The sequence below is a fragment of the Actinacidiphila sp. bgisy160 genome (genome assembly GCF_057707815.1).
In genome coordinates, this window is sequence record NZ_JBYIQW010000039.1 from 1 (window position 1) to 57671 (window position 57671).

General features: G+C 72.3%; 40 protein-coding genes, 1 tRNA gene and 3 pseudogenes (1 of these 44 running past the window's edge). 29 read left to right on the forward strand and 15 right to left on the reverse strand.

The features are described 5' to 3' along the window. Nucleotides 1-123 precede the first annotated feature (123 nt). Together AC3EUJ_RS26095 and AC3EUJ_RS26100 are read left to right on the forward strand one after the other, a co-directional pair. Nucleotides 124-1098 carry a DegT/DnrJ/EryC1/StrS family aminotransferase gene (locus AC3EUJ_RS26095; RefSeq protein WP_431965398.1) on the forward strand — a complete coding sequence of 325 codons (975 nt, stop codon included), beginning with the start codon at nt 124-126 and terminating at the stop codon, nt 1096-1098. A gap of 83 nt (nt 1099-1181) precedes the next feature. After that, nucleotides 1182-1254 (forward strand) — tRNA-Thr (locus AC3EUJ_RS26100). Nucleotides 1255-1326: 72 nt separating this feature from the next. Here the strand turns inward: AC3EUJ_RS26100 and AC3EUJ_RS26105 are convergent. Beyond that, nucleotides 1327-3930 carry a SpoIIE family protein phosphatase gene (locus AC3EUJ_RS26105; protein ID WP_431965400.1) on the reverse strand — a complete coding sequence of 868 codons (2604 nt, stop codon included), beginning with the start codon at nt 3928-3930 and terminating at the stop codon, nt 1327-1329. Nucleotides 3931-4214: 284 nt separating this feature from the next. On the opposite strand from AC3EUJ_RS26105, the gene AC3EUJ_RS26110 reads away from it, so the two are divergent. From AC3EUJ_RS26110 to AC3EUJ_RS26150, 9 genes are all read left to right on the forward strand, one after another. Continuing rightward, entirely contained in the window at nt 4215-9692 is a 5478-nt protein-coding gene (locus tag AC3EUJ_RS26110; RefSeq protein WP_431965402.1) for a HAMP domain-containing protein, read from the forward strand. A 258-nt stretch (nt 9693-9950) separates the two neighbouring features. Beyond that, complete coding sequence (locus AC3EUJ_RS26115; RefSeq protein WP_431965404.1) at nt 9951-10631, forward strand: response regulator; 681 nt, start codon at nt 9951-9953, stop codon at nt 10629-10631. A 114-nt stretch (nt 10632-10745) separates the two neighbouring features. Beyond that, nucleotides 10746-13382 carry a DNA translocase FtsK gene (locus tag AC3EUJ_RS26120; RefSeq protein ID WP_431965406.1) on the forward strand — a complete coding sequence of 879 codons (2637 nt, stop codon included), beginning with the start codon at nt 10746-10748 and terminating at the stop codon, nt 13380-13382. 220 nt (nt 13383-13602) lie between these two features. Next, nucleotides 13603-14403: a helix-turn-helix domain-containing protein gene (locus tag AC3EUJ_RS26125; RefSeq protein WP_431965408.1), complete on the forward strand. Its 801-nt coding sequence runs from the start codon at nt 13603-13605 to the stop codon at nt 14401-14403. Between the two features lie 114 nt (nt 14404-14517). Next, the gene (gene rimO, locus AC3EUJ_RS26130) at nt 14518-16002 is read left to right on the forward strand and encodes a 30S ribosomal protein S12 methylthiotransferase RimO (RefSeq protein ID WP_431965410.1); all 1485 of its coding nucleotides are present in this window, start codon (nt 14518-14520) and stop codon (nt 16000-16002) included. Further along, nucleotides 15999-16736, forward strand: a complete 738-nt coding sequence (gene pgsA, locus AC3EUJ_RS26135; RefSeq protein ID WP_431965412.1) for a CDP-diacylglycerol--glycerol-3-phosphate 3-phosphatidyltransferase — start codon at nt 15999-16001, stop codon at nt 16734-16736. Before rimO ends, pgsA begins: the two co-directional genes overlap by 4 nt. Then, on the forward strand, nt 16733-17275 hold the full coding sequence (locus tag AC3EUJ_RS26140; protein WP_431965414.1) for a CinA family protein: 543 nt from the start codon (nt 16733-16735) through the stop codon (nt 17273-17275). Before pgsA ends, AC3EUJ_RS26140 begins: the two co-directional genes overlap by 4 nt. Before the next feature lie 94 nt (nt 17276-17369). Continuing rightward, entirely contained in the window at nt 17370-17753 is a 384-nt protein-coding gene (locus AC3EUJ_RS26145) for a helix-turn-helix domain-containing protein (protein ID WP_089228334.1), read from the forward strand. Nucleotides 17754-17913: 160 nt separating this feature from the next. Beyond that, nucleotides 17914-18384, forward strand: coding sequence for a Dps family protein (locus tag AC3EUJ_RS26150; RefSeq protein WP_431965416.1), 471 nt, complete (start codon nt 17914-17916; stop codon nt 18382-18384). Between the two features lie 530 nt (nt 18385-18914). On the opposite strand, the gene AC3EUJ_RS26155 is transcribed toward AC3EUJ_RS26150, so the two are convergent. The 3 genes from AC3EUJ_RS26155 to AC3EUJ_RS26165 form a co-directional block, all read right to left on the reverse strand. Continuing rightward, nucleotides 18915-19094 carry an SDR family oxidoreductase gene (locus AC3EUJ_RS26155; protein WP_431965418.1) on the reverse strand — a complete coding sequence of 60 codons (180 nt, stop codon included), beginning with the start codon at nt 19092-19094 and terminating at the stop codon, nt 18915-18917. A gap of 655 nt (nt 19095-19749) precedes the next feature. Further along, complete coding sequence (locus AC3EUJ_RS26160) at nt 19750-20559, reverse strand: DNA-formamidopyrimidine glycosylase family protein (protein WP_431965420.1); 810 nt, start codon at nt 20557-20559, stop codon at nt 19750-19752. A gap of 18 nt (nt 20560-20577) precedes the next feature. Next, the gene (locus AC3EUJ_RS26165) at nt 20578-25287 is read right to left on the reverse strand and encodes an ATP-dependent helicase (RefSeq protein WP_431965421.1); all 4710 of its coding nucleotides are present in this window, start codon (nt 25285-25287) and stop codon (nt 20578-20580) included. 126 nt (nt 25288-25413) lie between these two features. Here AC3EUJ_RS26165 and AC3EUJ_RS26170 point away from each other — a divergent pair. After that, nucleotides 25414-25599, forward strand: a pseudogene (locus tag AC3EUJ_RS26170) (AzlD domain-containing protein); the annotation flags it as partial. 34 nt (nt 25600-25633) lie between these two features. Next, the gene (locus tag AC3EUJ_RS26175) at nt 25634-26887 is read left to right on the forward strand and encodes a PucR family transcriptional regulator (protein WP_431965422.1); all 1254 of its coding nucleotides are present in this window, start codon (nt 25634-25636) and stop codon (nt 26885-26887) included. A gap of 6 nt (nt 26888-26893) precedes the next feature. Here AC3EUJ_RS26175 and AC3EUJ_RS26180 read toward each other — a convergent pair whose 3' ends face one another. Continuing rightward, nucleotides 26894-27796: a hypothetical protein gene (locus tag AC3EUJ_RS26180; RefSeq protein ID WP_431965423.1), complete on the reverse strand. Its 903-nt coding sequence runs from the start codon at nt 27794-27796 to the stop codon at nt 26894-26896. A 273-nt stretch (nt 27797-28069) separates the two neighbouring features. On the opposite strand from AC3EUJ_RS26180, the gene AC3EUJ_RS26185 reads away from it, so the two are divergent. Together AC3EUJ_RS26185 and AC3EUJ_RS26190 are read left to right on the forward strand one after the other, a co-directional pair. Next, nucleotides 28070-30517 carry an ATP-binding SpoIIE family protein phosphatase gene (locus AC3EUJ_RS26185; RefSeq protein WP_431965425.1) on the forward strand — a complete coding sequence of 816 codons (2448 nt, stop codon included), beginning with the start codon at nt 28070-28072 and terminating at the stop codon, nt 30515-30517. 123 nt (nt 30518-30640) lie between these two features. Then, on the forward strand, nt 30641-32734 hold the full coding sequence (locus AC3EUJ_RS26190; protein ID WP_431965427.1) for a SpoIIE family protein phosphatase: 2094 nt from the start codon (nt 30641-30643) through the stop codon (nt 32732-32734). Between the two features lie 171 nt (nt 32735-32905). Here AC3EUJ_RS26190 and AC3EUJ_RS26195 read toward each other — a convergent pair whose 3' ends face one another. After that, on the reverse strand, nt 32906-34006 hold the full coding sequence (locus tag AC3EUJ_RS26195) for a sensor histidine kinase (RefSeq protein WP_431965429.1): 1101 nt from the start codon (nt 34004-34006) through the stop codon (nt 32906-32908). Further along, a complete protein-coding gene (locus AC3EUJ_RS26200; RefSeq protein ID WP_431965431.1) occupies nt 34003-34668 on the reverse strand; it encodes a response regulator in 666 nt (221 codons plus the stop codon). Before AC3EUJ_RS26200 ends, AC3EUJ_RS26195 begins: the two co-directional genes overlap by 4 nt. A 167-nt stretch (nt 34669-34835) precedes the next feature. On the opposite strand from AC3EUJ_RS26200, the gene AC3EUJ_RS26205 reads away from it, so the two are divergent. After that, nucleotides 34836-35144: a hypothetical protein gene (locus AC3EUJ_RS26205; RefSeq protein ID WP_431965433.1), complete on the forward strand. Its 309-nt coding sequence runs from the start codon at nt 34836-34838 to the stop codon at nt 35142-35144. A gap of 267 nt (nt 35145-35411) precedes the next feature. On the opposite strand, the gene AC3EUJ_RS26210 is transcribed toward AC3EUJ_RS26205, so the two are convergent. Next, nucleotides 35412-37259: a Na+/H+ antiporter NhaA gene (locus AC3EUJ_RS26210; protein WP_431965435.1), complete on the reverse strand. Its 1848-nt coding sequence runs from the start codon at nt 37257-37259 to the stop codon at nt 35412-35414. 317 nt (nt 37260-37576) lie between these two features. Between AC3EUJ_RS26210 and AC3EUJ_RS26215 the strand changes: the two genes are divergently transcribed. The 5 genes and pseudogenes from AC3EUJ_RS26215 (at nt 37577) to AC3EUJ_RS26235 (ending at nt 41975) form a co-directional block, all read left to right on the forward strand. Continuing rightward, entirely contained in the window at nt 37577-40216 is a 2640-nt protein-coding gene (locus AC3EUJ_RS26215; RefSeq protein WP_431965437.1) for a Pls/PosA family non-ribosomal peptide synthetase, read from the forward strand. A gap of 136 nt (nt 40217-40352) precedes the next feature. After that, nucleotides 40353-40618 (forward strand): annotated as a pseudogene (locus AC3EUJ_RS26220) (ATP-dependent Clp protease ATP-binding subunit); the annotation flags it as partial. Beyond that, complete coding sequence (locus tag AC3EUJ_RS26225) at nt 40619-40795, forward strand: hypothetical protein (RefSeq protein WP_431965497.1); 177 nt, start codon at nt 40619-40621, stop codon at nt 40793-40795. A gap of 93 nt (nt 40796-40888) precedes the next feature. Then, nucleotides 40889-41308, forward strand: a complete 420-nt coding sequence (locus AC3EUJ_RS26230; RefSeq protein WP_431965439.1) for an SHOCT domain-containing protein — start codon at nt 40889-40891, stop codon at nt 41306-41308. A 55-nt stretch (nt 41309-41363) separates the two neighbouring features. Next, the gene (locus tag AC3EUJ_RS26235; RefSeq protein ID WP_431965441.1) at nt 41364-41975 is read left to right on the forward strand and encodes an HdeD family acid-resistance protein; all 612 of its coding nucleotides are present in this window, start codon (nt 41364-41366) and stop codon (nt 41973-41975) included. A gap of 62 nt (nt 41976-42037) precedes the next feature. Here AC3EUJ_RS26235 and AC3EUJ_RS26240 read toward each other — a convergent pair whose 3' ends face one another. Beyond that, nucleotides 42038-42619: a TMEM165/GDT1 family protein gene (locus AC3EUJ_RS26240; RefSeq protein ID WP_431965443.1), complete on the reverse strand. Its 582-nt coding sequence runs from the start codon at nt 42617-42619 to the stop codon at nt 42038-42040. 338 nt (nt 42620-42957) lie between these two features. Here AC3EUJ_RS26240 and AC3EUJ_RS26245 point away from each other — a divergent pair, with 338 nt between their 5' ends. The 5 genes and pseudogenes from AC3EUJ_RS26245 to rny all read left to right on the forward strand — a co-directional run bounded on the left by AC3EUJ_RS26245 (nt 42958) and on the right by rny (nt 47985). Next, nucleotides 42958-43152 carry a DUF3046 domain-containing protein gene (locus tag AC3EUJ_RS26245; RefSeq protein ID WP_431965445.1) on the forward strand — a complete coding sequence of 65 codons (195 nt, stop codon included), beginning with the start codon at nt 42958-42960 and terminating at the stop codon, nt 43150-43152. 134 nt (nt 43153-43286) lie between these two features. Continuing rightward, the gene (locus AC3EUJ_RS26250) at nt 43287-44477 is read left to right on the forward strand and encodes an AI-2E family transporter (protein ID WP_431965499.1); all 1191 of its coding nucleotides are present in this window, start codon (nt 43287-43289) and stop codon (nt 44475-44477) included. A gap of 191 nt (nt 44478-44668) precedes the next feature. After that, nucleotides 44669-45805 carry a recombinase RecA gene (gene recA / locus AC3EUJ_RS26255; RefSeq protein ID WP_431965447.1) on the forward strand — a complete coding sequence of 379 codons (1137 nt, stop codon included), beginning with the start codon at nt 44669-44671 and terminating at the stop codon, nt 45803-45805. Further along, nucleotides 45700-46404 (forward strand): annotated as a pseudogene (gene recX, locus AC3EUJ_RS26260) (recombination regulator RecX); the annotation flags it as partial. The gene recA and the pseudogene recX, both read left to right, overlap by 106 nt. 93 nt (nt 46405-46497) lie before the next feature. Then, on the forward strand, nt 46498-47985 hold the full coding sequence (rny, locus tag AC3EUJ_RS26265) for a ribonuclease Y (protein WP_431965449.1): 1488 nt from the start codon (nt 46498-46500) through the stop codon (nt 47983-47985). Between the two features lie 5 nt (nt 47986-47990). On the opposite strand, the gene AC3EUJ_RS26270 is transcribed toward rny, so the two are convergent. The 5 genes from AC3EUJ_RS26270 to AC3EUJ_RS26290 all read right to left on the reverse strand — a co-directional run bounded on the left by AC3EUJ_RS26270 (nt 47991) and on the right by AC3EUJ_RS26290 (nt 53095). Continuing rightward, the gene (locus AC3EUJ_RS26270; RefSeq protein WP_431965451.1) at nt 47991-49646 is read right to left on the reverse strand and encodes an FAD-dependent monooxygenase; all 1656 of its coding nucleotides are present in this window, start codon (nt 49644-49646) and stop codon (nt 47991-47993) included. Between the two features lie 105 nt (nt 49647-49751). Beyond that, complete coding sequence (locus AC3EUJ_RS26275; protein WP_431965453.1) at nt 49752-50600, reverse strand: amino acid ABC transporter permease; 849 nt, start codon at nt 50598-50600, stop codon at nt 49752-49754. Further along, a complete protein-coding gene (locus AC3EUJ_RS26280) occupies nt 50597-51244 on the reverse strand; it encodes an amino acid ABC transporter permease (RefSeq protein WP_431965455.1) in 648 nt (215 codons plus the stop codon). Before AC3EUJ_RS26280 ends, AC3EUJ_RS26275 begins: the two co-directional genes overlap by 4 nt. A gap of 111 nt (nt 51245-51355) precedes the next feature. Next, nucleotides 51356-52279, reverse strand: a complete 924-nt coding sequence (locus AC3EUJ_RS26285) for a glutamate ABC transporter substrate-binding protein (protein ID WP_431965457.1) — start codon at nt 52277-52279, stop codon at nt 51356-51358. 39 nt (nt 52280-52318) lie between these two features. Further along, a complete protein-coding gene (locus AC3EUJ_RS26290; RefSeq protein ID WP_431965459.1) occupies nt 52319-53095 on the reverse strand; it encodes an amino acid ABC transporter ATP-binding protein in 777 nt (258 codons plus the stop codon). Nucleotides 53096-53384: 289 nt separating this feature from the next. Here AC3EUJ_RS26290 and AC3EUJ_RS26295 point away from each other — a divergent pair, with 289 nt between their 5' ends. Together AC3EUJ_RS26295 and AC3EUJ_RS26300 are read left to right on the forward strand one after the other, a co-directional pair. Beyond that, entirely contained in the window at nt 53385-54095 is a 711-nt protein-coding gene (locus AC3EUJ_RS26295; protein WP_431965461.1) for a response regulator transcription factor, read from the forward strand. A gap of 14 nt (nt 54096-54109) precedes the next feature. After that, nucleotides 54110-55498 (forward strand): sensor histidine kinase, encoded by a 1389-nt coding sequence (locus AC3EUJ_RS26300; RefSeq protein WP_431965463.1) that lies wholly within the window; start codon nt 54110-54112, stop codon nt 55496-55498. Here the strand turns inward: AC3EUJ_RS26300 and AC3EUJ_RS26305 are convergent. After that, entirely contained in the window at nt 55473-56240 is a 768-nt protein-coding gene (locus AC3EUJ_RS26305) for a GntR family transcriptional regulator (protein ID WP_431965465.1), read from the reverse strand. The genes AC3EUJ_RS26300 and AC3EUJ_RS26305 overlap by 26 nt on opposite strands. Nucleotides 56241-56518: 278 nt before the next feature. Here AC3EUJ_RS26305 and AC3EUJ_RS26310 point away from each other — a divergent pair, with 278 nt between their 5' ends. Then, a protein-coding gene (locus tag AC3EUJ_RS26310; RefSeq protein WP_431965467.1) for an ABC transporter substrate-binding protein crosses the window boundary here: on the forward strand, nt 56519-57671 show its 5' portion. Its footprint extends 8 nt past the window's final position; the window shows 1153 of its 1161 coding nt (coding positions 1-1153); the start codon lies at nt 56519-56521; its stop codon lies beyond the right edge, outside the window.

A 57671-nucleotide genomic window follows, 5' to 3' on the forward strand; every position in this document is an offset into this window, starting at 1 on the left:
AAGCCGTGCCCCCGGACCCAGTCCGGGGGCACGGCTCTTTGGCGTATCCACACCCGCTGTTCATGTTCAGATCAGCAACGCATCACCCTCCGCGGTGATCCTTGCCGCAACGGGCAAGTGGAGGTGAGCCTGATGCAGCAGTTCCTGGTTCAGGGTGCTGAAGTAGCCGCGCTGGAGGACGAGTTCTCGTCAGCGGTGGACGGGCGTCATGCCGTCGCCCTGGACTCCGCGACCTCCGCGTTGCATCTGGCGCTGCTGTCGCTCGGCATAGGCGCCGGCGAGGAAGTGATCCTGCCGTCGTTCGCGCCGGTGGAGACCGCGGCCGCCGTGCGGCGGGCCGGTGCGGTGCCGGTCTTCGCGGACATCGACCCGCTGACGTTCTGCCTCGACCCGGAGGCCGTGGCGGCCGCGATCACGCCGCTCACGGTCGCGATCCTGCCGGTGCACCTCTTCGGGCACCCCGCGGCCGTCGACCAGATCACCGGCATCGCCGCCCGGCACGGCCTGGCGATCATCGAGGACGCCACCCAGGCCCAGGCGGCGACGCTGGCGGGCCGCCGGGTCGGCACATACGGCGTGCTGAGCGTGTTCGCCGTCGAGGAGGGGGCCGTGGTGACCACGGAGCACCCCGAACTGGCCGGTGCCGTCAAGCGGCTTCGTGACACCGCCCACGCCAAGGCCCGGATGACCGACGGCAAGGCCGCCGTGGGACGCGGAGCGCTGGCGAAGCGCGCCGGTGCCGTCGCCCGGCAGCGGGCCAACTGCCGTTACCTGGACTCTGCCCTGACCGGTGTCCTCGTGCCGTACGTAGAGCCCGGCGCGCACCACGTCTACCACCGCTACACGGTGCGGATACCGGGCAACGGCAGGCCGGACCGGGACGCGTTCGCGATGGCCCTGGCCGCGCGCGGGGTACGCGCGCACGTGAGCATCCCGACGCCCGTGCACCGGCTGCCCGAGTACCGGTCGAGCTCGTATCTGCCCAGGACGGAGAAGGCGGTCGGCGAGACGCTGTCGCTGCCCGTTCACCCGGGCCTGAGGGAGAAGGAGTTGGAGCGGATGGCCGTGGCGTGCAACACGCTCGGCGGCCTGCTCTGAGCCGGTGCGGCGCGGGCCGGTACGTGCCTCGAGCGGATTTCCGAACCAGGCCCTGCATGAGCTAGGATCCTTCACGTCGACGCGCCCCAATAGCTCAGTCGGCAGAGCGTCTCCATGGTAAGGAGAAGGTCTACGGTTCGATTCCGTATTGGGGCTCTGATGAGAAAGGCCCCCGCCGTCCGGCGGGGGCCTTTCCCGTTTGTCCACCCATTCCGTGGATTGCGGCGCTCAGGCGGTCAGTTCCGGGACGCGCATCGCGAGGATGGCCATGTCGTCGGAGGGCGCGTCGGAGGCGAAGCGCTCGACGGCCCGCTGGATGCGGGCCGCGACCGCGCCCGCGGTGAGGCCTGTACAGGTGGCCAGGACGTCGGCGAGGCCGTCGTCGCCCAGCATGCGAGTGCCCTCGCGGCGTTCGGTGACGCCGTCGGTGACGCAGAGCAGGACGTCGCCGGGGTCGAGGGTGACGGTCTGCTCGACGAGTTCCAGGTCCTCGATGACGCCGAGGAGGGGCTGGGGTTCCGCGGCGGGTTCCACGACGCCGCTCTGCCGCAGCCGCAGCGGCAGCGGGTGGCCGGCGCAGACGACCTTCAGGACGGCGCTGCCGTCGCTCTGCGGCCACATCTCGCCGTAGAGAAGGGTGAGGAAGCGGCTGCGGGCTCCTTCGTCCAGGATGGCCGCGTTGAGCCGTTCCAGGACGGAGGGGCCGCTGAAGCCCTCGCGGGCGAGCAGGCGCAGCGCGTGCCGGGCGAGACCCGTCACGGCGGCGGCCTCGGGGCCCGTGCCGCACACGTCGCCGATGGCGAAGCCCCAGCAGCCGTCGCGGATGGGGAACACGTCGTAGAAGTCGCCGCCGACCTCGTTGCCTTCGCCGGCGGCGCGGTAGACGACCTCGACCTCGACACCGGGGATCGCCGGCAGGCCGGGTGGCAGCAGGCTGCGCTGGAGGGACTGGCTGATGGCCGTGCGCTCGCTGTAGAGGCGGGCGTTGTCGAGGGCGAGCGCGGCCCGGCGCGACAGGTCCTCGGCGAGTTCCAGGATCTCCTGGCGGAAGCGTTCATCGGCGGACCTGCCGAGGGTGAGCATGCCGATGACGCGGTTGCGGGCCACGAGGGGCAAAACGACCGTCTCGCCGCCGACGGCGGCGGCGGTCGCCAGGGCCGTGCCGGGCCGGGCCGCCTCGCCGAGGCCCAGGCTGCGCAGGGAGGCGCGCAGAGCGGTGGAGTGCGCCGCGTCGGCGGGGGCGGTCCACACCCGGGCGCCGGGGGTGGGGTCGGGATCGGGCGGGGCGACGCGGGACAGCAGCGCCTTGATGCCGTCGATGCGGTCCTCGTCCTCGTGCAGGACGAAGGCGAGTTCGGGCTCCGAGGCCTGGTCGGCGATGGTGTAGACGGCGCACCAGCTGGCCAGGGTGGGCACGGTCATCTGGGCCATCAGGGCGAGCGTCTGGTCGCGTTCCAGGGTGCCCGCCAGCAGGTCGGAGGCCTCCACCAGGAAGGACAGCGAGCCGCGGCGCAGCCGCTCGAGCTCGGTGAGGCGGGCGCTCTCCACGGCCAGCGCGATGCGGTCGGCGGCGAACTGCAGCCGCAGCGCCTCCTCGTTGGTGTATCGGCCGGGGCTCTCCGCGGCGACGCCGAGCGAGCCGGTGAGGCGGCCCTCGACCTTGAGGGGGACGGTGACGATCGAGCGCATGCCGGTGCCGGCGAGCAGCGGGACGGCACCGGGCACCGCCGTGAGGTCCTCGTGGACGGCGGGCATGCGGGCACTGCCGTACCGGCCGGTGCCGGCCTCGACGGGGACCCGCGCGAAGCGCTGCCGGGCGGAGGGGAGGCCGGTGGAGGCGCGCACCTCCAGCTCGGTCTCGTCGTCGGTGGCGAGGAGCAGGTATGCCGCGTCGCCGTCGAGCATGTCGCGGGCCCGCTCCACGGTGCGCTGCAGCAGGCCGTCGAGGTCGTCGGGGGCGGGGGAGCCGATGAAGGACTCGAAGGGGTCCACGACCTTGCCGCGCTCGCCCCCGCCCTCGACGGTGATCATGCCGCGGCCCGGGTTCTGCAGGACGGCGCGCTCGTCCTCGCGCACCAGCAGGCACACGGTGGACGGCTCGCCGGAGGAGTCGCGGACCCGCAGGTGCGTGCCGTAGACGGGGAGGGTGCGGCCGTCGGCGCCGCGGATGCCGTAGCTGCCCTCCCAGCGGGACAGCCTGAGCGCCTCGGCGATGCCGTGGCCGGTGCCCGGGGTCTGCGGCCAGGCGGCGAAGTCGCCGAGCGGCTTGCCGGTGACCTGCTCGCCGAGGTGGCCGAAGAGCTCGGCGGCGTCCTGGTTCCAGCGGATGATGATGCCGGCGCGGTCGACCTGGACGACGGCGACGCGGACCCGTTCGTCGGCCAGCGGCAGCGCCTGGACGGGCAGGGCCGGGCCCGCGGAGCGGGTGCCCGCGGGGCGCTGGGGGAGGTCGAGGCGGAACCAGACGTGCTTGTTGGCGGCGGTGTACTCCACGCCCCAGCGGCTGGCCAGCGCCGAGCACAGCAGCAGGCCGCGGCCGCCCTCGTGGTCCGGGTGGATCTGCTTCTTGGCGTCGTGGAGCGGCAGATCACGTTCTGGGTAGCGGTCGGCGACCTCGATGCGCACGGCGGACTCGTAGCGCAGGCACTGGACATCCGCGGCGGTGCCGGCGTGGACCACGGCATTGGTGACGAGTTCACTGGTGAGCACGACGGCGTCGTCGACCACCTCGGAAAAGCCCCAGCCCTGGAGGGTGTCGCGGACGAACGCGCGTGCGGTGGCGACCGAGCGTCCCACGGGTTCGAAGGTGGCCGCTGCCCGCGCCGTGATCACAGATCTCCTTGTTTGTCCGGGGACGTCACCGTTTGCCGTCCGCTGTACTGTCACCACCGGCCCCCACTTCGAGGTGTACGCCCGGCCCAAGGTGGGCAACCGCATGCCAGGTTACTTACCCCCGGCGACCGTGTGTGTGCCGGTTGGGGGTGTTCCTGTCCCGATCATGACGCCGGTCATATGCGATGCTGCCGAACTGTTATGGCCGGGCCCGGGCATGGTGAAACACTGGTCATGCCTGAACGAGGCACCTGCAGGTCGGTCGACCCTCCGGGAGGGACACGGTGGAGTCTGGCGCATCGGCGCGAGGCGGCGCGGCATCCGCGGCGAAGCGGGGCGGTTCCGCACGGGTGAAGAACGCGCGGTCGCGTAGGAGCGGACCCGGTACGGGGACCGTGGAGGTCGATTCGGCGGCGCTGAACAGGCTGCTGTCGGCGCTGGAGTCGATGCGGGACGGCAACTTCCGCAAGCGGCTCACGGTCACCGGTGACGGGGTCATGGCGGAGATCTCCGCGGTGTTCAACGAGGTCGCCGACCGCAACCAGCACCTCACCGGTGAGCTGGCGCGGGTGCGGCGGGTCGTGGGCCGCGAGGGCAAGCTCGCCGAACGCCTGGAGACGGGGGTGTGCGAGGGCGCCTGGGCGGCGGCCATCGACGCCTCCAACGCGCTCGTGGACGACCTCGTGCGCCCCATGTCCGAGGTCGGCCGGGTGCTGTCGGCGGTCGCGGAGGGCGACCTGGACCAGCGGATGGACCTGCGCTCGCAGGGCGCCGACGGTTCCGGGCATCCGCTGCGGGGTGAGTTCCTCAAGGTGGGCCGCACCGTCAACGGGCTGGTCGACCAGCTCTCCACGTTCACCGACGAGGTGACCCGGGTGGCGAGCGAGGTCGGCACCGAGGGCAAGCTCGGCGGTCAGGCGCGGGTGCGCGGCATGTCCGGTTCGTGGAAGGACCTCACGGACTCGGTCAACACCATGGCGTCCCGTCTGACGGCCCAGGTGCGCGACATCGCCCTCGTCACGACGGCGGTCGCCAAGGGTGACCTGTCGCGCAAGGTCACCGTGCACGTGGCCGGCGAGATGCTGGAGCTGAAGAACACCGTCAACACGATGGTGGACCAGCTCTCCTCCTTCGCCGCCGAGGTGACCCGCGTCGCGCGCGAGGTGGGCACCGAGGGACAACTGGGCGGCCAGGCCAAGGTGGCCGGTGTCGACGGCGTGTGGAAGGACCTCACGGACTCCGTCAATTTGATGGCCGGCAACCTGACGGCCCAGGTGCGCGACATCGCCCAGGTGACCACGGCGGTCGCCAACGGCGACCTGTCGCAGAAGATCACCATCGGCGCGCGCGGCGAGGTCGCCCAGCTCGCCGAGACGGTCAACGCGATGACCGAGACGCTGCGCACCTTCGCCGACGAGGTGACCCGTGTCGCGGGCGAGGTCGGCGCGGAGGGCCGGCTCGGCGGCCAGGCGCAGGTGCCGGGTGCGGCGGGCATCTGGAAGGACCTCACCGACTCGGTGAACACCGCGTTCCGCAACCTGACCGGCCAGGTGCGGGACATCGCGCAGGTGACGACGGCGGTCGCCAACGGCGACCTGTCGCAGAAGGTCACGGTGGACGTCTCCGGCGAGATGCTGGAGCTGAAGAACACCGTCAACACGATGGTCGACCAGCTGTCGGCCTTCGGTGCCGAGGTGACCCGGGTGGCGCGCGAGGTCGGCGTCGAGGGTGAGCTGGGCGGCCAGGCGCAGGTGCCGGGTGCGGCGGGTCTGTGGAAGGACCTGACGGATTCGGTGAACACCGCGTTCCGCAACCTGACCGGCCAGGTCCGCAACATCGCGCAGGTGACGACGGCGGTCGCCAACGGTGACCTGTCGCAGAAGGTCACGGTGGACGTCTCCGGCGAGATGCTGGAGCTGAAGAACACCGTCAACCGCATGGTGGACCAGCTGTCCTCGTTCGCCGGGCAGGTCACGCGCATGGCCCGGGACGTGGGTACGGAGGGCCGGCTCGGCGGTCAGGCCCGTGTCGACGGCGTGAGCGGCGTGTGGAAGGAGCTGACGGACTCCGTCAACTTCATGGCGGGCAACCTCACCTCGCAGGTCCGCCAGATCGCGCAGGTGACGACGGCGGTGGCCCGCGGTGACCTCTCCCAGAAGGTCGATGTCGACGCGCGCGGCGAGATCCTGGAGCTGAAGAACACCATCAACACGATGGTCGACCAGCTCTCCTCCTTCGCCGAGCAGGTGACCCGGGTGGCCCGCGAGGTGGGCACCGAGGGCCGGCTCGGCGGCCAGGCGCAGGTGCCGGGCGTCGCCGGCGTGTGGCGTGACCTCACCGACTCCGTGAACGGCATGGCGGGCAACCTGACCGCGCAGGTCCGCAACATCGCCCAGGTGGCGACCGCGGTGGCCCGCGGTGACCTCTCCCAGAAGATCGACGTCGACGCGCGCGGCGAGATCCTGGAGCTGAAGAACGTCCTGAACACGATGGTCGACCAGCTCTCCTCCTTTGCCGAGCAGGTGACCCGGGTGGCCCGCGAGGTGGGCACCGAGGGCATCCTGGGCGGCCAGGCCGAGGTGAAGGGTGTGTCGGGTACCTGGAAGGACCTGACGCAGTCCGTCAACTTCATGGCGAACAACCTGACGATGCAGGTCCGCAACATCGCCGAGGTCACCACCGCGGTCGCCCAGGGCGACCTGTCCAAGAAGATCACCGTCGACGCCAAGGGCGAGATCCTCGCCCTGGTCACCACCGTCAACACGATGGTCGACCAGCTGTCCGCGTTCGCCGACGAGGTGACCCGGGTGGCCCGTGAGGTGGGCACCGAGGGCCAGCTGGGCGGCCAGGCGCGGGTGCGGGACGTCTCCGGCATCTGGAAGGACCTCACCGACAACGTCAACCTGATGGCCAACAACCTGACCGGTCAGGTGCGTTCGATCTCCTCCGTCGCCACCGCCGTCGCCAACGGCGACCTCACCAAGAAGATCACCGTCGAGGCGCGCGGCGAGGTCGCCCAGCTCGCCGAGACCATCAACACCATGGTCGACACCCTGTCCGCCTTCGGTGACGAGGTGACCCGGGTGGCCCGCGAGGTGGGCACCGACGGCATCCTCGGCGGCCAGGCGCGCGTGCCGGGCGTGTCCGGCTCGTGGAAGGACCTCACCGAGTCGGTGAACAACATGGCCTCCAATCTGACCGGCCAGGTCCGCAACATCGCCATGGTCACCACGGCCGTCGCCCGCGGCGACCTGTCCAAGAAGATCGACGTCGACGCGCACGGCGAGATCCTGGAGCTGAAGACGACCATCAACACGATGGTCGACCAGCTGTCGGCCTTCGGTGACCAGGTGACCCGGGTGGCCCGTGAGGTGGGCACCGAGGGCCGCCTGGGCGGCCAGGCCCGTGTGCCGGGCGTGTCCGGCATCTGGAAGGACCTCACCGAGTCGGTGAACCTGATGGCGAACAACCTGACCCGTCAGGTGCGCAACATCGCCCAGGTGGCCACGGCGGTGACCCGCGGCGACCTCAACATCCGCACGGACGTGGACGCGGCCGGCGAGATCCTGGAGCTCCAGGACTACATCAACACCATGATCGTCCGGCTCCGCGAGACCACGCTCGCCAACAAGGAGCAGGACTGGCTCAAGGGCAACCTCGCCCGCATCTCCGGTCTGATGCAGGGCCGCCGCGACCTCAACGACGTGGCGGCGCTCATCATGAGCGAGCTGACCCCGGTGGTCTCCGCCCAGCACGGCGCCTTCTTCATCGCGGAGGAGCCGGCCGGCGGGGAGGAGACCGAGGAGGGCTACGAGCTGCGGCTGAGCGGCTCGTACGGCTTCTCCAAGCGGACGATGCCGACGGTGTTCCTGCCCGGCGAGGGGCTGATCGGCACGGCCGCGGTCGAGAAGCGCTCGATCCTGGTGGAGGACGTGCCGCCGGGCTACCTGCGGATCTCCTCCGGTCTCGGGGAGGCGCCGCCCGCCCACGTCATCGTGCTGCCGGTGGTGTTCGAGGACCGGGTGCTCGGCGTGATCGAGCTGGCCTCCTTCCAGCCGCTCACGCAGATCCAGAAGGACTTCCTCGGCCAGATCACCGACATGATCGCGGTCAGCGTGAACACCATCAGCGTGAACACCAAGACCGAGTACCTGCTGGAGCAGTCGCAGGAGCTGACCGAGCAGCTGCGGGAGCGCTCGGCGGAGCTGGAGAACCGGCAGAAGCAGCTGGAGATGTCCAACACCGAGCTGGAGGAGAAGGCGGAGCTGCTGGCCCGTCAGAACCGGGACATCGAGGTGAAGAACACCGAGATCGAGGAGGCCCGGCAGGTCCTGGAGGAGCGCGCCGAGCAGCTGGCCGTCTCCATGCGCTACAAGTCCGAGTTCCTGGCCAACATGTCGCACGAGCTGCGCACCCCGCTCAACTCGCTGCTCATCCTGGCCAAGCTGCTCGCGGACAACGCCGAGGGCAACCTCTCCCCGAAGCAGGTCGAGTTCGCCGAGACGATCCACGGCGCCGGTTCCGATCTGCTGCAGCTCATCAACGACATCCTGGACCTGTCCAAGGTCGAGGCCGGCAAGATGGACGTCAGCCCGACCCGCATCGCCCTGGTCCAGCTGGTCGACTACGTGGAGGCCACCTTCCGCCCGCTCACCGCGGAGAAGGGCCTGGACTTCTCCGTACGGGTCTCCCCGGAGCTGCCCGCCACGCTCCACACCGACGAGCAGCGGCTGCTGCAGGTGCTGCGCAACCTGCTGTCGAACGCGGTGAAGTTCACCGACAGCGGCTCGGTCGAGCTCGTCATCCGCCCGGCCGGTCCCGACGTGCCGCAGGCGATCCGGGAGCAGTTGCTGGAGTCCGGCTCGCTGCGGGGCGCGGACGAGCCGCTGATCGCCTTCTCCGTGACCGACACGGGCATCGGCATCGCGGCGAGCAAGATGCGGGTCATCTTCGAGGCGTTCAAGCAGGCGGACGGCACCACCAGCCGCAAGTACGGTGGTACGGGGCTGGGCCTGTCCATCAGCCGGGAGATCGCGCGGCTGCTCGGCGGGGAGATCCACGCCGACAGCCAGCCCGGCCGCGGCTCGACCTTCACCCTCTACCTGCCGCTCAACACCACCGAACTGCCGCCCCAGGGCTACCCGCAGCTCCCCGGCGGCGAGGCCGGGGAACTCGAGGGAGCGCCGGCCGAGCCGCTGCACGCCCCGGCCCACGGCCACGTGGCGGTCCGCGGCCGGGGCGCGGGCAGCAGCCTGGCCCGGCTGCGCCGGCGTTCCGCGGCACCGCGGCCCGCCACGGCCGCCGGGGCGATGGAGCGCGCCGCACTGCCCGAGTCGTGGGTGGAGGGCGCGCACAGCGACGCCTACACCGGCTTCTCGGGCGGCTTCAGCGGCGAGAAGGTGCTCATCGTCGACGACGACATCCGCAACGTCTTCGCTCTCACCAGCGTGCTGGAGCAGCACGGACTGACCGTCCTGTACGCCGAGAACGGCCGGGAGGGGATCGAGGTCCTGGAGCAGCACGACGACGTCGCGGTCGTCCTGATGGACATCATGATGCCCGAGATGGACGGTTACGCGACGACGGCCGCGATCCGCAGGATGCCCCAGTTCGCGGGGCTGCCGATCATCGCGCTGACGGCGAAGGCGATGAAGGGCGACCGGGAGAAGAGCATCGAGTCCGGGGCGTCCGACTACGTCGCCAAACCGGTGGACACCGACCACCTCCTCGCGGTGATGGAGCAGTGGATGCAGTCCAGGTGACAGCACGTTGGGTGACCGATCGGGCAACGGACGGTGAACGTCCCTGACTCGGCGTGTGTGAAGAGGTGTGGGAGTGCGGGATTCTGGGAACCTTCTGGTCCCCGCCTGCGTTTCCGCTTCGTGCACAGTGACATGGCGGTGACAGGGTGTGGCGGACAGCGGGGTGCGGCTACCATGACCGGCACAAGGACGGGCGGCACTCAGGAGTCGTCCATGGGGGCGGCGACCGGTGCAGTGCCGGGGCGAGGAGGGCGGGCCATGGTGCAGAAGGCCAAGATCCTCCTGGTCGATGACCGGCCGGAGAATCTGCTGGCGCTGGAGGCCATCCTCTCCGCGCTCGATCAGACCCTGGTGCGGGCATCGTCCGGGGAGGAAGCACTCAAGGCGCTGCTCACCGACGACTTCGCGGTGATCCTGCTCGACGTCCAGATGCCGGGCATGGACGGTTTCGAGACCGCTGCGCACATCAAGCGGCGCGAACGCACCCGCGACATCCCGATCATCTTCCTGACCGCCATCAACCACGGGCCGCACCACACCTTCCGCGGCTACGCGGCCGGCGCGGTGGACTACATCTCCAAGCCCTTCGACCCGTGGGTGCTGCGCGCCAAGGTCTCGGTCTTCGTCGAGCTCTACATGAAGAACTGCCAGTTGCGCGAGCAGGCCGCGCTGCTCCGGCTGCAGCTGGAACAGGGCGCGCGGCAGGGCGGCAACGGCGCCAAGGAGCCCGTGGGGCTGCTCGCCGAGCTCTCCGCACGGCTCGCCGCGGTGGAGGAGCAGGCGGAGGCGCTGTCCAAGCAGCTCGACGAGTCGGCCGACGCGGCGGCGGTGGCCACGGCCGCCCACCTGGAGCGCAAGCTGACCGGACTGCGCCGCGCGCTGGACGCGCTGGAACCGGGCACGGGCGGCGGCGACAAGAAGATTCCCCCGCAAGAGTGAGGCGCGTGCGCCGGTTGATGCAGTGTCATCCCTGGCGCATCAGGGGCACGACACGAATGGCGGTATGCGTGGCCACGCGTGTCGTGCACGGGGCGGAACGGTAACCTCACCATCATGGCCTCACGTACGTCGGGCACCGCCAAGAAGGCTGCCGCCAAACCTGCGGCCAAACCCGCGGCCAAGCCCGCGGCGAAGAAGGCCCCCGCGAAGAAGGCGGCGGCCAAGAAGCCGCCTGCCAAGGCGGCGGCCGCCAAACCCGCGCCGTCCCCGACCGGGGGCGTGTACCGGCTCGCGCGAGCGGTGTGGCTCGGACTGGCGCACACCGTGGGCGCCCTCTTCCGCGGCGTCGGGCGCGGCGCGCGCGGGCTCGACCCGGCGCACCGCAAGGACGGCCTGGCGCTGCTGCTGCTCGGCCTCGCGCTGGTCGTCGCCACCGGTACCTGGTCGGATCTGCGCGGCCCGGTGGGCGATCTGGTCGAGATACTGGTCACGGGTCTGTTCGGGCGGCTGGACCTGCTCGTGCCGTTCCTCGTCGGTGCCGTCGTCTGGCGGCTGATGCGCCACCCGCAGAAGTCCGACGCCAACGGGCGCATCGTCATCGGCCTGACCACCCTCACCGTCGGCGTGCTGGGCCTGGTGCACATCGGCTGCGGTTCCCCAGGACGCGGGCAGGGCGCCGACGCGATCCGCGACGCGGGCGGTCTGATCGGCTGGGCGGCGTCCGCGCCGCTCGACTACACCGTCGGCGCGCCACTGGCGGTGGCGCTGCTGGCGCTGCTGACCTTCTTCGGGCTGCTGGTCACCACCGCGACCCCGGTCAACGCCATTCCCCGGCGGCTGCGCGAACTCGGCATCCGGCTGGGCCTGGTGGAGGAGCAGGACACCGCCGGGGCCGAGGACGACGCCGTGCCCTTCAGCGACCTGCTGGAGGAGGAGACCGCCCCGCAGGACGGCGGGGAGAGGCCGCGCCGCCGCTCCCGGCGCCGCCAGGAGCGGCCGGAGCTGCCCGATCTCACGCCCAGCGACGGCCTGGACGCGGTCGGCCTCGCCTACGGCGTGGCCGCCGACCTCGACGGCGCCCTCGCCTACGGTGTGCCCGGTTCCTCCGTCGTCGCGGACCTCGTCAGCCACTCCCTGCCGCAGACCCGGGACACCGGGGACAGCGGTGAGACCGAGGACCCCGCCGGCCGGTCCGTGCCCGACCTCACCAAGGCCGCGGCGCCCGAGCAGGGCCAGCCGCTGCCGCCGCGCGCCGAGCAGCTCCAGCTGTCCGGCGACATCACCTACGGCCTGCCGTCCCTGGACCTGCTGGAGCGCGGCGGTCCGGGACGTACCCGCAGCGCCGCCAACGACGCCGTGGTCGAGTCGCTGACGAGTGTCTTCTCGCAGTTCAAGGTCGACGCACGGGTCACCGGGTTCACCCGCGGCCCGACGGTGACCCGCTACGAGGTGGAACTCGGCCAGGCCGTCAAGGTGGAGCGGATCACGGCGCTCGCCAAGAACATCGCGTACGCCGTGGCGAGTCCGGACGTGCGGATCATCAGCCCGATTCCCGGCAAGTCGGCGGTCGGCATCGAGATCCCCAACAGCGACCGGGAGATGGTCAACCTCGGCGACGTGCTGCGCTCGGCGGAAGCCGCCGGCGAGGAGCACCCGATGACGGTGGGCCTTGGCAAGGACGTCGAGGGCGGCTACGTCATGGCCAACCTCGCGCGCATGCCGCACATCCTCGTCGCGGGCGCCACCGGGTCCGGCAAGTCCTCCTGCATCAACTGCCTGATCACCTCGGTCCTGGCGCGCGCCACGCCCGACGAGGTGCGGATGGTGCTGGTCGACCCCAAGCGCGTCGAGCTGACCGCGTACGAAGGCGTCCCGCACCTCATCACCCCGATCATCACCAACCCCAAGCGGGCCGCCGAGGCATTGCAGTGGGTCGTGCGCGAGATGGACCTGCGCTACGACGACCTGGCCGCCTACGGCTTCCGGCACATCGACGACTTCAACGCGGCCGTGCGGGGCGGCAAGGTGAAGCCGCCGGAGGGCAGCGAGCGTGAGCTCGCGCCCTACCCCTACCTGCTGGTGATCGTGGACGAGCTGGCCGACCTGATGATGGTCGCGCCACGGGACGTGGAGGACGCGATCGTCCGCATCACCCAGCTCGCCCGGGCCGCGGGCATCCACCTCGTGCTGGCCACCCAGCGGCCCAGCGTCGACGTCGTCACGGGTCTCATCAAGGCCAACGTGCCCTCCAGGCTGGCCTTCGCGACCTCCTCGCTCGCCGACAGCCGGGTCATCCTCGACCAGGCGGGCGCCGAGAAGCTGATCGGAAAGGGTGACGGGCTGTTCCTGCCGATGGGCGCGAACAAGCCGGTCCGCATGCAGGGCGCCTTCGTCACCGAGGAGGAGATCCACGCCGTCGTCGCCCACTGCAAGGCGCAGTTGACCCCCAGGTACCGAGACGACGTGGTCGTCGGCTCGGGGCCGAAGAAGGAGATCGACGAAGAGATCGGCGACGATCTGGACCTGTTGTGCCAGGCGGCGGAACTGGTCGTCTCCACTCAATTCGGGTCGACTTCGATGCTCCAGCGGAAACTGCGTGTCGGCTTCGCGAAAGCGGGCAGGCTCATGGACCTGATGGAATCGCGCGGGATCGTCGGGCCCAGCGAGGGGTCGAAGGCCCGTGACGTACTGGTCAAGCCGGACGAGATGGACGGAGTGCTCGCCCTGCTCCGCGGCGAGGCCGGTTCGTAGCCATTCCGTGGCTCACTCGTAAGTGGGCTGGACGCAACCGTTGCTCCCGCCCGTACGTCAAGTTAGTGCAGGGGGAAGGCGTATGGCCGACTGTCATCGGCGCCGCGAAAGACGGCAATCCTGATGGCGGACAAACAACGCCCGCCCGCTTGCCCGTCCTTTTGCACACCCCCCTAGACTGAGTCCCCAGCAGGTGGCTACACGCTCGAAAGGCGCCCCCGTGTCCATCGGCAACCCGCCCCCCGACGACCGGCTCTCGGTCGGTCGCGCCCTCGCCCAGGCCCGCGTCGCAGCGGGTCTGACCGTCGACGAGGTCAGTACCACAACGCGTGTGCGCCCGCCCATCGTGCACGCGATCGAGCAGGACGATTTCTCCCGCTGTGGCGGCGATGTGTACGCCCGCGGCCACATCAGGGCGCTCGCGCGCGCCGTCGGCCTCGATCCCGAGGCCCTGATCGAGCAGTTCTCGGCGGAGCACGGCAGTGCGCCCGCCCCGACCCCCGTGGCGCCGCTGTACGAAGCGGAGCGGATGCGGTCCGAGCCTCGCCGCCCCAACTGGACCGCCGCCATGGTCGCGGCGATCGTCGCCGTCGTCGGTTTCGTCGGCTTCACCCTCTTCAACGGTGGTGAGGACGGCGGCAAGGAGCCGGTGGCCGGCAAGCCGAGCGCGGCGAGCCCGGAAGCGAAGCCCTCCGGCAACCCCACGAGCACCGCGCCGGGGCCCGAGGCTTCCGACAGCGCGATCGCCGCCGCGCCGGCGGACAAGGTCACGGTCAAACTCACCGCCCAGAACGGCAAGAGCTGGATCCAGGCGGTGGACAGCAACGGGCGACAGCTCTACCAGGGGAGCCTGGAGTCGGGCGCCTCCAAGACCTTCACCGACAAGAGCAAGATCAACCTCATCATCGGCAACGCGGGCGCGGTCCATCTCTTCGTCAACGGCAAGGACCTCGGCCCGGCGGGTGACCCCGGTCAGGTCCAGCGCCTCACCTTCACCCCCGGCGACCCGGAAGCGGGGTGACGCCCGCTTCCACGGGCGCGCACGGACACCGCGGCGCCCGGCGCGGGACACCCGTCCCGGCGCCGGGCGCCGCTGCGCGTCGGAGCCCGGCCAGGGACAAAGTAGGCTGAGCCTATGTCCGAACCCCGTACCGTCGCTCTTGTCACGCTCGGCTGCGCCCGTAACGAGGTGGATTCCGAGGAGCTCGCCGGCCGGCTGGCGGCGGACGGGTGGCAGCTCGTCGAGGACGCCGCCGCCGCCGACGTGGCCGTCGTGAACACCTGCGGCTTCGTCGAGGCCGCCAAGAAGGACTCCGTCGACGCCCTGCTGGAGGCCAACGACCTCAAGGGCCACGGCCGTACCCAGGCCGTGGTCGCGGTCGGCTGCATGGCCGAACGCTACGGCAAGGAGCTGGCCGAGGCCCTGCCCGAGGCCGACGGCGTGCTCGGCTTCGACGACTACGCGAACATCTCCGACCGCCTGCGGACGATCCTCTCCGGCGGCGTCCACGCCTCGCACACCCCGCGTGACCGCCGCAAGCTGCTCCCGATCAGCCCGGCCGCCCGGCAGGCCGCGAGCCAGGTCGCGCTGCCCGGCCACGCGCAGGCCGCCGCGGAGCCGGCCCCCGCCCCGCAGGACCTGCCCGAGGGGCTCGCACCGGCCTCCGGGCCGCGCGCCCCGCTCCGCCGCCGTCTGGACAACAGCCCGGTCGCCTCGGTGAAGCTGGCCTCCGGCTGTGACCGCCGCTGCTCCTTCTGCGCCATCCCGTCCTTCCGGGGCTCCTTCATCTCCCGCCGCCCCTCGGACGTGCTCGGCGAGACGCGCTGGCTGGCCGAGCAGGGCGTCAAGGAGGTCATGCTGGTCAGCGAGAACAACACCTCGTACGGCAAGGACCTCGGTGACATCCGGCTGCTGGAGACGCTGCTGCCGGAGCTGGCCGCCGTCGACGGCATCGAGCGGATCCGGGTCAGCTACCTGCAGCCCGCCGAGATGCGCCCGGGCCTGATCGACGTGCTCACCTCGACGCCGAAGGTCGCGCCCTACTTCGACCTGTCCTTCCAGCACTCCGCCCCCGGGGTGCTGCGCGCGATGCGCCGCTTCGGCGACACCGAGCGCTTCTGGGGCCTGCTGGACACCATCCGCTCCAAGGCGCCCGAGGCCGGGGTCCGCTCCAACTTCATCGTCGGCTTCCCGGGCGAGTCGGAGGCGGACCTGGAGGAACTGGAGCGCTTCCTGGGCGCCGCCCGGCTCGACGCCATCGGCGTCTTCGGCTACTCCGACGAGGAGGGCACCGAGGCGGCCGGCTACGAGGACAAGCTCGACGAGGACGTCGTCGCCGAGCGGCTGGCCCGCGTGTCGCGGCTGGCCGAGGAGCTGACCGCACAGCGTGCCGAGGAGCGGCTGGGCTCGACGGTGCACGTGCTGGTCGAGTCCGTCGACGAGGAGGAGGGCGCGGTCGGCCGCGGTGCCCACCAGGCGCCGGAGACCGACGGCCAGGTCGTCCTGACCTCCCACGCGGGCCTGGTGCCCGGAACGTTCGTCGCGGCGAAGGTGGTGGACACCGAAGGCGTCGACCTCGTCGCGGAGCCGCTTGGCACGACGGAGGAGGCCCGCGGATGACAGGAGTCCCGGCGTCCGCCGCCGGCAACCACCGGCCCGCAGCCGCAGCCCCGGTGGCCGCGGCCCGGCGGCCTTCGCTGTGGAACATCGCCAACGTCCTGACGATGGTGAGGCTGCTGCTGGTGCCAGGCTTCGTCGTGCTGCTCGTGCACGGCGACGGGCACGACCCGGCGTGGCGCTCCTTCGCGTGGGCGGCGTTCGCCATCGCGATGATCACCGATCTGTTCGACGGCGAGCTGGCCCGGCGCTACGGGCTGGTCACCGACTTCGGCAAGATCGCCGACCCGATCGCCGACAAGGCGATCATGGGCGCGGCCCTGATCGGGCTCTCCGCCCTCGGGGACCTGCCCTGGTGGGTCACCGCGCTGATCCTCTTCCGTGAGCTGGGCATCACGCTGATGCGGTTCTGGGTGATCCGCTGGGGAGTGATCCCGGCCAGCCGCGGCGGCAAGCTGAAGACGCTCACCCAGGGCGTCGCCGTCGGCATGTACATCCTGATCCTCACCGGGCCGCTGGCGACGCTGCGGGCGGTCCTGATGGGCGCCGCGGTGGTACTGACCGTCGTGACGGGCCTGGACTACGTGCGTCAGGCGGTCGTCATGCGCCGGGCCGGGCTGGCCGCGCGGCACTCGGCCGCCGCGCGCCGGGCGCGCGAGGGGGCGGACGAGCCGGAGGCCGAGATCGCGGAGGACGCTCCGGTGGAGTTCCCGGAGGAGCAGGGACAGGGCGCGTGAACGTCGCCGCCGAGGTTCTGGGGCTGCTGGAGGCGCGGCGGGAGTCGCTCGCCGTCGCCGAGTCGCTGACCGGCGGCCTCGTCGCCGCCGAGCTGACCTCGGTGCCGGGCGCGTCCGCGTCCTTCCGCGGCTCGGTCACCGCGTACGCCACCGAACTGAAGCGGGACGTGCTGGGCGTGGACGGCGCCCTGCTGGCCGAACGCGGGGCCGTCGACCCCGACGTCGCACGGGGGATGGCGGAGGGCGTGCGGCGCGTCCTGCGCGCCGACTGGGGGCTGTCCACCACCGGTGTCGCCGGGCCCGACCCGCAGGACGGGCAGCCGGTCGGGACGGTCTACGTGGCGGTCGCCGGGCCGACCGGCTCGTGGTGCGAGAGACTGCAGTTGAACGGCGACCGTGCCGCGATCCGTACCACCACCGTGAACGCCGTTCTGACCCTCTTGCAGCAGACGCTTCCGACGGGCGGGGGAACACCCGGCGAATCCCCGACGGCGAAGGGTAGGGAAGACAGCGGGGGGAAGGGATGTTTGCAGCCCTGAGTGAACACGTCATCGCTCCCCGCACGGCCGGTGTCGGAGGCGGTACGGTGGGGCAAGAAGGTTGCGAATTCGCGGTCCGAGGAGGGAGCCACCGATGATTCTGCTCCGTCGCCTGCTCGGTGACGTGCTGCGTCGGCAGCGCCAGCGTCAGGGCCGCACCCTGCGTGAGGTCTCCTCATCCGCCCGGGTCTCCCTGGGCTATCTGTCGGAGGTCGAACGAGGGCAGAAGGAGGCTTCCTCCGAACTGCTCTCCGCGATCTGTGACGCCTTGGACGTCCCGATGTCCGAGGTGATGCGGGAGGTCAGCGACGATCTGGCGCTTGCCGAGCTCGCCGAGTCGGCTGCTGTCGAGTCGGCAGCCGCGCCTATGCGGCCGCTGCTGGGCGCGGTTCCGTCCGTACCGTCCGGTCCGGACGAGCGAGTCACCATCAAGGCGCCGAAGGCGCCCACCGAGGCCGTGGACGTCGTCGCGGCCTGAGCGACACCAAGCAGTTCCGAACCGTGGTCCCGGCCGGTGGACAACCGGCCGGGGCCACGGCGCGTCCGCGTTTGGTCCGCTGCTCCGGGGAAGGCGCCCATGAGGCGGACCGTCGTGGAGGCGGTCCTGCGATGCCAGGCAATTCGCGAGGAGGAGCAGCATGACCGTCGTGAAGAGCACGCTGCCCGAGGCCGACCGCAGCATCGTGGGTGAGGCCCTGCAGCACACCCTCAGCGACCTCATCGATCTGTCGCTCGTCGCCAAGCAGGTGCACTGGAACGTGATCGGGACGCGCTTCCGGTCGGTCCACCTCCAGCTCGACGACGTGGTGACCACGGCGCGGACCTACGCCGACACCGTCGCGGAGCGGGCGGCCGCGATCGGGGTGACGCCGGACGGGCGCGCGGGGACGGTGTCCAAGAGCAGCAGCATCGACGAGGTGCCGGACGGGTGGATCAAGGACGAGAAGGTGGTCGCGATCATGGTCACGGCGCTGGACGCCGTGATCAGGCGGGTGCGTGAGGGGATCAGGGCGACGGAGAAGCCCGATCCGGTGAGCCAGGACATCCTGATCGGCCTCGCGGCCGAGCTCGAGAAGCACCACTGGATGTTCCAGGCCGAGAACGTGTAGGCCGGCGGGGCGCCAGGCGGCGCCCCGGGCCGGTCGCCCTGGGTTGTCTTCGGACGGGGAATGTCGCAGGTAGTAGCCGTGCATGTACTCCTTTCGGGTGAACGTTGTGAGGGGCGGGGCGGCAGAGGTCTAGCGATCTTGTCCGCAGGGGATCGCACCTGTGTACGGGGAAAGCCCGGGACTGGGTCCTTGGTGATTCCCGCCGCAACCTCGGGGCTCCGAAGGAGGCGGCCATGCATGCTCTCCGCCTGTTTCACGAGCTGTGGGCCCGGCGGCCGGTCCGCTGGGCGATCGCTTTCGTCGCGGGTGTGGTGTGGTGGTGGGCCCTGCTGAGGCTCATCGTCCAGCCCGCGCAGGCAGGCTCCTTCGAGGGCCTGGTCGTCGCCGGTGGCTGGGGGCTCAGCATCGTCCCCCTGCACTCGGCGAGGTGGTCACGGGGATCGTCATCCGCAGCTCGGGCGGGTGTCCGTGAGGTTGGGGAACCGGCACCGGGAGGGCTGCCGGGAAGAGTCCCGGGACCGCGAAATCAGTCACTGCCAGGGCATGACGACGCCCCTGTTGGGGCGCAGGATCTGGCCGGTCGTGAAGGCTGAGGCGTCGGAGGCCGGGAAGAGCACGGTGTGCGCCACGTCCTGCGGGTCGCCCACACGGCCCAGGGGCGCGGCGCGCGCCAGCGCCTCCTCGGCACGGGCCTGGGACCGTTCGTCCAAGAGGCCGTCGGGGCCCGTGCCGTAGGGCTGGTCATCGGGTGCGGCCGAAGCCGGGCACCACGGCGGGCCGAAGCCGGGTGCCACGGCGGGCCGAAGCCGGGTGCCACGGCGTTGGCCCGTACCCCGTAGGGCCGCAGCCGCGCGGCGAGGTCCGGGTCGGCTGGACGACGGCGGCGTTGGAGGCGCAGTGGCAGAGCGGCCCGCGGGCGCCGGTGTCGATGGCGCCGGAGGCCATGGTGACCTGGTGACGACGCTGCCCGTACCGTGCCCGGTCATCGGGCGGGCCGCCTCGCGGGCGCAGCGTCGGTGTCCAGGAGGGTGCCGGAGCGCATGACGCCCGCGATGGCGGCCGGGACGACCAGCCGTCCGTGGGCGGCCACGGCGCCCGCGACGGCCTCGGCCGCCTGCGCGCGTCGTGACGTCCACGGCGCGCGCCCGCGCGACGCCGCCGGCCTGCACCTCCGGCTCGGCGGTGTGCCGGGCGCGGCTCGCCCACGTCCGCGCAGAAGACGGTGGCCCCGGCCCGGGCGAGCAGCAGCGCCGAGGCCCGGCCGATGCCACTGGCGGCACCCGCGACCAGGGCGGTGCGCCCGGTGAGGTCGTACGCCGGTACGGCCATGCGGCGACCGCACGACCGGATCTGACAGGCCGTCAATCAGTGTGAGCGTGCCGCGGGCGCGGGGCCGCGCTGGCAGCGCGGGCACCAGTACGTCGCGCGGGTCTGGCCGGGCGGACCCAGCTCGGCGACGCGGATCGCCGTCCCGCAGCGCAGGCAGCCGTGCCGGTCGCGGCGGTAGACCCAGTGCGTCCGGCCGCGCCGGGTGTCGCCCGTGGTGATGTGGCCGTGCCGGGTCTTGTTGGCCTGCAGCAGCCTCCTGGCGAGTGCGACGACCTGTTCGGGCTCGGGGACCTCGCCGACCGGCATCCAGGGCGTGATGCCGCGCAGGAAGCACAGCTCGCACTTGTAGACGTTGCCGATGCCCGCGAGATTGCGCTGGTCCAGCAGCGCGTCTCCGACCGGGCGGGCCGGGTCGGCGGTCAGCCGGCGCACCGCCTCGGCCGGATCCCAGTCCGGGCCCAGCAGATCGGGGCCGAGGTGGCCGACGGCCCGGTCCTCCTCGGCGGTGCGCAGCAGCTCCAGCACGGGCAGCCGGTAGCCGACCGCGACCCGCTCGGCATTGGCCAGGACCGCCCGGACCTGGTGTTCCGGGCCGCCCCGCCAGCGCTCACCGGGCGCGTACAACTGCCAGGAACCGTCCATGCGCAGGTGCGAGTGGAGGGTCAGCCCGCCCTCGACCCGGATCAGCAGGTGCTTGCCGCGGGCCACGACCTCCTCCACGTGACGTCCCGACAGATCGGCCGTCGCCAGCCGCGGCACGCGCAGGTCCGTGCGGAGCAGCTCGTGCCCCGCCAGTGCCCAGTGCAGCCGGTGCGCGGCCAGCCAGATCGTGTCGCCCTCGGGCACCGATCCCCCTGTTCCTGTTCAGGCCCGCAGCCGCAGGCCGCGGGGCGTCGCGTGGAAACCGGCCGCCTCCAGGGTGCGGCCGAGCACCGAGGTGAGCGCGGACTCGCCGTTGGTGCGCTCCACCGTCAGCCGGCCGAGCGCGCCGTCCCGTACGGCCAGGGCGAGCGCGTCGGCGGCCGCCTGCAACCGCTCCTCGTCCGCGCCGTCGCCTTCGCGGCCGTCGCCCTCCGCTCCGGAGGCGCCGGGCCAGGCCAGCAGCGTCTTGCCGCCGCGCTCCACGTACAGCGTGAGCTCGCCGTCGACCAGGACGACCAGGGCCCCCGCCTTGCGCCCCGGCCGATGGGTCACCCCGGCGGGCTGCTCCGGCCACGGCAGGGCGGCGCCGTAGGCGTTGGCCGGGTCGGCCGCGGCCAGCACCACGGTGCGGGTCTTTTCGTGCCGGGTGTCCTCTCGGTCCCGCGCGTTGCTGATGGCCCGCAGGCGGTCCACGGCACCGTCCATGGCGAACTGCGCCGCGCCCAGCCCCTCCACGACGTATCCGCGGCGCGCCTGGCCGGTCTCCTCGAAGGCCGACAGCACCCGGTACGCGGCCGAGAAGCCGCCCTCCACGCCCTCGGCGGCCACCGCGCCCCGGGTGACCACACCGTGCCGGTCCAGCAGGGTGTGGGTGAGGGCGTGCGCCCGGTGCGTCGCGTCGGGCTCCGCCGCCGGCACGAGGGACCAGCGGCCCGCGGTCGTCGGCGGCCCGCCCCGCGACGCCGTCACCCGGGGCGCGGGCCGGCCGGTACGGGCCGTGAAGGCGCCGTAGCGGCCGCGGGGCACCGCGCGCGGCGCCCGGTGCGCGGTGGAGCCCGCCGTACGGCCGGAGCCGAGCAGCGCGCGCAGCGGCGCGAGCGTGTCGTTGGTCAGCCGGCCCGACCAGGCCAGCTCCCAGACCACCTCGGCCAGTTCCGGATCGGACACCTCGTGCCCGGCGGCGCGGACCTGCTCGGAGACCTGCCGGAAGAACAGCCCGTAGCCGCCCGAGAGCGCATCCAGGACCGCGCGGTGCACCGGGGAGAGCTCCAGGGGCTGCGGCTGCGGCAGCAACAGGGGCGCGGTGTCGGCGGGATACAGCGACACCCAGCCGTCCTTGCCCTGCAGGGCACCGGCCCCCGCCCACACGATCTCGCCCGCCGACGTCAGCTCGTCCAGCATCGCGGGGGTGTAGTCCGCCACGCGGGCGGGCAGGACCAGCTTCTCCAGGGCCGAGGCGGGGACCGCGGCGCCCTGGAGTTGCTCGACGGCCCGCACCAGGCCGTCCAGGCCGCGCAGGCTGTGCGTGCCCACGTGCTGCCACTGCGGCAGGAAGGTGGCCAGCGTGGCCGGCGGCACGGGCTCCAGTTCGTGCCGCAGGGCCGCCAGCGAGCGCCGCCGCAGCCTGCGCAGCACACCGGCGTCGCACCACTCGTGGCCCGCGCCGCCGGGCCGGAACTCGCCCTGCACGACCCGGCCGGACGCGGCGAGGCGGTGCAGGGTGCCGTCGGCGACGGCGGTGCCCAGGCCGAAGCGCTGGGCGGCCTCGGCCGAGGTGAACGGCCCGTGGGTACGGGCGTAGCGGGCCAGCAGATCGGCCAGCGGGTCCTTGACGGGCTCGGTGAAGGCCTCCGGCACACCGACCGGCAGCGCGGTGCCGAGCGCGTCCCGCAGCCGCCCGGCGTCCTCCACGGCGGCCCAGCGGTCCGTGCCCGCGACACGCACCCTGATCGCCCGGCGCGCGCCCTCCAGGGCGGCCGCCCAGCCCGGCTCGGCACCACGCGCGGCCAGCTCGGCGTCGTCCAGCGGGCCCAGCACCCGCAGCACGTCGGCGACCCCCTCGGGGCTCCTGATCCGCCGGTCCTCGGTGAGCCACTGCAGCTCGCGCTCCAGCTCCACCATCACGTCGGCGTCGAGCAGCTCGCGCAGCTCGGCCTGGCCCAGGAGCTCCGCCAGCAGCCGGGAGTCCAGCGAGAGCGCCGCGGCGCGCCGCTCGGCCAGCGGCGAGTCGCCCTCGTAGAGGAACTGCGCCACGTAGCCGAAGAGCAGCGACTTGGCGAACGGGGACGGCTCGGGCGTCGTCACCTCGACCAGCCGCACCTTGCGGGACTCGATGTCGCCCATGAGCTCGACCAGCCCGGGGACGTCGAAGACGTCCTGCAGGCACTCGCGGACGGCCTCCAGCACGATCGGGAACGAACCGAACTCCGACGCCACCTGGAGCAGCTGGGCGGCCCGCTGGCGCTGCTGCCACAGCGGCGTGCGCCTGCCCGGGTCGCGGCGCGGCAGCAGCAGCGCGCGGGCTGCGCACTCCCGGAACCGGGACGCGAACAGCGCGGAACCGCCGACCTGGTCGGTGACGAGCTGCTCGACCTCGCCCTTGTCGAAGGCGACGTCCGCGGCGCCGACCGGGGACTGGTCGGCGTCGTACTCGGTGCCCTGCCGCGCCGGGTCCACGTCGAGCAGGTCCAGGCCCATCAGGTCCGCGTCCGGCAGGCGCAGCACGATGCCGTCGTCGGCGTGCATCACCTGCGCGTCGAAGCCGTACCGCTCACCGAGCCGGGCGCCCAGCGCGAGCGCCCACGGGGCGTGCACCTGGGCGCCGAAGGGGGAGTGGACGACCACCCGCCAGTCGCCCAGCTCGTCCCGGAAGCGCTCCACCACGATGGTGCGGTCGTCGGGCACATGGCCGCAGGCCTTTCGCTGCTCCTCCAGGTAGGCCAGCACATTGTCGACCGCCCACGGGTCCAGGCCCGCGGCGGCCAGCCGGGCCCGGCCCTTCTCCGGATCCAGGGCGGCGACCTCGCGCAGGAAGGCGCCGAGCGCACGGCCGAGTTCGAGCGGGCGGCCGAGCTGGTCCCCCTTCCAGAACGGCAGCCGCCCGGGCACCCCCGGCGCGGGGGAGACCAGCACCCGGTCGCGGGTGATGTCCTCGATCCGCCACGAGGTCGTGCCCAGGGTGAAGACATCGCCCACCCGGGACTCGTAGACCATCTCCTCGTCCAGCTCGCCGACCCGGCCGCCGCCCTTCTTCGGGTCGGCGCCGGCCAGGAAGACCCCGAACAGGCCGCGGTCGGGGATCGTGCCGCCCGAGGTCACCGCCAGGCGCTGCGCGCCGGGCCGGCCCGCCACGGTGTTCGCCACCCGGTCCCACACCACGCGCGGCCGCAACTCCGCGAAGGCGTCCGACGGGTAGCGCCCGGCCAGCATGTCCAGCACCGCGGCGAACGCCGAGTGCGGCAGCGCCGCGAAGGGCGCGGCCCGGCGCACCACGGCCAGCAGATCGTCGATGTCCCAGGTGTCGAGCGCCGTCATCGCGACCAGTTGCTGCGCCAGGACGTCCAGGGGGTTGGCCGGGATGCGCAGCGCCTCGATCGCGCCTTCCCGCATGCGCTCGGTGACGACCGCCGACTGCACCAGATCGCCGCGGTACTTGGGGAAGACCACGCCGGTCGACACCGCCCCCACCTGGTGCCCGGCCCGGCCCACGCGCTGCAGTCCGGAGGCCACCGAGGGCGGCGACTCCACCTGGACGACCAGGTCCACCGCGCCCATGTCGATGCCCAGCTCCAGGCTGGAGGTGGCGACGACGGCCGGCAGCCGCCCCGCCTTGAGGTCCTCCTCCACCTGGGCGCGCTGCTCCTTGGAGACCGAGCCGTGGTGCGCCCTGGCCAGCAGCGGCGGTGCCCCGTGCGCCGCACCGGACTGCGCCATGATCTCCGCGGGCGGTGCGCCCTCGGGCAGGGGCTCGCCCATGGCCCGCTCGTAGGCGATCTCGTTGAGCCGGTTGCACAGCCGCTCGGCCAGACGGCGCGAGTTGGCGAAGACGATCGTGGAGCGGTGGTCCTGCACCAGGTCGGCGATGCGCTCCTCGACGTGCGGCCAGATCGAGGGCCGCGGGTCGTCGCCCTCGGTGGCCGGGGAGCCGCCCAGCTCGCCCAGGTCCTCGACGGGGACGACCACCGAGAGGTCGAACTCCTTCTGCGACGGGGGCTGGACGACCGTCACCTTGCGCTGCGGCGACAGGAAGCGCGCCACCTCGTCCACCGGGCGAACCGTCGCCGACAGGCCGATGCGGCGCGCGGGGCGCTCCAGCAGCTCGTCCAGCCGCTCCAGCGACAGCGCCAGGTGGGCGCCGCGCTTCGTCCCGGCGACGGCGTGCACCTCGTCCAGGATCACCGTCTCGACGCCGCGCAGTGACTCCCGGGTCGAGGAGGTCAGCATCAGGAACAGCGACTCGGGGGTCGTGATCAGGATGTCCGGCGGGCGGGTCGCGAGCGCGCGCCGCTCGGCGGCCGGGGTGTCGCCCGACCGGATGCCCACCCGCACCTCCGGCTCCGGCAGGCCGAGCCGCACGGACTCGTGCCGCAGTCCGGTCAGCGGACTGCGCAGATTGCGCTCCACGTCGACGGCGAGTGCCTTCAGCGGCGACACGTACAGCACGCGGCACCGGCGCTTGGCGTCGGCGGGCGGCGGCGCCGAGGCCAGCCGGTCGAGGGCGGCCAGGAACGCGGCGAGCGTCTTCCCGGAGCCGGTGGGGGCCACCACGAGTACGTCGGACCCGCCGGCGATCGCGCGCCACGCCCCCGCCTGGGCGGCTGTGGGCGCGTGAAAGGCCCCCGTGAACCACGCGCGAGTGGCGGGGGCGAACGCGTGGAGGGCCCCCGCGGGATCCTGCTCCTGCGGGGTGCCCCCGGTGCTCCGTCGCGACATGCCATCCATCCTGCCTCGCCGCACTGACAAACCGCCCGCACTCCGTGAGCGCAGCGCCCTTACCGGGCGGAGGCGGCCGGGAGCGGGGCGGGTGCGGGCGCAGACGGCGGCCGGCCGCGCTGCCGCCCAGCGCCCCTGCTGGCGGCCTTCACCGCTCCGCAGACCTTCGGGACGGCCGCGGGCTCGTGCTCGACGCGCGTGCCGCGGGTCCGGCGGCGGCCGGCGTCGCCCTCCTGCTGCCGCGCCCCCTTCCTGGTGGCCGTCACCGTGGCGGTGGTGGTGACCGGAGCGCCGCGGACCGTCACCGGATGACGGGTTAGTGTGACCGGTCACAAAGGATGCGCGAGTGAGGGGTGGGATTATGGCCGTCGACTCCCTGCCGGTCCTCTCCGACGCGGCCCGCGCCCTCGCGGCGCGCTGCGAGCACAAGGTGAACGAGATCGCCCGCTCCATGACCGTCCGCGCCTTCGCCGACCTCCCCGGTTGCGCCGACCTCCCCGGTTGCGCCGAGCTGCCCGCCGACGTGAAGGACGGGGAGCTGGCCGCCACCGCACGCCACGGCCTGCGGCTCTTCCTGCGCCGGGTCGTCCACGGCACTCCCGCCGAACGGCCGGAGCGGGGCGACCTCGACCGCTTCAGGGAACGCGCCGCCCAGCGCGCCGAGGAAGGGCTGCCCCTGCACCTGGTGCTGCGCGGCCATCTGCGCGGCACCACCGTGCTGTGGCGGGCGCTGCGCGAGGTGGCCCGGCCGGGTGAGGAAGCCGCGCTCGCCGAACTCGCCGACGTCCTCATCGGCATCCAGGAGGACATCGTCGGTGCCGTCTCCGAGACGTACCTGGACGAGCAGAGCACGCTCGCGGCCGAACGCCGTGCGGAGCGCCGCGTCCTGCTGCGTGCGCTGCTGGACGGCTCGCTCCCGCCGGAACGTGTCCCCGCCGAGCGGCTGGGCCTGACGGACGGCGGCCTGGTGCTCGCCCTCCACTTCCCGCCCGAGGACGCCGCCGGCCGCCACCCGGCGGGCGCGCACCGCAGACCGCGCCGCGCCCAGGCGGCGCTCGACCGTGCTTTCGGCACCGAGGTGCCGGCCCTGCTCGACGACACCGGGGGCCACGCCGTCGTCCCCGGGCACCCGGCTCTGCCGGGCGGCGACGACGCGCTGCTCGTCCCGCTGCGCCGCGTCTGCTCCGCGGGCCTGCGCCTGGCCGTCGTCACGGCCGCCGGCCCCGCAGACATCCCCGCCGCCGCCCGCACGGCGTCGGAGGTGCTGCGGGTGGCGCGCGCGGGCGGGCTGCCGCCGGGGCTGCACCGGCTCGACGACGTGCTGCTGGAGTACCACCTGTCACGGCGCGACGAGAGCAGCGACCGGATAGCGGCCCTGCTCGAACCGATCGCGGGCCGCCAGGACCTGGTCGAGACGCTGCGGACCTACCTCGGCAGCCGGCAGGAACGCCGCAGCACCGCACGGCAGTTGGGGCTGCACCCCAACACCGTCGACAACCGGCTCGCCCGGATCTGCGAACTCACCGGGCTCGACCTCGCCGCGCCGCACGGCACGGCCCTGGCACTGGCCGCGCTGCTGCTGCGCGACGCCGCCGGGTGAGCCGGCTCAGACCAGGCGTCCGTACGCCCGCAGGATGAGCAGCGCGTCGAGGGTGACCAGGGGCCGCCATTCCAGCAGCGTGCCGGGCGCCCACGCGGGCCGGCGCGCGGGCCAGCCGCCGTCGTCCTGCTGGGCGGCCGCCAGGAAGTCCAGCGCGCGGTCCATCTCCGCGTCCGTGAACCACTCACGCGCCGGGGAGTCCGGCGTGCGGGCGTAGTCGTAGGCGAAACGGTGCTCACCGTCGGGGGAGCCGGACGGCAGCGCGGGCTCCGGGTGCCGCCCCGGGTCCAGCACGACGAGCCGCTGCTCGCGCACGATCCGTCCCAGCCGCGCCGCCGCCGCCCGGGCCCGCGCGCGGTCGGGCGCGTGGTCCAGGAACGCCATCGCGGCCACGGCCTCGCCGGGGTGGGTCTTGTCCAGCGTCTCGATCGCCGCCCAGCAGAAGTCCGTGGCCCGGAACAGCCAGGCGTGCCACACCTCGTTTCGGTGCAACGTGCCCACCACGGGCGCGGTGGCCAGCAGGTCGCCCGGAGGGTCGTCCACCAGCGGCAGCCAGGGCGCGACCGGGAAGCCGCGCAGCGAGGGGTGGAGCGCGGGCAGCGCGCCCTCCGGGGTCGACACGGCCGTCACATAGCGGCAGATGCGCTCGGCGCGCTGGCCGCCGCACCTGCCGATCTCGTCGAGCACGCGCAGCGCGTGGGCCGCGTGCAGCGGCTGGCTGACCGTGCCGCGCAGATCGGGCTCCAGGGCGTGACCGAATCCGTCGTCGCCGTTGCGGTAGGCGGACAGCGCGGTCTCCACCGCGTCCGCGGGGCCGTTCCGGAAGTGGTACGCGAACCTGCGCTGCTCGAGCACGCGTGCGGTCAGCCACACGAAATGCTCGGCGCGTTCTAGCGGGGTTGCTGGCATGTGCGCACAGTAGGCCTCCGTAAGCGCTCTGCACACAGAAGTGCGTAGGGAGCACCCGGGCGTGCGACCACGCGCCCCCCAGTACGGGTCACAGGCCGACGAAAGTTGACGGCCCGGCGCGCCCCGGACTCAATGTGCCGGAAAACGCGGGGGAGGGGCGTCGTGGACGATCCATCGCGGGTGGCGGTACCGCCCGGCCGAGCCCGGTGGCGATGCGCGCGCGGGCTCCCAAGGGTTTGAATGGGAGGGGGAACCACGACATCGGACGACCGGGTGACTACACACACCGAGCCGGACAACCTCGGCTCGCCGCATGACGGCCGCTGCGCCCTGTTCGTCATCGACGGGCACGGCGACGTCCTCATGTGCACCGGCTCGGTCCGCGAGCTGACCGGTCGGCCCCCCGGGGCGGTGTGCGGACGTCCGGTCGCCGAACTCCTGACGACCCCTGACGCGTGGGCACGCCACCTTCCCGCGGCCGGTGCCGCCGACGCCGAGGGCGATGCCGAACTGCGGCACACCGACGGCACCGCGGTCCCGGTGCGACTGCGGGTGCAGTCGGTGGCCGCGGCCTGCGGGCCGGCCGGCGGCCTGGTCGTGACGGCCACACCCCGCGCGGTGGCGGAACGCCGCAAGGAGGACGAGGCGCTGCTCAGGGCCCTCTTCCAGCAGCGGCACGTGGGCCTGGCGATCCACGACATGGCGCTGCAGACCACCCGGCTCAACGTCTTCCCCGGCGCCCTCGGCCTGTCCGCGACGCTCGACGACCTCCATGTCGATCCCGCGCGCTGGGGCCTGGAGGACGTCCTCCTGCCCAAGGACGCGGAGACCCTGCGCGAGCAGCTCGAGCGCGTGGCCGAGACCGGGGAGCCGCTCGTCGACTGGGTGCACAGCGCCCGGCGCCGGGAGGCGCCGGACGTGAAGCGGCTGGCCTCCTTCTCCGCCTTCCGGCTGCACGGCGCGAACGACCGCCCCGTCGGGGTCGCCGTCATCTTCACCGACGTCACCCAGGAGCACGCCGCCCGCCAGCGCATGGAGCTGATGCACGCCGCCGCCGAGCGCATCGGCCGCAGTCTGGACGTCGCCAGGGTGGCCCAGGAACTCGTGGACGTGCTCGTCTCCCACCGCTTCGCCGACCTGGCCGCCGTCGACCTGACCCACACCGTGCTGATCGGCCAGGAGCCGGGCGAGTTCCGGCTCGGCGCCCCCTTCCGCCGGGTCGCGGTGGCCTCCTCCGACGGTTCGTGGCCCCCCGAGATCCACCCCCGGGGCGCCGGCTTCCGCCTGCGCAGCCTGGAGAGTGACCACCTGCGCCGCGGCGCGGCCGTCTACAGGGCGGATCTGACCTCCTGGCGCGAGGGCCTGGCCGGGGACCTGGAACGCAGCCGGCTGCTGCTGCCCGACGCGGCCACCTCCTTCCTGAGCGTGCCGCTGATCGCGCGCGGCCTGGTGCTCGGCGTCCTGGTGATGTGGCGGACCGCCGCCCTCCCGCCCTACGGCCTCGGCGACGCCGACCTCGCCGAGGAACTGGCCTCGCGGGCCTCCCTGGGTCTGGACAACGCCCGCCGTTACACGCGCGAGCACCGCACCGTCGAGGCGCTGCAGCGCAGCCTGCTCCCGCCGTCGATCACCGAGACCAGCGGGGTGCTGACCGCCGGCAGCTATGTGCCGGCGAGCACGACCGAGGCCGTCGGCGGCGCCTGGTTCGACGTGATCCCGCTGTCCTCCAGCCGGCTGGCGCTGGTCAGCGGAGACGTCACCGGCCACGGCCTGAACGCGGCGGCCACCATGGGGAGGCTGCGCACGGCGGTGCAGACCCTGGCCGACCTCGACCTGCCGCCCGGCGAACTCCTGGCCCATCTGGACGACCTCGTCGTCAGGCTCGGCGACGTCGCCCCGCCGCCCGGTGAGGAGGAGAACGGAACCGCGCGCGGCAGCGCGGTCGGCGCCACCTGCCTGTACTGCGTCTACGACCCCGTCGAGGGCCGCTGCGAGATGGCGAGCGCCGGGCATCCGCCGCCGGTGTACGCCGCGCCGGGCGCCCGCGCCGAGGTGATCGGCCTCAAGCCCGGTCCGGCGCTGGGCGTGGACAGCCTGCCCTTCGAACCGGTCGGCTTCGAGGTCCCCCCTGGCAGCGTGCTCGCGTTCTTCAACGAACCGCTCATCTCCCACCCCGACGGCTCCGCGCGGGAGCGGCTGGACCGGTTGTGCTCGGTGCTGGCGGCGGACCCCACCGGAACGCGCAGCCCCGCCCGGACCGGCCGGGCGATCCTCGAGGAACTCCTCGCCGAGCCGCCCGGCGACGACGTCACGCTGCTCGTGGCCCGCTTGCGCCCCCTGCCGCCCGGATCCGTCGCCACCTGGGAGTTCCCCGCCGATCCCGCCGTCGTGGTGCGGGCCAGGACCGCGGTGGAGAGCCAGCTGCAGCTGTGGGACCTCAAGCACCTGGCGTTCACGACCGAACTCATCACCAGTGAGCTGGTCACCAACGCGATCCGCTACGGCGGCGCCCCGGTCGGACTGCGCCTGATCCGTGACGACACCCTGGTCTGTGAGGTGTCCGACCCGAGCCAGACCCAGCCCCGGCTGCGCCGCGCCCGGCTGTCCGACGAGGGCGGCCGCGGACTGTTCCTCGTCGCCCAGCTCTCCAGCCGCTGGGGCAGCCGGTACACCGCGGGCGGGAAGACCATCTGGGCGGAGCAGCCGCTCTCCGAGTCCTGAGGTTCGCGTCAAGCGTCCGGGCCGCCCGGGTCGCCGGTTCGGGTGGTTCGCACTAAACCTGGGAGCACGATTGTAGGTGGTGCCGCGCGGCGCACCGCGCGTACGCCGACGGAGGTGGTTCCAGTGGCGCACGACGGCCCGCTCCCTTCCCTGGGCGACGCGGAGGCGGCGATCCTGCGTGCCCTTTTCACCCAGTCGCCGGTCGGACTGCACGTCCTCGACCCGGAGCTGCGCGTCGTCCGCGTCAACATGGGCACCCCCGCCATGCGCGGGGTGCGGGCGGAGGACCTCCTCGGGCGGTACTTCCGCGACGCCTATCCCGTTGTCTCGCCCGACGACGTGGAGGAGCGCGTGCGCCGGGTGCTGGAGACCGGAGTGCCCCTGATCGAGGACGTCGTGCGGACACGTCCGATCTCCGGGAACGGCGCGGAGCACTCCTACTCGGTCTCCGTCTTCCGTCTGGAGGATCCGGACGGCACGGTCCTCGGCGTCGCGCTCGCCGTGGTGGACGTGACCGAGCGGGAGAAGGGGCGTGCCCGGCTGCGCGTCCTCAACACGGTGCGCGATCGCGTGGGGCGCACCCTGGACGTGGTGGTGACCTGCGAGGAGCTCGTCGGCGCCCTGGTGCCCGCCTTCGCCGACGCCGTCGTGGTGGAGGTCGTCGACGACGTGGTCCGCGGCGACGACCCGCCACTGTCGCCGCTGCCCCGGGGCACCCCGCTGAGGCGGGCCGCCTTCGGCAGCAGCGCAGGCCCCGGGCAGCCCCAGGCGTACCCGGTGGGCGACGTGCGGAGCCTGCCCGACCCGACCCCGTACACGCAGGCCCTGTCCGACCTGCGTCCGCGTGTCCTGCGGCTGCACGCCGGACTGCCCTGGCTGGCCACCGACCCCGCCCGCGCCCGGGCGATCCGTGCCTCTGGGGTGCGGACGCTGCTCACGGTGCCCCTGGCGCTGCGCGGGACGGTGCTGGGGCTGATCAGCCTCTACCGCGCGGAACGGCTGGAGCCCTTCACCGAGGACGACGTCGAGATCGCGCTGCAACTGGCCGACCACACCGCCCTGTGCATCGACAACGCCCGTCGCTACACCCGGGAGCACAGCATCGCCGCCACGGTGCAGCGGCACCTGCTGCCCCGTCGCCCCGTCTCGCACACCGCGCTGGAGACGGCCTACCTGTCGACGGCCAAAGAGATCGCCGCGGGGTCCTGGTACGACACGATCCCGTTGTCCAGCGCCCGTACCGCCCTCGTCGTCGGGGACGTCGCCGGACAGGGCATCCACGCCACCGCCGGCATGGGCCAGTTGCGCACCGTCATCCGCTCGCTGAGCGCGTTCGACCTGGGGCCCGACGAACTGCTGGCCCGGCTCAACGACATCACGACCCACCTCGCCGCCGAGCGGGCCTCCTTGCCGCCCGCCGACCCGTTGCACCGGGAGGCGCTGACCGCCGCCTGCCTCTACGCCGTCTACGACCCGCTGACCGGCAGATGCACGATGGCCCGCGCCGGTCATCTGGCGCCGGTGATCGTACGGCCGGACGGCAGCGCTCAGATCCCGGACATCCCGGACGGGCCGCGGCTGGGCACCGCAGGGGGGACGCCGTTCGCTGCCGCCGAGCTCGACATCCCGGAGGGCAGCGTCCTGGCCTTCACCAGCTCGCCTGTGCTGTCCCTGCACCTGGCGGGCGGCTCCACCCTGCTCAAGGGCCGCCCGCCGGGGCGGGGCCGTCCGCTCCAGGACCTGTGCGACGAGATCATGTACACGCTTCCCGCGGGCGTCGACCGGGGTGTGCCCATGCTCCTGCTGGCCCGCACGCGCCCCTTCCCCGCCGACCGCGTCGCCGCCTGGCCGCTCGGGGAGGACCTCACGGCGGTCGCCACCGCGCGGGCCCTGGTCCGCGACCGGCTCGCCATGTGGGGAGCGGACGAGGACACCGCCTTCAACACCGAGCTGATCGTCAGCGAGCTCGTCACCAACGCCATCCGCTACGGGAGCCCTCCGATGCGGCTGCGCCTGATCCACGACCGGATGCTGACCTGCGAGGTCCGGGACGCCAGCCCCGCCGCCCCGCACCTGCTGCACGCGCGCACCGTGGACGAGGGCGGCCGCGGGCTGTTCATCATCGCCCAGCTCGCCGAAATGTGGGGCACGCGTTATGCGGAGGACGGCAAGACGATCTGGACCGAGCAGGCCCTCCCCGCGCCGCCACCGGGCTGACTTCGGCCGCCCCTCGCGGCGTTCCGCCGCTTCCACGGCCTCCGGCACCCTCGAAGCCCCTGACGCCACCGCGGCCCGCCGCCCCCTCAAGCGAACGGACCCGGTTTGTCTGACGCACCCTCCGGGGCGACGGAGCGCGGCGGCCGCGTTGCGGGGCCGGGCGACGCCGTTTCAGGTTCCGGCGGCGGGCAGTTCCAGCCTGAGCTCGTAGCCGCCGTCGGCCGTCGGGCCCGAGGTGACGGTGCCGCCGAGCAGCGCGGCGCGCTGCCGCAGGCCCACCAGGCCGTAATGGGCGCTGGGCAGGGGGAGCGCGGGCCGGGTGGGGGCGGTGTTGGTGACCGTGACCCGGACGGTGCCGCCCTGGTGGCGGATCCGGACCCGCGCCGAGGCCCCGGGCGCGTGCTTGCGCACGTTGGTCAGCGCCTCCTGGACGGTGCGGTAGACCGCGCGCTGCACCGTCGGCGGCAGCCCGTCCGGCAGCTCCGGCTGCAGCTCGGCCTCGATGCCGCTGCCGCTGACCAGCCGTTCCAGGTCCGCCAGGGAGGGCTGCGGGGTGAGCTCGGTGGGCCTGCCGCCGGCCGCGCGCAGCACGCTCACCATGTGCCGCAGCTCGTCCAGTGTCTGCACGCTCAGCCGCCGGATCGTCGCCGCGGCCTCCTTGACCTCGGCGTCCTGCGTGCCGACCTGCAGCGCGCCGGCCCGCACGGCGATCAGGCTGACCTGATGGGAGACCACGTCGTGCATCTCCCGGGCGAGCTGGGCGCGTTCCTTGGCCAGCACGGTCTGCGCGGTCAGCAGCCGCTCGTGGTCGCGGGCCTTGGAGATCTCGGTGAGCCGCAGCGACAGGTCCCGCCGGGCCTGCACGAGCTGCCCGAGGAAGACCGGGGCGGCGGCCGTCGCCGCCGTGTAGCTCAGGGTGATCAGGTTCGAGGGCTCGGACAGGTCGAACTTCGGAGCGGGCCACGGCGCCATGTCCGCGATCGTGAAGGCCAGCGCGCCCCCCGCCAGCAGCCAGCGGCGCCGAGAGAGCGAGGCGAGGGTGTAGAGCGCGGCCAGCGTGGCGAAGGCCGCGTCCGACACCAGCACCGCCGGCAGCGCCAGCACGAAGGTGACCAGAGGCAGGCGCCGGCGCAGCATCAGGGCGACGGCGCCGCCGAGGGCGCAGCCGAGCCGCACCGGCTCCCAAGGGTCGACGTTGACCCAGATGTCGAACAGCGCGACCGCGACGACGGCGAGGTCCACCACCACGGGCGACGGACGCCTGAACCTCATCCGCCCTCACCGTCCTGCGGTCGCCTGAGCAGCCCCGCGCGCTCCGCGAGCAGCGCGGCCTGCACCCGGCTGCCCACCTGCAGTTTGGTCAGGATGGCGCTCACATGGTCCTTCACCGTGCCCGTCCCCAGGTGCATCCGCCCGGCGATGTCCGCGTTCGACAGGCCCTCGGCCACCAGGAGCAGCACGGCGCGCTCGCGATCGGTCAGCCGTGCCACGCCGCGGGTCGCCGACTCCTGCGGGCCCGCGCCCAGGTACCCGTCCACGACCGTCCGGGTGACCTTGGACGACAGCACGGCGCCGCCCTCGGCCAGGGCCCGCACCAGAAAGGGCAGTTCCTCGGGGTCGGTGTCCTTCAGCAGGAAACCGGCCGCGCCCGAGCGGAGCGCGGTGGTCACGTACTCGTCCATGTCGAAGGTCGTCAGCATCGCCACCACCGGAGGCTGTGGCAGCCGCCGGAGCCCGGCCAGGACGGTGAGTCCGTCCACGTCCGGCATCCGGATGTCCAGCAGGACGACGTCCGGCTGGGTCTCCTTCGCCGTACGGATCGCCTGCCCGCCGGGCACCGCACCCACGACCTCGATGTCGTCCGCCGTGTCGAGGATGCGCTGGAAGCCCGTACGGATCAGGGCCTCGTCGTCGACCACCAATACCCGGATCACGTGTGCTCCACTCGCCACCGGACCCCTGCCCGATTCCTATCACGCCGCGGGCCGTCCGGCAGGGACCCGGGCCGCGTCCGGCCAGGTGACGGGGGTGCGCGGGTCAGGAGGCGGATGCGGTTCCGGACGACTGCCGGATGGGGCGCCGCGGGCACAACGCTGGAGCAATGACCAACGTAGCACCGGCCGCGCCGCCCGCAGCGGCGGGCGCGGTGGCGCCGCCCGGCCCTTCTGCGGGGCGCCGGGTCGCCCTCCACCTCGCCCGCGGTCCCGCGGTGCCCCGGCCTCCCGGGGGCGGGCCGGTGGGCCGGGCGATGGAGACGTCCCGCGGCCGCCCCTCGCCGGTCGCCCAGCATGGCCGGACGGCCTTCCCGACCCTGGGCAACACCGGCGTCGCCCTCGTCGTCCTCGTCGGCCGCCGCGCCGTGCTGCGGCGCCTGGCCGTACGGGTCTCCTCATCCTGCCCACCCGGCTGATCAACCGACGTCGCCGGGCGGAGCACGTTCCGCCGATGGTGGGGGCCGTCCTCGAGGCGCGGACGGCGCGGACGGCGCGGGACGAGTGCCGTCTGCGCGTGCGGGAGGGCTTGTGGGCGGCGGGGACGAGGCGGAGACCGCTGCCGACGTGCTCGCGGCCCTGGGCCACGACGACGAGCGGTCCGCCTACGTCCAGGCGGTGCCGCGCCCGGATGCGGGCCAACCGGTAGCGGGGACGCCGACCCGGATCCGGCCGCCCGGAGGGCGTCAGTAGTGGGCGGCCTTGGCGTGTTCCAGGGCGACGCGAACGGCCGCCGACAGGGTTTCGATGTCAAACGCACGGTAGTGGCGGCGGCCGTTGATGAAGAAGGTCGGCGTTCCCGACACATTGCTCAGGTCGGCGGATTCGGCGTCCTCGGCGACCCGGACCGCGACGGCGCGGGTCTCCAGGTCGTGCCGGAAGCGCTCCATGTCGAGCCCGATCGCCGCGGCCAGCCGTTCCAGTCCGCGGATGTCGAGCGCCTGCGGGTGGGCGAAGATCTGGTCGTGCATCTCCCAGAAGCGGTCCTGCTCGGCCGCGGCCTCCGCGGCGCGGGCGGCCTGGACGGCGTGGGGGTGCACGTCGGCGAGCGGCAGATGGCGCCACACGTACCGGACGTCGCCGAAGTCCGCGAGCAGGTCGCGGATGACGGGCTCCGCCTCGCCGCAGTAGGGGCACTCGAAGTCGCCGTACTCGACCACGGTGACCAGGGCGTCGTGCGGGCCGCGGATGTGGTCGCGTTCCGGGTCCACGGGGACGGCCAGGTCCTCCAGCTGCTGCGCCTTGCCGAGCAGCGCCCGCCGGCGCATCGTCCGGGGCAGCCGGGACAGGACGAGCGTCACACACCAGGTGAGCAGGAAGGAGACGAGCACCGCGGCGAGGATGCCGACCTTCGCCTCGGCCAGCCGCCCGCCCTGGAACGCGCGGTCGGCGATGAGCAGGGCAATGGTGAAGCCGATGCCGGAGATGGTGCCCCCGGCCGTCACCGCCCCCCAGCCGACCGGCGGGCGCAGCCGGCCGCGGCTGAGCCGCGTGGTCAGCGCCGAGGCGCCCACGATGCCGAGGGGTTTACCCAGCACGTAGGCGACGAGGATGCCGAGGGCGACAGGGGAGGTGAACGCGGCCGTCAACTGTCGTGCGTCGAGGGTGATGCCTGCGTTCGCCAGGGCGAAGGCGGGGACGATCAGATAGCTGCTCCAGGGGTGGAACAACTCCTGCAGCCGGGAGTTGAGCGACACCGACAGCGCCAGGCCCCGCCGGGCGTCGCGTTCCAGCGCGGGTGTGGGTTGCTCCCTGAACCGCAGGTAGAGCGTGCTGGCCCGGCGCAGGTCGGCGCCGCGCGCCGGGTGGTCGCAGGCCATCAGACCGAGCGCCAGCCCGGTGACGACGGGGTCCACCCCCGAGCCGAGCAGGGCGAACCAGACGGCCACGCCGGTCAGCGCGAAGGCGGCGCCGCGGAACTCGCCGCAGGTCCGCACGATGGAATTGGACGCCGCGAGCCCGACGGCGAAGAGGCCGATGGCGACGAACAGTTCGGGCCAGGAGATGCCGCTGGTGTAGGCGAACGCGATGACGCTGAGCGCGATGAAGTCGTCGACGACGGCCGCGGTCAGGATGAACGCCCTGGTGGCCGCGGGGAGTCTGCGGCCCAGCAGGGCGTACAGCCCGAGGGCGAACGCGGTGTCGGTGGAGATGACCGTGCCCCAGCCGCGTGCGTCGGGGGTGCCGTGGGTGAAGACGAGGTAGAGGGCGAGCGGCACGAGCATCCCGGCCAGCCCGGCCGTCGTCGGCAGGGTGATCCGGGTCCGTTCGCGGAACTCGCCGAGGTCGAACTCCCGGCGGGCCTCCAGGCCGACGATGAAGAAGAACAGCGTCATCAGCCCGCTGTTGATCCACTCCCGCAGGTCGAGGGAGACGCCCCGCGAGCCCAGAGTGAGCGACAGATGGGTGTGCCACACCGACTCATAGCTCCCCGGCGCCAGGTTGGCCCAGGCAAGGGCGATGATCGTGGCCGCCAGCAGGAAACCGGCGCCCGCGGTCTCGGTGCGCAGGAAACGCAGACGCGGAGTGGTCACGCCGAGATGGCGCGGGGTCTGCTCCGCTGCTCGCAGTGACGAGAACCCACTCACCCGCACATCGTGGCACGAGCCCGCCCCGGCGGCCCGTCGCACGGCGTACGGGCCCGTCGGGCGACTGCGGGGGCGCCGCGTGGAGCCCGCCCGCCTACGCACGGCGACCGCTCCGGCCGTCGCGGGCCCGGCGGTTGGCGCCTCGGCGCCGGACGTTCGAGACTGCAAGGAGACGACTTCTTCCCGTACGGCCGGACAAGCGCCCACGACCTTGTGGCAGCGGGCCGCTGGGACGTGGACGGTCGTGAACCCTCAGGGATTACATGATGGACAAATCAGCCGAGGTCCGTCGGTGCGAACAGGATGAAGCCTCAACCACCGGGGGTGATCGTGCCGGTCCTGGGACCGGCACGACAAGGATTCTGGCGGAGACCCTGGCCGGCGTCGTGCACACCGAGCAGGTATGCGTCGACAGCCACTTCTTCGACGACCTGGGCGCCGACTCGCTGGTGATGGCGCACTTCTGCGCACGGCTGAGGAAACGGCCGGACGCGCCGTCGGTGTCGATGAAGGAGATCTACCGGCACCCCACGATCCGCAGCCTGGCGGCCGCCCTCGAGGAGGCCGCACCGGCCGCCTCCGCCCCTTCCCCGGCGGCCGCTCCCGGCTCCGTACGCGCCTCGTCCGCGGCAGGCGCGCAGAGGCAGAACGGCGACGGCGCCTCGCGCGCCGCGGTGCCGGGATCGGTGATGGCGCCGCCGTCCGGCCGCCCGCACTACGTCCTGTGCGCGACGCTGCAGCTCGCCTTCTTCGTGGCGTACTCCTTCGGGGCCGCGCTCGTCCTCACCAAGGGTGTGGACTGGATCGCCGGGGCCTCGGGCCTGGTCGACACCTACCTGCGGGCGATCGCCTTCGGCGGCGTGGCCTTCGCCGCGGTCTGCGTGCTGCCCATCGTCGCCAAATGGGTGCTCGTCGGCCGGTGGCGGCCCCGGCAGATCCGCATCTGGAGCATGGACTACCTGCGCTTCTGGTGCGTCAAGACGCTCATCCGGTCGGATCCGCTGGTGTTCTTCCACGGGTCGCCGCTGTACACGCTGTACCTGCGGGCCCTCGGCGCGAGGATCGGGCGCCGGGTCACCGTCCTGTCACGGCGCGTGCCGGTCTGCACCGACCTGCTCACCGTCGGCGACGACACGGTGATCCGCAAGGACGTGTTCTTCTCCTGCTACCGCGCCGAATCCGGGGTGATCCGGACCGGCCCCGTCACGCTCGGCAAGGATGTGCTCGTCGGCGAGGTGACGGTGATCGACATCGACACGGCCATGGGCGACGGTACCCAGCTCGGGCACGCCTCCTCGCTGCACGCCGGACAGCGCGTGCCCGACGGTGAGCACTGGCACGGATCCCCGGCCCAGCCGGCCGACGTCGACTACCGGGCCGTCGGCCCGGCCCGCTGCGGCGCCGCGCGGAGGGCGGGCTACTCCCTCTCGCAGTTGCTGGGAGCGGTCCTCGTCCACGTGCCGCTGGCCGTCGCCGGCTCGGTGCTGCTGTTCGCCGCCGTGCCGCAGTTCGCCTCGCTCGTGGAGCCGGGTCCCACCGCGCTGACGGCCTGGGACTTCTACGCCGACGCCCTGGTCACCTCGATCGCCCTGTTCTTCGGCGCCGTGGTGCTCGGCCTGCTGTTCACGGTGACGGTCCCGCGCGTGCTGAACCTCGCCGTCCGGCCGGACACGGTCTACCCCCTGTTCGGCTTCCGGTACGGCATGCACCGGACCATCGGCTTCCTGAGCAACCGGCGTTTCTTCAAGACCCTGTTCGGCGACAGCTCGGCCATCGTCCACTACCTCGGCGGCCTGGGCTACCGGCTCTCCCGCGTGGAGCAGACCGGGTCGAACTTCGGCACGATCATGAAGCAGGACAACCCGTTCCTCAGTGCCGTCGGCCGGGGCACGATGGTGGCCGACGGGCTGTCGATCATCAACGCCGACTTCTCCAGCTCGTCCTTCTGCGTCTCGCGGGTCACCATCGGGGCGCACAACTTCGTCGGCAACTACGTCGCCTACCCGTCGCAGGGCAGGACGGGGGACAACTGCCTGCTGGCGACCAAGGTCATGGTCCCGGTGGACGGGAAGGTACGGGAGGACGTCGGCCTGCTGGGCTCGCCCAGCTTCGAGATCCCGAGGTCCGTCCTGCGGGACAGCAAGTTCGACCACCTCAAGGACGGCGAGATTTTCCGCCGCCGCCTGGCGGCGAAGAACAAGCACAACGTCTTCACCATGGCGCTGCACCTGCTCGCGCGGTGGGTCTTCTTCTTCTGGGTGGCCCTGGTGGTGTCGGTGGCCGCGGACCTGTACGACGCGCTCGGGGTGTCGGTGATCGCCCTCGCCAACCTCCTCACGCTCGTCTTCACCGTCGCCGACATGGTGCTGTCCGAACGCGTCGCCACCGGCTTCCGGGGGCTGCGGCCGCTGTACTGCTCGATCTACGAACGTCCCTTCTGGCGGCACGAGCGGTACTGGAAGGTCACGAGCGTGAGCGAGGCGATCATGGTCTTCAACGGCACACCCTTCAAAAGCGTCGTCTGGCGTTGGATGGGCGTCCGGGTCGGCCGACGGGTCTTCGACGACGGCTGCTACTTCCCGGAGCGCTCCCTGGTCAGCATCGGGGACGAGTGCGTCCTCAACGAAGGCAGCCGGATCCAGTGCCACTCCCAGGAGGACGGCACCTTCAAGTCCGATCACAGCGCCCTCGGGGCCGGCTGCACCGTCGGCGTCGGCGCCCTCGTCCACTACGGCGTGACGATGGGCGACGAGGCGGTCCTCGCGCCCGACTCCTTCCTGATGAAGGGCGAGGAGATGCCGCCTGGCGCCCGCTGGGCAGGAAACCCCGCCCGGGAGATGCCGGACGAACTGCCGGTGCCCCCGGCGCACCGCGACGCCGCGGCCACCGCCCGGACCGGCTGAGCGGCGGCGCCGCGCCGCGCTCCGTGACCCTCCGGGCACTGCGGTGGCACGCGCGTCCGATCGGGCCAAAACTGGTGGAGTACGGGCAAATCGACTGCGGCGGGCGCCACTCAGCCGTTGTGGGCCCGCCGGACGGATGGGCAAGGTGACGACTTCCCCCTTCGGGTCCGGCGACCCGTTCTCCGACCTGTTCGACCACTTCCTCGGGATGAGCCCGGCGGCCTCGCCGCCGCCGTCCAGCGCGTACCCGTCGGGCGACTGCTCGGCGACTCCTCCGACGAACTGCTGGCGGCAGCCGCGAGCCGCGCGGCCGCGGACGGCGCCGACCTCGGCGCCGAGCACCTGCTCTGGGCGGCCACCCGCTTACCGGCGGGCAGGCAGTTGCCGGCCGGCGCACGGCCGTTGCGCCGCACCATCCAAACCGAACTCGACAAAGGGCTCTCCAAGATGCTGCTCGACGGCACCCTCAACCCCGGGGACACCGTCGTCGCCGACATCAAGGACGGGCGGTTGTCCCTCGGTCTCAAGGAGGGCCAATCGCGGGAGCCGGCCAAGGAGGCGGCCGCGTCGGACGGTTGACCCCGGCCCACCAAGCAGCTCACGGGCGGGCATCCGCCCCGGGCCCGCGCCCTCCCCGCAACCGTACGGGGCGGGCGCCGGGAGGAGACGGAAATGACCGGTCACATGTACCTCGCCTACGACTACCCGGTCCTGGGTGCGTTCTGGACGATGATGTGGATCTTCCTGTGGGTCATCTGGATCTTCCTCATCGTCCGCGTCGTGATGGACGTCTTCCGTGACGACGCCATGAACGGATGGGCCAAGGCGGCATGGCTGCTCTTCGTGCTCGTCCTCCCCTTCGTCGGGATCCTCGCCTACCTCCTGTTCCGCGGCGCGGGCATGGGCAAGCGCGAGGCGGAGCAGATGCGCACCCGCCAGAAGGCGTTCGACGACTACGTCCGGCAGACCGCGGGCGGCGCCGGCACGGCGGCGGGCGAGGCCGACGCACTCGCCAAGCTCTCGGAGCTCAAGGCGAAGGGCGACCTGACGGAGGAGGAGTTCCAGCGCTTCAAGGAGAAGGTCCTGCACTGAGCCGTCCTCGTCGCGCGGCGGCCCACGCCGCCGCGCGCAGCGCCGGGAGAACACCATGAACGCAACGTACGGACACGCCACGACGCGAGGGCCGGCCGACCCCGACGAGGTGCTCGGCAAGTTGGGCGGCTCCTGGGGATGGTCCCTGGGCTTCGCGCTCGCGACGCTCGTGGCGGGGGTGATCGTGCTGGCCTGGCCGGACGAGACGCTGCACGTACTGGCGATCGTCATAGGCCTCTACTTGCTGGTCACGGGGGTCTTCCGGTTCGTCACGGCGTTCTCCCGCCGTGACGGCGGGAGCAGGGTGACGGCTGTGATCGTCGCGGTGGTCGCCGTGCTCGCGGGGGTGCTGTGCCTGCGGCACCCGCTGCAGACCGCCGCGGTGCTCTCCCTCGTCCTCGGCGCGTACTGGCTGGTGTCCGGGCTGCTGGTGGCGTTCATCGCCGTCGCGGGGCGGGACATGCCGTACCGAGGGGCGGCCTTCGCCGTGGCCGCGCTCGGGGTCGTCGCCGGGATCGTGGTGCTCGCGTTCCCCGTGCAGTCGGCGGTCGCGCTGGCCCGGCTGGTCGGGCTGTGGCTCGTCCTGCTGGGCCTGGCCGAGGCGGCGCTGGCGCTCGCCTTGCGCTCGCTCGCGAAACGTCCGGCGTCCCCCCGCCCACCCGTGTGATGAGGCGTCCGCGGCCTGCGCGGGCGGGGCCGGGGCCCGCCCGGCCCGGAGGCCGGGGCCCGTCAGCCCGTGAACGCCTCGACCAGGGTCCAGGCGGCCAGACCCGCCATGCAGACACCGCCGACGCGCTGGATGGTCTTCAGCGGGACCTTCTTGGCGATGAACCGGCCCACCACCAGGGCCAACGCGGAGACCGACATCAGGGCGACGGCCGAGCCGACGGCCGTCGGCAGCCAGCCGTTGGTGGCGGCGAGGTTGGCGGTGGTGATCTGCGTGAGGTCGCCCCACTCGCTGATGAAGACGGCCGTGAACGCGGTGGAGTACACCGGCCAGAACCCAGTCACGGTCCTGCCTGCCTCGTCGTGGTCGTCGTCGCCCCCGCCCCGCAGCAGCACCACAGCGCCGAAGGCGAACAGGGCGGCGGAGACCAGTTTCACCGCCATGCCCGGCAGCAGGCTGATCAGGCTGCCGGCGCCCACGGCGATGGCCACGTGCACGATGAAGGCGGTCGAGGTGCCGAACCAGACGTACAGCGGGCGCATGCGCGTGCCCATCGCCAGCGAGGCGAACATCGTCTTGTCCGGGAGCTCGGCGAGGAAGATCAGCCCGAAGGCGGTGACGAGCGCCAGGGGGTCGAAGGTCATTCCGGTGCTTTCTGCTGGGGCCGGACCGCGGACTCGGCGACACCCAGGGGGCGACGGGAAGCGCCATCGGCCCGGCACGACGGAGCAGCCCGCACGGTGATGCGGACCACGTCTTGCCTTGGCCGAAGGTCTCGTCCACCCCCGCACCCGGTGCGGCGGCCCGGTGGCCGGGACGTCCAGGACGTCCAGTGTGTCGACCAGCCGGTATCGCGGGACTACTCCCCTTCGCTGCACCCAGTGTACCCAACGCCCCGATCGGCCCCGCCGCCCCGGCCGCGCAGGCGTGCGCCCCAGTGCGACGCCTGCCCGTTCGGTTGGCGGCGCGGGATACTGGGCGCATGAAGCTCACGGTGTTCTGGGAACGGATGCGCGCGCACTTCGGCGAGACCTACGCCGACTCCTTCGCGCGCGATCATGTCATGTCCGAGCTCGGCGGTCGGACCGTGCACCAGGCACTGGACGAGGGCTGGGAGACCAAGGACGTGTGGCGGGCGGTGTGCGTGGCCGTCGACGTACCGGCCGCGCGCCGCTGAGCGGGGGTGGGACTGAGGCCGTGGCGGGAAGCGACGAGACGATAGCCGGGGCGGCCGCGGGTCCGCGGTCGCCGGGGGAGCCCGGGGAGCCGGGAGACGGAACGGGGGCAGGGGAGGGCGTGCGGGGTTCCGCGATGCCGCGCTGGCTGCCGAGGGCGATGCTGCTGGCGTTCGCGCTGCTGGCCGCCTTCCAACTGGCGAACTGGGCGTTCCACCAGGTCATCGGACTGCTGGTGAACATCCTGCTGGCCTTCTTCGGCGCCCTGGCGATCGAGCCGGCGGTGGACTGGATGGCCGCGCGCGGCATGCGCAGGGGGTGGGCGACCGGGCTGGTGTTCCTGCTCGTGCTCGCCGCGGGCGGGACCTTCGTGGTGCTGCTCGGCTCCCTGCTGGTGGACCAGATCACTTCGATCGGCCGCAATCTGCCGGAGTACGTCGACGACGTGGTCGTGTGGGTCAACCAGACCTTCGGCACCGACCTGTCCGTCGGCAAGCTGCAGGAGAACGTGCTGCACTCCGACTGGCTGCGCGACTACGTGCAGCGGCAGGCGGGCAATGTGTGGGGGCTGTCGGCGACGGTCCTCGGCGGGGTCTTCCAGGTGCTGACGATCAGCCTGTTCACCTTCTACTTCGCCGCCGACGGGCCCCGGATGCGGCGCGCCGTGTGCTCGGTGCTGCCGCCCGCCCGGCAGGCCGAGGTGCTGCGGGCCTGGGAGATCGCGGTCGCCAAGACCGGCGGCTACCTGTACTCGCGGGCACTGATGGCGCTGATCTCGGGCGTCGCCCACTACGTGCTGTTCGTGGTCATCGGGGTGCCGTACGCGCCGGCGCTGGCGGTCTGGGTCGGCGTGGTCTCGCAGTTCGTGCCGACGGTCGGTACGTACCTGGCGGGGGCGCTGCCGATGCTGATCGCGTTCACGCAGGACCCGTGGGACGCGGTGTGGGTGCTCGGCTTCGTCGTGGTCTACCAGCAGTTCGAGAACTACGTGCTGCAGCCGCGGATCACCGCGCGCACCGTCGACATCCACCCCGCGGTGGCCTTCGGGTCGGTGATCGCCGGCACCGCGCTGCTGGGGGCGGTGGGCGCGCTGGTGGCGATCCCAGCGACCGCGACGCTGCAGGGTTTCCTCGGGGCCTACGTGAAGCGGTACGCCGTCACGGACCCGCGGGCGCACGGGCCGCAGCGGCGGCCGCTGTTCCGGTGGTGGTCGCGGGCCGGCCGGGGGAGCGGTCGGGGCGACGGTCCGGGCAACGGCAACGGTCCTGAGGGGGCCGCCGGGGACGGCCGGGACCGCCGGGACGGGGCGGGCGACGGGGGCGACTGAGGTTCGCGAGTCGCTTGACACAAAAATCGAACATCCATTCTCATGGATGTCCCGGGCCCGGTTTCCCAATGGTTTTCACGGACTTCCGTGGGTTGTCCACAGGCCGGGGGCGGCGTCGGGACGCATTGTCAGTGGCAGGCAGTAGCGTCATGGACGTGAAGCGAACGACTCAGACACCCAGGGTGGAACCCATGGCAGGAACCGACCGCGACAAGGCGCTCGACGCCGCGCTCGCACAGATTGAACGGCAGTTCGGCAAGGGTGCCGTCATGCGCCTCGGCGATCGGCCGAACGAGCCCATCGAGGTCATCTCGACGGGATCCACCGCCCTGGACGTCGCCCTCGGCGTCGGCGGTCTCCCGCGCGGCCGCGTGGTGGAGGTCTACGGCCCGGAGTCCTCCGGCAAGACGACTCTGACCCTGCACGCGGTGGCCAATGCCCAGCGGGCCGGCGGCAAGGTCGCCTTCGTGGACGCCGAGCACGCCCTCGATCCGGAGTACGCCCGCCGCCTCGGCGTGGACGTGGACGCGCTGCTGCTGTCCCAGCCGGACAACGGTGAGCAGGCTCTCGAGATCACCGACATGCTGATCCGCTCCGGCGCGCTGGACCTCATCGTGATCGACTCCGTGGCGGCCCTCGTGCCGCGGGCCGAGATCGAGGGCGAGATGGGCGACTCGCACGTGGGTCTGCAGGCCCGCCTGATGAGCCAGGCGCTGCGCAAGATCACCGGTGCGCTCAGCCAGTCCAAGACCACCGCGATCTTCATCAACCAGCTCCGCGAGAAGGTCGGCGTGATGTTCGGCTCCCCGGAGACCACGACCGGTGGCCGGGCGCTGAAGTTCTACGCCTCCGTGCGTCTGGACATCCGCCGCATCGAGACCCTCAAGGACGGCACCGAGGCGGTCGGCAACCGCACCCGCGTCAAGGTCGTCAAGAACAAGGTCGCGCCGCCCTTCAAGCAGGCCGAGTTCGACATCCTCTACGGCCAGGGCATCAGCCGCGAGGGCGGCCTGATCGACATGGGCGTGGAACACGGCTTCATCCGCAAGTCCGGTGCCTGGTACACCTACGAGGGCGACCAGCTCGGCCAGGGCAAGGAGAACGCGCGGAACTTCCTGCGCGACAACCCCGACCTCGCCGACGAGATCGAGAAGAAGATCAAGGAGAAGCTCGGCATCGGCGTCCGGCCGGAGGCCCCGGCTGATGAGGCCGGCACCGAGGCGGCCGCTCCCGCCGCCGCAGCGGCCGACCCGGCCAAGGCCGACGCCGCGACCGTCCCGGCGCCCAAGGCCGCCAAGGCGACCAAGGCCGCGGCCGCCAAGGCCTGACGGTGGCGTACGGGCACAAGGATCGAGGCGGCTCTTTCGCCCCCTCCTCGCCCGTTCCCGGGCAGGAGGGGCCCAGGGCGGAGCAGGAGCGCCCGCTCGACCCCGTGGAGCAGGCGCGGGCGCTCTGCCTGCGCCTGCTCACGGGGACCCCTCGCACCCGCAAGCAGCTGGCCGACGCCATGCGCCGCCGGGAGATCCCGGAGGAGGCGGCTGAGCATGTGCTGGAGCGGTTCGAGGACGTCGGGCTCATCGACGACCAGGCGTTCGCCAATGCCTGGGTGGAGTCCCGGCACCACGGCCGAGGCCTCGCCCGGCGCGCCCTCGCCCAGGAACTGCGCACCCGGGGAGTGGACGCCGAGGCGATCGGCCACGCCGTGGGGCAGCTCGACGCGGAGCAGGAGGAGCAGACGGCCCGTGCCCTCGTCGACCGCAAGCTCCGGGCCACCCGTGGCCTGGAGAAGGAGAAGCGGATCCGCCGGCTCGCCGGGATGCTCGCCCGCAAGGGGTACGCGGAGGGGCTCGCCCTGAGGGTGGTTCGCCGCGCCCTGGAGGAGGAGGGCGAGGACCCGGAGTTGCTGGAGCACTACCTGCCCGACTGAACCTCCGCTGAGGTTCCTTGACCGTGCCTCTGAGTCGACCTAGCCTCACAACGGGTGAGGGATCGCGTCCTCAGAGATACGGGAGTTGGTGCCATGGGCATCGCGCTGGGGACCGAATCCGTGTTCACGGTCGTGGCCGTGACCGTCACCGTGGTCGTGGCCGTCACCGCGGGGGTGCTGCTCCAACGGCTCCGTGCGGAACGCGAACAGCTCAGGGCGGCGGCCGAGCGTGAGGCCCGGGAGATCCGGGCCACCGCCAAGGAGGAAGTCCAGGAGGTCCGGGCCGACTTGGAGCGGCGTGAGCAGCGGCTCGCCGACCGGGAGTCCCGTATCGACGCCGAATCCGAGCAACTCCACCGGCGTCGCCGCGAACTGGCGGAGGAACGCGAGGAACTGGAGCGCCGCCGCGCCGAGCTCAACCGGCTGGAGGAGGAGCGGCGTGACGTCCTGGAGCGGGTCGCCGCCTACACCGCCGCCGAGGCCCGAGCCGACCTCGTGCGCTCCGCCGAGCAACAGGCCAAGCGTGAGGCGGCGTTGATCGTCCGCGACATCGAGCGGGCCGCCCGCGACCGCGGCGAGGAACGCGCCCGGCGGATCGTCGCCGGGGTGATCCAGCGCGTGGCGACCGAGCAGACCGCCGAGTCCGTGGTCTCGGTGCTCCAACTGCCGGGCGACGAGATGAAGGGCCGGATCATCGGCCGCGAGGGCCGCAACATCCGTGCCTTCGAGGCCATCACGGGGGTCAACCTCATCATCGACGACACCCCCGAGGCGGTGCTGCTCTCCTGCTTCGACCCGGTGCGCCGGGAGGTCGCCAGGCTCGCCCTCGACGCGCTCGTCACCGACGGCCGCATCCACCCGCACCGCATCGAGGAGGTGTACGAGCGCAAGCAGGCCGAGGTCGAGCAGCTCTGCGTACGCCACGGCGAGGACGCGCTCACCGAGATCGGCATCACCGAGATGCACCCCGAACTGGTCACGCTGCTCGGGCGGCTGCGCTACCGCACCTCCTACGGCCAGAACGTGCTCGGCCACCTCCTGGAGTCCGCGCACATCGCGGGCATGATGGCCGCCGAACTCGGCATCGACCCGGTCGTGGTGAAGCGCGGCACGCTGCTGCACGACATCGGCAAGGCCCTCACCCACGAGGTCGAGGGCAGCCACGCCATCATCGGCGCGGACCTGGCGCGGCGGCACGGCGAGTCCGAGGACGTCGTCCACTCCATCGAGGCCCACCACAACGAGGTCGCCCCCCGGACCGTCGAGGCGGTCCTCACCCAGGCCGCCGACGGCATCTCCGGGGGCCGTCCCGGCGCGCGGCGCGAGTCCCTGGAGAGCTACGTCCGCCGGCTCAAGCGCCTGGAGCAGATCGCCGCCGCGCACACGGGCGTGGCCAAGGTCTTCGCCATGCAGGCTGGACGCGAGGTCCGGGTCATGGTGCACCCGGAGGACGTCGACGACATCCAGGCGCAGGTCATCGCCCGCGACGTGGCCAAGCAGGTCGAGGAGGAACTCACCTACCCCGGCCAGATCCGCATCACCGTCGTCCGGGAGTCCCGCGCAACGGAGTTCGCCCGCTGAGCCCGTCAGTGGGCGACGCGGTCCTGGACGGGGCTCGGAGGGCCGCCGCGGGCGAGGTCGGCGTAGGCGTACAGCTCGGTCGGGCGGCAGCCGGTCATCACCGTCACCAGGTGGCCGTCCGGGCGGATCAGCAGCACGCTGTGCGCCGTGGACCCCGGATAGGCCTCCGCCACGAGCAGTTCCGCCCGGGTGGGCAGGGCCGCCACCGCCTTGGCCAGCCGGGGCATCAGGCCCGCGGTGAGCCAGTGCCGGCTCTCCCACACACCGGTGCCCGGCGCGACGAGGACGACCAGCAGGTCACGCCCGAGGCGTTCGTACAGCCGCGCCTTGGAGCCGTCCAGTGCCGTGACCGGCACGTCGACGACCGCACCGCCCGGGGGAGTGGCACAGGACCCCAGCAGCGGCGATGGCGCGGCCGCCGAGGAGGCCGAGGCCGCCGCCCCCGCCCCGCGGGGGGCGGGAAGGGCGAGCGGTGAGCGGGCGTAGACCGGCGGCGCGCCGAGCGGGCCGCGGCCGAGGTGGCCGTCGGTGAGCAGTTCGGCATACCGCCGGGCCGAGCCGGACAGCACGGAGCGCCGTACCGTGTGCCAGACTCCGCTCGCCCGCAGCAGCGGCAGCACCTGGTCGGTGGCCCGCAGCCGGGCGCCCACCGCGCCGCGCCGCTCGGCCTGGTAGCTGTCGAGAAGGGTGTCCGAGGCCCCGTGGTGCCAGGCCAGGGAGAGCTTCCAGGCGAGGTTGTCGGCGTCGCGCAGGCCCTCCTCCAGGCCCTGCGCGCCCAGCGCGCCCATGAGGTGCGCCGCGTCGCCGGCCAGGAAGACGCGTCCGGCGCGCCAGCGCCGGGCCAGCCGCTGGTGCACCGGGTACTCGGCGGAGCCCAGCAGCTCGTACGACGGAACGCTTCCGCACCAGGCCGTGAGGGTGCCGCGGATGCGCGAGACGAGTTCGTCGGAGGTGAGCGGCTCACCGCGCGCGGGCAGCAGCCAGTCCAGCCGCCACACTCCGTCCGGCAGCGGACGGGCCGTCACCTCCAGGCCCGCGCCCGGCCCCGGCGGCTCGCGGTGCAGCAGCGCCACGCCCTCGTCCGGCAGTGCGACCCGCAGGGCGGCGACGGCGTGCCGGTCGACGGCCGTGCGGCCGGGGAAGCGCACCCCCAGCAGCTTGCGCACGGTGGAGCGCGGGCCGTCGCAGCCGATCAGGTAGCTCCCGCGCCACCAGGTGGCGTTGGCGCCCTTGGTGCGGACGCTGACCCCGCGCTCGTCCGGCTCCACAGAGTCGACGCGCGCCCCCGGGACGATCCGTGCCAGCGCCTGCTCGGCGAGGGCCCCGCGCAGCCCGTGCTCCAGGCGTTCCTGCCCGATGTGCAGCGGGGAGGGCCCCTGACCGCCGGAGGCGCGGTCTCCGAACTCCACGCGGACGGTCTCCTGCCGTCGGCGCAGCGTCCGCCACGCGTCCCAGGTGGCGCCGGACTCGTAGAGCCTTCGATGGCCCAGCCGGACCAGCAGCCCGGCGGTCTCGGGACTCAGGACGGCCGTGCGTTCCGCGGAGAGTGCGGGCGCGTGGTCGTGCTCGTCCAGGACGATGCTCGGCACGTCGTGCCGGGCCAGGCAGAGCGCGAGGGCGAGCCCGACCGGACCCGCCCCCGCGATGATCACCGGGTCCACTGCGCGGTCCCGGGAAGTTGTGCAGTCACATTGCGTATGCAACCTACTGCGCGTGCGTGCGTCAAGTGACGACACCTGCCGCGCGGCGGCGCGCCTGGCGCACCGTCACTCCGCGGCGGCCTCCACCGCCTTGATGTCGCCGGCCTTCGGCGGCGCGCCCTTGCGGCTGCGGCGGCCCCGCCGCTCGATCCAGTTGGCCAGCGCGCTGAGCGCCAGGCACATCAGGATGTAGATCGGCGCCACGATGATGATCATCGGGATGAAGGGGAAGCCCGCGCTGTTCTTCGCGATGAGGTTGCCGGTGTAGAGCAGCTCCTCGTACGTGATGATGTAGCCGAGCGAGGTGTCCTTCAGGGTGACCACCAGCTGGCTGATGATCGACGGCAGCATGGCCCGGGTCGCCTGCGGGATCAGCACGAAGACCATGACCTGCGTCTTGCGCAGCCCGATCGCGTACGCCGCCTCCCGCTGCCCCTTCGGTACGGCGTTGATGCCGGCCCGGAAGATCTCGGCCTGCACCGAGCCGTTGTAGAGGGTCAGGCCGATCACCAGCGCCCACAGCGGGGCGGAGGTGAAGACGCCGACGTACAGCGCGAAGATCATGATCAGCAGCGGCATCGCGCGGAAGAACTCCACGACGACGGTCGCCACCCAGCGCACCGGGGCGTGGTCCGACAGCCGGCCCGCCGCCAGCGCCGCGCCCAGCACCAGCGAGAAGACCGCGGCGAGCGCGAACGCCTTCAGCGTGGCGAGCAGGCCGTCGACGATGCGCTGCTGGATATCGGTGTACTGGAAGGGCTCCCAGAGGTACGAGGCGAACTGCCCCGACTCGTCGAGCCGCCGGTAGACGAACCAGAGCAGGACGAGGATCGCCAGGGCGGCGACCGCGCCGACGACCCGGTTGCGGATCCTGGCCCGGGGGCCGGGCGCGTCGAAGAGGACGTTCGCGCTCATCGGGCCACCGCCAGCCGGTTCTCGAGCAGTCGGAAGACCGCGCTGATGAAGAGGGTGATGATCAGGTAGGCGAGCGCCACCCAGATGAAGATCGCGAAGATGTTGTAGCCCTCCTCGCCGAGCGTCTTCTGGACACTGAACAGCTCGAAGACGCTGAAGCCACCGGCGATCGCGGAGTTCTTGGTGAGCGCGATCAGCAGGCTGCCGATGGGCGGCAGCACCGTCCGGGTGGCCTGCGGCAGGATGATCAGCCGCAAGGTCTGGGTGAAGGTCATCCCGAGGCTGCGGGCGGCCTCGGCCTGCCCGAGCGGGACGGTGTTGATGCCCGAGCGCACGGCCTCGCAGATGAAGGCCGAGGTGTAGCAGCTCAGGGCCAGCACCGCGAGCCGGAAGAAGCTCCAGGTGTTCAGCCCCAGCCGGGGCAGCACCAGCGCCGCGATGAAGAAGAGCAGGGTCAGCGGGGTGTTGCGCAGCAGCGTCACCCACGCGGTGCCGAAGGCACGCAGGGGCGGAACCGGGGACACCCGGAACGCGGCCATGATCACCCCGAGCACCAGGGCGATCGCCCCGCTGAGCGCGGTCAGCTCCACCGTGCCGAGGAACCCCTCGCGGAAGAGCGCGAAGTTGTCCAGCAGTACGTTCATCGATTCTCCGAAAGGGGTGCGCCGACGGCCGCTCCAGGCCGCCGGCGCATCAGGCTCGGGCTGTGCCGGGGAAGGGGGTCGGGACCCGGGTCAGGCCGGGTCCCGACCGCTTCAGGACTGGAGCTGCGGAATCTCGGCGCTCACGCCGGACTTGCCGAGCGTGGCGTCGTACGCCTTCTTCCAGTCGCCGTTGTCCTCGTGGTTCTTCAGGGCGTTGGTGATCGCGTCCTGCAGCACCTTGTCGTCCTTGAGCAGGCCCACGCCGTAGGGCTCCTCGGAGAACGGCTTGCCGACGACCTCGAGGTTGGCCGGGTCCTGAGCGGCGTAGCCCTTGAGGATGGCGTCGTCCGTGGTCACCGCGTCCACCTGGCCGGAGGCGAGGTTCTGCACGCACAGCGAGTACGAGTCGTACTCGACCGGCTCGGCGCCGTAGCCGCCGTCCTTGATGCGCTGGATGGAGGTGGAGCCGGTCGCCGAGCAGACCTTCTTGCCCTTGAGGTCGTCCGTGCTCTTGATGTTGCTGCCCTTCTTGACCAGGAGGTCCTGGCCCGCGACGAAGTACGGGCCGGCGAAGGAGACGGACTTCTTGCGCTCGTCGTTGATGGTGTAGGTGCCGACGTAGTAGTCGACCTGGCCGCCGGAGAGGGCGGTCTCGCGGTTGGCCGACTGGATCGTCTTGAACTCGATCTTGCTCTCGTCGAAGCCGAGGTCGGCGGCGATCATCTTGGCGATCTCGATGTCGAAGCCGGAGTACTTCTTGCTGCCGGGGTCCTGGTAACCCAGGTTCGGCTGGTCGGCCTTGACGCCGATGACGAGCTTGCCGTTCTTCTTGATCCGGTCCCAGGTCTTGGAGCCGGCCAGGTCCACACCGGTCTTGACGGTGTAGCTGGGCAGCTCGGCGGTGGCCGCGCTGCTGGACCCGTCCTTGTCAGGGGTGCCGGAGGAGGAGGGCGAGCCCTCCTTGCCGCACGCGGTGGCGGTGGCGGTCAGCGCCAGGACGGCCAGAGCGGCGGCGGCAGTGGTACGGAACCTCATCGTGATCATCCTTAGGTCGGCGAACCGTCGGTGTCGCTCTCAGTGGTGAAGGATCTTCGAAAGGAAGTCCTTGGCCCGGTCGCTCCGGGGATTGCTGAAGAACTGGTCGGGCGTCGCCTGCTCGACGATCCGTCCGTCCGCCATGAAGACGACGCGATTGGCGGCGGACCGGGCGAAGCCCATCTCATGGGTGACGACAACCATCGTCATCCCGTCGCGTGCGAGCTGCTGCATGACCTCCAGCACCTCGTTGATCATTTCCGGGTCGAGCGCCGAGGTCGGCTCGTCGAAGAGCATGACCTTCGGTTCCATCGCCAGCGCCCGGGCGATGGCCACGCGCTGCTGCTGGCCTCCGGAAAGCTGTGCCGGGTACTTGTCCGCCTGACTGCCCACGCCCACCCGGTCCAGCAGGGCGCGCGCGCGGTCCTCGGCGGCCTTCTTCCCGGCCTTGCGCACCTTGACCTGGCCGAGCGTGACGTTCTCCAGGACCGTCTTGTGCGCGAAGAGGTTGAACGACTGGAAGACCATGCCGACGTCGGCGCGCAGCCGGGCCAGCTCCCTGCCCTCCTGGGGCAGCGGCTTCCCGTCGATCGTGATCAGACCGGAGTCGATCGTCTCCAGGCGGTTGACGGCCCGGCACAGCGTGGACTTGCCCGACCCCGAGGGGCCGATGACGACCACGACCTCGCCGCGGCCGATGCTGAGGTTGATGTCCTGGAGCACGTGCAGCGCGCCGAAGTGCTTGTTCACGTCCTTCAGCACGACCAGGTCGTCGGCCGCCGGAGCGGCGTCCTCGGTCACCGGGACTTCGGTCATCGGCGTGTGCTCCATCCTCGTCGGTTGACCAGACCTTGGTGATCACCCTATTGACGCTTGGCAAACCGAGTCAGTACATCTGAGGGGAACTTGAGCATTACGATCCGGTCACCGACTGGCGCAAATCCGGCACCGTGGGTGAGCCCGGCCGGTTGTGCAGCGTACCGGCTCCGTAACAGTCGCCACACAGGGCCGGGCTGCGCTTGACGCGCGGGCGGCCCATCGGCGTGTATTCCGTGGTAGAGCACGCCGTGGGGGCGTGCGGGGCCGAGCCGTGGGAGGTGAACGGATGAGACTGCTGCTCGTGGAGGACGACCACCGGGTCGCCGCCGCGCTGTCGGCCGTGCTGGCCAAGCACGGGCTGCAGGTCACCCACGCCCGCAGCGGCGAGGAGGCGCTGCACGCGCTGCTGCCCGACCACGGTCCCGGCTTCGACGTGGTCCTGCTCGACCTCGGCCTGCCCGACCAGGACGGCTTCGAGGTGTGCAGCCGCATCCGGCTGCGCACCGCCACCCCCGTGATCATGGTGACGGCCCGCGCCGACGTGCGCTCCCGCATCCACGGCCTCAACCTCGGCGCCGACGACTATGTGGTGAAGCCGTACGACACCGGGGAGCTGCTCGCCCGCATCCACGCCGTCTGCCGCCGCAAGGCGCAGGAGGCGCCCGCGGGGCCCGAGGCCGAGGGTGCGGAGGCCGACGGCGGCGTCATCGCCCTCGGGCAGGTCCGGGTGGAGCTGGAGACCCGCAAGGTCACCGTCGGCGACGAGCCGGTCGCGCTGACCCGCAAGGAGTTCGACCTGCTCGCGATGCTCGCGCAGCGGCCCGGAGTGGTCTTCCGCCGTGAACAGATCATCAGTGAGGTGTGGCGGACGAGTTGGGAGGGGACCGGACGCACCCTTGAGGTGCATGTGGCGTCCTTGCGGTCCAAACTGCGCCTGCCGTCCCTGATCGAGACCGTGCGCGGGGTCGGTTACCGCCTCGTCGTGCCCTCCGGCTAGGAGGCCGTCGCTCCGTGCATACCCGGCTGCTGCCACTGCTCATCGTGCTGATGGCCGGTGTGCTGCTGGCCCTCGGCTTCCCGCTCGCCGCCAGCCTGGCCGCCACCCAGCAGCAGCGGGTCGTCGTGGACCGCATCGACGACACCGCGCGCTTCGCCGCGCTGGCGCAGTACGTGAGCACCGACGGCGGCGGTGAACGGGAGAGCACGCTGAGGACGGAGCTGCTGCAGTACCAGAAGGTGTACGGCATCAGGGCCGGCGTCTTCGACCGCGACGGCCATCCGATCGCCTCGGCCCCGAAGGGCTGGAAGCTGCCCACCGGCGGTGAGGCCTTCGCCGCGTACAGCGAGGCCCTCGCCGGGCGGCGCAGCCACGACCCCAAGCAGATCTGGCCCTGGCAGGACCGCTCGCTGCCGGTCGCCTCCCCGGTCGTCCGGGACGGCGACGTCGTCGCGGTCGTGCTCACCGACTCGCCCACCGGTGCCATGCGCTCGCGCATCCTGCGCGGCTGGCTGCTGCTGGCGGCCGGTGAACTGGCCGCCATGATCGTGGCCGTCATGGCCGCCTTCCGGCTCACCGGCTGGGTGCTGCGCCCGGTCCGGGTGCTGGACCGGGTCACCCACGACATCGCCACCGGCCGCATGAAGTCCCGGGTGGCGGTGTCCGGTGGACCGCCCGAACTGCGGCGCCTGGCGCGGTCGTTCAATGAGATGGCCGACAACGTCGAAGAGGTCCTCGACCAGCAGCGGGCCTTCGTCGCCGACGCCTCCCACCAGTTGCGCAACCCGCTGTCCGCGCTGCTGCTGCGGATCGAGCTGCTGGGCCTGGAACTGCCCGACGGGCACGAGGAGATCGCCTCGGTCCGGGAGGAGGGCAAGCGCCTGGCCTCGGTCCTGGACGACCTGCTGGGCCTCGCCACCGCCGAGCACGCGGAGGCCAACCTCGCCCTCACCGACATCGCCGCCCTCGCCGCGGAACGCGTCGAGGCGTGGCGGCCGGTCGCCGAGCGCGACGGCGTGGAGCTCACCTACGGGGGTGCCGCGGCCGTGACCGGCTGGGCGGACCCGGTGGCGCTGTCCAGCGCCCTCGACGCCGTGATCGACAACGCGGTGAAGTTCACCCCGGACGGTGAGTGCGTACGGGTCACCACCGAGCTGCCGGGCCGCCCCGGAGCGATCGACGTGACCGTGGCCGACGGCGGCCCGGGGCTCACGGAGGAGGAACTCGCCCGCATCGGCGACCGCTTCTGGCGCAGCCCGCGCCATCAGAACGTCGACGGCTCGGGCCTCGGACTGTCCATCGCGCGGGTGCTGCTCACCCAGGGCGGCGGCAGCATCGCCTACGCGCCGAACGAGCCGCACGGGCTGCGGGTCACCCTCACGGTGCCGCGTACGGCTCCCTGAGCCCGGGGCCGGCCTGGCGGGCCAGCGGGTTGGAGCCGATCGAGTTGTGGATGCTGAAGTTGACCGCGTCCGAGCGGTAGCGGTCGTCCGACCACTCCACCGGGCGGCCCTTCTGCGTGGTGGTCACCCGGCGTACCCGCAGCAGCGGGCTGCCGCGCCGCACGCCCAGCAGTTCGCTGTCCCGGGTGCCCGCCGCGACCGCGTCGATCAGGTGCTCCCCGTAGGCGAAGACCAGGCCCGTGTCGTCGTACAGCCGCTGGGTGACCGACTCGCAATCCGGCTCTATGCGCAGCACCGCGGGGGCGATCCAGTCGGCGTAGACCGTGCGCTCCACCAGGACGCGCTCGCCGTCCAGTTCGCGCACCCGTAGCACGTACAGCACGTCCGTCCCCGCGCGCAGGTGCAGGCGCGTGGCGTCCTCCGCGGTGGCCGGCCGGATCTCGGTGCGGACCACGGCGCCGGAGGCGGCGCGGCCCATCGCCCGTGCCCACTGGGCGAAACTGCGCAGCTCCGCGAAGCTCTGGCTGCGCCGGCTGGCCAGCACGACACGGCGGGCGCCCTGGCGGGAGCCGATCAGCCCCTCCGCGGTCAGCGCGGCGACGGCCTGACGGACGGTGCCGCGGGAGACGGCGTACCGGGCGGCCAGTTCCGTCTCAGGGGGGAGCAGCGCACCGACCGTGTACTCCTCGTCGTCGATGGCCCGCCGGAGCTCCTCGGCGATCTCCTCGTGCCGCGCCGCCACCGTGCCCCCTTCCGTTCATTCACTGTCTGCGCACAACACCGCTCAGGGTAGACGAGCCGGGCACCGATCGCGCGCATGGGTTCACGGCCCCGGCAGGTGGTCACCGAGTCCTTGGCCGAAAAGGGACGACAGCCCTCTGCGGGCTTGCCGAGGTTTTCCTGCCGTTTACGGAAAGGTCATTGACGCACGGCCTACTGGAGGCCAACTTGTTCGGACAAGTCGAATCGCTCCCGACCTCCCTGGCCTTCAGGACCCGACTTCCCCTCCAGGAGACTTCCGTGCCCGCGTCCCTCCCGAAGGCGGCCGCAGTCGCCGCCGGCCTCGCCGTGACCGCGCTGGCGCTCAGCGCCTGCGGCTCGGCCCCCACCACGCAGACCTCCGCCGACGGCAAGAACGGCAAGAGCGCGGCAACCGCCACCTCCGCCGAGGAATTCGGCGGCATGGACGCCCTGGTCGCCGCCGCCAAGAAGGAGGGCACGCTCAACGCGATCGCCCTTCCCCGCGACTGGGCCAACTACGGCGCGCTGATCGACGGCTTCACCAAGAAGTACGGCATCAAGGTCCAGAACGAGACCCCGGACGCCTCCAGCCAGGACGAGATCAACGCCGTCACCTCCCGCAAGGGCCAGGACCGCGCCCCCGACGTCCTCGACCTCGGCGCGGCGTTCGCGATCAGCGGAGCGCAGCAGGGCCTGTTCGCCCCTTACAAGGTCGCCTCCTACGACGACATCCCGGCCGCCCAGAAGGACGCCCAGGCCCGCTGGTACAACGACTACGGCGGCTACGTCTCCATCGGCTGCGACGCCAAGCGCGTCAAGAACTGCCCGACCACCTTCGCCGACCTGCTCAAGCCCGAGTACAAGGGCCAGGTCGCGCTGAACGGCAACCCGACCAAGTCCGGCTCCGCCTTCGGCGGCGTCTACGCGGCGGCGCTCGCGGGCGGCGGCTCCTTCGACGACATCCAGCCCGGTATCGACTTCTTCGGCAAGCTGAAGAAGAACGGCAACTACAACCCCGTCGAGTCCACCCCGGCCACGGTCGAGAAGGGCGAGACGCCCATCAGCATCGACTGGGACTACCTCAACGCCGGCTACGCCGAGGAGTTCGCGAGCAAGGGCGTGGACTGGAAGGTCTCCGTCCCCAGCGACGGCCAGTACGCCCAGTTCTACGCGCAGGCGATCAACAAGGACGCCCCGCACCCGGCGGCCGCCCGCCTGTGGCAGGAGTACCTGTACAGCGCCGAGGGCCAGAACCTGTGGCTCGCCGGCTTTGCCCGTCCCGTGCTGATGCCCGCCATGGACAAGGCCGGCACCCTCGACAGGACCGCCGCCGCCAAGCTCCCCCCGGTCACCGGCACCCCGTCATTCCCGACCGATGACCAGCAGAACAAGGCCAAGGGCGTGCTGGCCCAGGGCTGGGGCAAGGCCGTCT

Excerpts from the sequence above, each read along its gene's own strand:
- AC3EUJ_RS26215 (WP_431965437.1), top strand. The coding sequence starts at position 37,577 with ATGATGGACAAATCAGCCGAGGTCCGTCGGTGCGAACAGGATGAAGCC.
- rimO (WP_431965410.1), top strand. The coding sequence starts at position 14,518 with ATGTCCGAACCCCGTACCGTCGCTCTTGTCACGCTCGGCTGCGCCCGT.
- AC3EUJ_RS26150 (WP_431965416.1), top strand. The coding sequence starts at position 17,914 with ATGACCGTCGTGAAGAGCACGCTGCCCGAGGCCGACCGCAGCATCGTG.
- rny (WP_431965449.1), top strand. The coding sequence starts at position 46,498 with ATGGGCATCGCGCTGGGGACCGAATCCGTGTTCACGGTCGTGGCCGTG.
- recA (WP_431965447.1), top strand. The coding sequence starts at position 44,669 with ATGGCAGGAACCGACCGCGACAAGGCGCTCGACGCCGCGCTCGCACAG.
- AC3EUJ_RS26280 (WP_431965455.1), bottom strand. The coding sequence starts at position 51,244 with ATGAACGTACTGCTGGACAACTTCGCGCTCTTCCGCGAGGGGTTCCTC.
- AC3EUJ_RS26115 (WP_431965404.1), top strand. The coding sequence starts at position 9,951 with ATGGTGCAGAAGGCCAAGATCCTCCTGGTCGATGACCGGCCGGAGAAT.
- AC3EUJ_RS26120 (WP_431965406.1), top strand. The coding sequence starts at position 10,746 with ATGGCCTCACGTACGTCGGGCACCGCCAAGAAGGCTGCCGCCAAACCT.
- AC3EUJ_RS26290 (WP_431965459.1), bottom strand. The coding sequence starts at position 53,095 with ATGACCGAAGTCCCGGTGACCGAGGACGCCGCTCCGGCGGCCGACGAC.
- AC3EUJ_RS26195 (WP_431965429.1), bottom strand. The coding sequence starts at position 34,006 with ATGAGGTTCAGGCGTCCGTCGCCCGTGGTGGTGGACCTCGCCGTCGTC.
- pgsA (WP_431965412.1), top strand. The coding sequence starts at position 15,999 with ATGACAGGAGTCCCGGCGTCCGCCGCCGGCAACCACCGGCCCGCAGCC.
- AC3EUJ_RS26235 (WP_431965441.1), top strand. The coding sequence starts at position 41,364 with ATGAACGCAACGTACGGACACGCCACGACGCGAGGGCCGGCCGACCCC.
- AC3EUJ_RS26180 (WP_431965423.1), bottom strand. The coding sequence starts at position 27,796 with ATGCCAGCAACCCCGCTAGAACGCGCCGAGCATTTCGTGTGGCTGACC.
- AC3EUJ_RS26240 (WP_431965443.1), bottom strand. The coding sequence starts at position 42,619 with ATGACCTTCGACCCCCTGGCGCTCGTCACCGCCTTCGGGCTGATCTTC.
- AC3EUJ_RS26245 (WP_431965445.1), top strand. The coding sequence starts at position 42,958 with ATGAAGCTCACGGTGTTCTGGGAACGGATGCGCGCGCACTTCGGCGAG.
- AC3EUJ_RS26285 (WP_431965457.1), bottom strand. The coding sequence starts at position 52,279 with ATGAGGTTCCGTACCACTGCCGCCGCCGCTCTGGCCGTCCTGGCGCTG.
- AC3EUJ_RS26230 (WP_431965439.1), top strand. The coding sequence starts at position 40,889 with ATGACCGGTCACATGTACCTCGCCTACGACTACCCGGTCCTGGGTGCG.
- AC3EUJ_RS26145 (WP_089228334.1), top strand. The coding sequence starts at position 17,370 with ATGATTCTGCTCCGTCGCCTGCTCGGTGACGTGCTGCGTCGGCAGCGC.
- AC3EUJ_RS26275 (WP_431965453.1), bottom strand. The coding sequence starts at position 50,600 with ATGAGCGCGAACGTCCTCTTCGACGCGCCCGGCCCCCGGGCCAGGATC.
- AC3EUJ_RS26295 (WP_431965461.1), top strand. The coding sequence starts at position 53,385 with ATGAGACTGCTGCTCGTGGAGGACGACCACCGGGTCGCCGCCGCGCTG.
- AC3EUJ_RS26205 (WP_431965433.1), top strand. The coding sequence starts at position 34,836 with ATGACCAACGTAGCACCGGCCGCGCCGCCCGCAGCGGCGGGCGCGGTG.
- AC3EUJ_RS26250 (WP_431965499.1), top strand. The coding sequence starts at position 43,287 with ATGCCGCGCTGGCTGCCGAGGGCGATGCTGCTGGCGTTCGCGCTGCTG.
- AC3EUJ_RS26165 (WP_431965421.1), bottom strand. The coding sequence starts at position 25,287 with ATGTCGCGACGGAGCACCGGGGGCACCCCGCAGGAGCAGGATCCCGCG.